This window comes from Nocardia sp. NPDC058640 (assembly GCF_042716995.1).
Taxonomy (GTDB): domain Bacteria; phylum Actinomycetota; class Actinomycetes; order Mycobacteriales; family Mycobacteriaceae; genus Nocardia.
In genome coordinates this window covers 1-57,123 of record NZ_JBHXRG010000026.1, presented here as the reverse complement: position 1 = coordinate 57,123, position 57,123 = coordinate 1, and the positions used below count along the sequence as shown (strand labels likewise).

Here is a 57,123-nt window from a genome sequence, read left to right as displayed (position 1 = left end):
AAGAAGTCGTGGTCGGGGCGGCCGAACGAGAAGGCGATCCCGGCGCTGGTGGTGGCGATCGCCGGAAAGCCCACCGACTCCAGGATGCGCGCACTGCCCGCGTCCCACGCGTTCGGTAGTAGGAAGCATCCTTCGCGATGCAGGTCGACGAAAGCTTGTGCGCGCGTTCGCTGTTCACTGTCCACGGTTGCTCCTGCGGGAGGCGGGGTGTGCTGACCGGGTCCATTGTGCAGGACCGCGCGCAGCTACCGGTCGCGTAGGCGGCGTACCGCGTCGTCCATGTGTTCCACGAGCAGGGCGCGGGCGCGATCGGGTGCGCCGGTGCCGATCGCTTCGTGCAGTTCGACGTGTTCGCGGGCTTGTTCGCGCAGGTCGGGGTAGGTGGTTTGCAGTGCGCCCAGGCACATGCGGGTTTCGATGAGCAGGGTGCGGGCGGCGCGGACCAGGCGGGGGCTGTCGGTGGCGGTGACCAGGGCTTCGTGGAAGGCCTGATCGGCGTCGGAGACCGCGGGGGCGTCGCCCGCGTCGGCGGCTTGTTGCATGGCGGTGACGCTGGGTTGCAGTGCGGCGTAGGCGATTTCGCGGCGGCCGTCCAGGATCAGGTCGAGGGCGCCGCCTTCGAGGGCGGCTCGGGCGCGGTAGATGTCGATCACATCGTCGGTGGTGAGTTCGATGACGAAGATGCCGCGGTTGCGGATGCTGAACAGCAAACCTTCTTGGACCAGGCGCTGCATGGCCTCGCGCACGGGCCCGCGGGAGACGCCGAAACTGGCTGCCAGGTCGGATTCGCCGAGCTGGGCACCGGGGGCCAGCGCGCCGCGCATGATCGCCGCGCGGAGTCGGTCGGCGATCATCTCGGCGGTGGATTGCTGGTTGACCGGTTCGAAATCAGTGATCGACATGCTGGCTCCGTTCCGCGAACAGGGTGCCGAATTCCGGGGCGTACGGGGTGACCCCGGCCAGCCGCAGACCTTCCCAGATGGTGACCTGATTGGCCGTGAGCACCGGTTTGCCGAGCGCGGCCTCGAGTTTCGGGAGCACTTCGAGAGTATGCATGGCGGTGTCGGGGATGAGCAGCGCTTGGGCGTCGGCGTGGTCGTTGGTGACGGCCAGGGTCAGGACCTGGTCGGGAGTCAGGGTGCCGACCTCGGCGGCGGTGTCGATGCCGGCGCTGGACATCGACACGACTGCGATGCCCGCGTCGGCGAGGAAATCGACGAACAGTCGCGCGATGTCTTCGGGGTAACTGGCGACGACCGCGACGCGCTCGATGTCGAGGGCTCGTGCGGCTTCCACGAACGCGAAGCTCGTGCTGGACGCGGGCACGCCTGCGGCTTCGGCCAGGCTTTCGACCTGGCGTCGGGCGCCTTCGGGGCCGTAGACGAAACTGCCCGATGTGCAGGCCCAGACGACGACGTCGGGTTGCTGCGGGGCGAGTAACGAGGCGCCGGCGCGCAGTTTCTCCGGGCTGCCCAGGTCGAGGAGTTCGGCGATCGCGTGTAGGTCGGTGCCGTAGATGTGCGCTACGGGTAGCGCGGCGTCGAGCACGGCCGCTGCTCGTGGGTAGTCGTCCTCGGCGGCGTGGTCGGGGTAGACGAATCCGATTGTCGGCGTGTGCATTTCGCTCCGTTCAGAACACATTGACTGGCCACCTACCTGGACAGGAAGTCCGTATCTTCTCCGAACACATCGACCAGCCACTTTTCAGGGCTGGAAGTCTGCATTCCGCCAGTTCAGAACACATTGACCAACCACTTCCCCGGCCCCATCATGGGCAGCTTCATTCGACCCAAACATGCCCACATCGTCAGTTGGTTGGCAGTGAGTACCGGCTTGCCCAGCGCCTGTTCGAGCGGCTCGATCACGTCATAGGTCGGCAGGTTCGTGCAGCTGACGAAGATCGCTTCCGAACGTGGATCATCGGCGCGGAGAATCCGTTCGGCGATGGTGCGGTAGTTGACCTTCCAAATACCGCCACCCAACCCGAGGTGATCGGACTTGATCGTCGCGCAACCGGCTTCATCGAGGAATTCGTGCAGCTTCCCGGTGAGAACCTCGTCGTACGGCGTGATCACCGACATCCGGGTGATGTTGAGGTGCTTGATCGCCTCCACCAGCGCCCCAGAGGTGGTGACCGCATCAGGCGCACCGGCCAGACAGATCGTCTCCCGCAAAGACCGCTCATAGGCGAGCCCATTGATGAAACTTCCCGAAGTACACAGGTAGGCAACGACTTCCGGCTCCACGTGCAGCACATCGTGCGTGGCCGCGGTCAGATGCACCGGGTTGGACACCAGTTCGGCCATGGCCAGCGAGACCGGCACCGGTTCATAGGGTGTGCGGGCCAGGTGCAAGCTGACTTCCAGGGGCGCCCACCGCCACAGTTCCCGTTCGAGGGCGAGGTCGAACGGCGCGATCACGCCGATGCCTCGTTGTGCTACCGGCCCGTCGATGTCGGGGAAGCTGAACTCCACTGCGGCCCCTCTCGCGCTCAGCCGGGCAGACCTCCGAACACGATCGGATTGTTGACAATCATACGATCTGAACTTACGGTGTCAATGTGGGCGGTGAAATTGTGGAACCCAGGCCGATCGTCACCGTCCTCCATCGTGACACCGTCCCCGATTCCGACCTCATGGCCCCCGTGGCGCAACGCGCCGACGTGCGCTACACCGAGGCCGACGGCCTGGCCGACGCGCTGCGCGGCGCCGATGTGCTGTTTGTCTACGACTTCCAAACCCGGGCGCTTCCGGCCGCCTGGCCCAGCGCGGACCGTTTGCGGTGGTTGCACATGGGCGGTGTCGGCGTCGACGCGGTGATGTTCCCGGAACTGCGCGCCTCCGACGTCACAGTCACCAACACCCGCAACGTCTTCGATTCCGCGATCGCGGAATATGTTCTCGGCCAGATCATTTCGTTCGCCAAGGACCTGCCCGGTTCGATCCGGCTCCAACAGCGGCACGAATGGCAGCATCGCGAATCCGAACGCGTGGCAGGCGCGACGGCGTTGATCGTGGGCACCGGTTCCATCGGCCGCACCATCGCGCGACTGTTGCGCGCGGTGGGCATGACCGTGCGCGGCGTCGGCCGCCGGGCCCGCTCGGACGACCCGGATTTCGGCACCATCAGCGACGATCTACACGCCGAACTACCCGACGCCGACTACGTGATCGCGATCGCGCCGCTCACCGCGCACACCCGACACATGTTCGACGCCACCGCTTTCGCCGCGATGAAACCCCACGCCAGGTTTGTCAATGTCGGGCGCGGGGAACTCGTGGTTACCGAGGATCTCGTCGCCGCGCTGGCCGACAACACGATCGCCGGGGCCGCGCTCGACGTGGTCGACCCGGAACCGCTACCCGCGGACCACCGGCTGTGGGATCTACCGAATGTGGTGCTCACGCCACACAATTCGGGTGATGTCCACGGTTGGCGCACCGAGATCGTCCGCGCATTCACCGACAATTTCCACCGGTGGGCAGCCGGTCTGCCGCTGGACAACGTTGTCGACAAGACGCTCGGGTACGTGCCCGGCTGAAGGAGTCCGCCATGACGCAGCCCGATCCGCCCACCGACCCCACCGCGATGACGGCGGTGCAGTTGGTCTCGGCCTACGCCGCCGGGCAACTGTCCCCCGTCGAGGCCACCCAGGGGTGTCTGGACGCGATCGCCGCCCGCGACGGCGCGCTCAACGCCTTCTGTCTGGTCGACCCGGATCGGGCATTGGTTCAGGCCAAGGACTCCGAAGCCCGCTGGCAGTCGGGTAATCCGCGCGGGCTGCTCGACGGGGTGCCGATCTCGATCAAGGACATCTTCCTGACCGAAGGGTGGCCGACGCTGCGCGGGTCCACCTGTGTGGACGCGGACGGGCCGTGGTTGGTGGACAGTCCGGTCGCCGCGCGGCTGCGCGGGGACGGGATGGTGTTCGTCGGCAAGACCACCACGCCGGAGATCGCGTGGAAGGGCGTGACCGACAGCCCGCTGACCGGCGTGACCCGCAATCCCGTCGACCCCACCACCACCGCGGGCGGCTCGTCCGGAGGTAGTGCGGCGGCGGTGGCGGGCGGGATGACGCCGGTATCGGTGGGCACCGATGGCGGTGGCAGCATCCGGATTCCGGCATCGTTCTGCGGGATCGTGGGGTTCAAGCCGACGCACGGGCGGGTTCCGCTCTACCCCGCCAGCCCCTTCGGGCCCCTGGCGCACGCGGGCCCGATGACGCGCACCGTGGAAGACGCGGCGCTACTGATGGACATCCTGTCGCTACCCGACCCGCGTGATCCGACCGCGCTGGCACCCACTTTTACGACCTTCCGCAGCCAGATGCAGCGTGACGTGCGCGGCCTGCATGTCGGCTATTCCGCGACACTGGGCTTCGCGCAGGTGGACCCGGAGGTCGCCGAGATCGTCGATGCCGCGGTGCGTCGGTTGGCCGAGACCGATTTGACCATCGATGCGGTGGATCCCGGATTCGGTGATCCGCGTGCGGCTTTCGAGATCCTGTGGGCGGCGGGGGCCGCGACCATGTTGTCGAAGTTCCCCGCCGGTTCGCGCGAGAAGGTCGATCCCGGTTTGGGAGAGGTGTGGGATCGTGGCGAATCCATCAGTGCCACGGACTATCTCGATGCCCGACATGTCGCCGCCGAGGTCGGCATCGCGATGGGCAATTTCCACACGGCCTACGACGTGCTGATCACCCCGACCATGCCGATCACCGCGTTCGAAGCCGGTCACGAGGTGCCGCCCGGCAGTGGTCTGCGTGGCTGGCCCGATTGGACGCCATTCACCTACCCGTTCAACATGACTCAGCAACCGGCCATCAGCATTCCGGCCGGCACGACCCGCACCGGGATGCCGGTGGGCTTGCAGATCGTCGGCCCCCGCCACTCCGACGATCTGGTCCTCGCGGTCGCCCGACACGCGGAATCCGTGCTCAACGCCTGAGTTACCCCGGCATTTTCACGCACTTCGCCGCCGTTCAGTCAGAAAACTGATTGGCGGAAGTCGAAGTGCGTGAAAATGCCGGACTCACACCGCGGCCAGAGCGGTGGCAAGTAGTTCTGGTCGCTATTCAGACGCGGGCGAACGACAAGGTCTCCCCCTCCACCCCGCGCAACCACAGCCCGTTGCACGCGGCAGCTAGATCCGCGAGGCCGTCCTCGATGGTGGCGAACACGCTGCCGGGGACCCAGCCGAGGTCGCCGTTGATCAGTAGATTGTTGCGGCCGTAGAACAGGGCCAGGTCGGTGGCGCCCTGGGCGTGGTGGGCGGCCGAGCCGGGTTCGTAGCCGTAGGCGGGGTTGCCGATTTCCCACGGTTCGAAATCGAACAGGCAGACATCGCCGGGAATCGGTGTGACGGTGGGGTTTTCGCGGTGCGGGGCGGCGGTGATGCGGGGAATCAGGGTGTAGACCTCGTTGCGGGCGTATTTGGCGTGGAAGGCGTCGCCTTCCTGGGGTAACGCCGCCCAGACGGCGGCACAGGTGAGTGGGGCTTCGTCGTCGAGGAGGCGGGCGCGGCAGGTGACGCCTGCTTTGGTGAGGGTGATGCTCATGTAGCGGGCCATGATCCTGCTTTCTGCTCGGCGAGCACTTCCGACCAGATCGCCAGCGCGTCCTCGACCTGGGTATCGGTGACGATCAGCGGCGGGATCATCCGCACCACGTTCATGTGCGCACCACAGGTGAGCAGCAACAGCCCCTTCGCCACAGCGGACTTCTGCGCGACAGCGGCAGTCTCAGGATCGGGTTCACCAGTGGCCGTGGTGAATTCGGCGCCGACCAGCAGACCGAGCCCGCGCACATCGCCGATCGCCTTGGTCGCCAGTTCCGACACACCGGCCAGCAATTGCCTGCCCCGCACCGCGGCATTGTCGACCAACCCCTCGGCCTCGATGACGTCGAGCGTGGCCACCGCGGCCGCACACGCCACCGCATTGCCGCCATACGTCCCACCCTGGGACCCCGGCCAGGCCTTCGCCATCAACTCCCGCGACGCCGCGATCCCCGACAGCGGGAACCCACTGGCCAACCCTTTGGCGATGGTGATCACGTCGGGCCGGACGTCGAAGTGCTGGTGGCCGAAGAACTTTCCGGTGCGACCGAACCCGGTTTGGATCTCGTCGAAGACCAGCAGGATGCCGTGCCGGTCGGCGCGTTCACGCAGCCCTTGGAAGAACCGGGTGTTGCCGGGGATGTACCCGCCCTCCCCCAGCACCGGTTCGACGATGAACGCCGCGGTTTCCGCGGGCGAGGTGACGGTCGCGAACAGATAATCCAGCTCGCGCAACGCGAAGTCCGTGGCTTCCTCCTCGGTCCACCCGTAGCGGAAGGCGGTCGGGAACGGTGCCACGTGCACGCCCGACATCAGCGGGCTGAATCCCGCCGAGAACCGGGTGCCCGAGGTGGTCATGGTCGCGGCGGCGACGGTGCGGCCGTGGAAACCGCCGTGGAACACGATCACGTTCGGGCGCCCGGTGGCCTGGCGGACCAGGCGCAGCGCCGCCTCGATCGCCTCGCTGCCGGAATTGGCGAAGAACAGCGCGTCCAAGCCTTCGGGCAGGACCGCGCCGAGTCGTTCGGTGAGTTCCAGCAGCGGCTTGTGCAGCACGGTCGTGTACTGCCCGTGGATCAGCTTGCCGACCTGGGCTTGCGCCGCCGCGACCACGGTCGGATGGCAGTGCCCGGTGCTGGTGACGCCGATTCCGGCGGTGAAATCCAGGTAGCGGCGACCGTCGGTGTCGTAGAGGTAGCAGCCGACGCCGTGATCGACGTGCACGGGCGTGGCCTGCTTCAGGACGGGAGACAGCTCGGTCATCAAGGACTCCCCAGATTGTCTATTGTCGGATTGTTGACAATATGCATAACATGGCGGGGAGGGTCACGGCAATGGGTGATCCACCGCGTCGGGAGGCAGGGCACCGTATGACCGAGTCCGGGGGCAGCGCACGGCTGCTCGAAAACCTCAGCGCCACCGAACATTCCGCGATCGACAGCGTTCCGAAAGGCCTGTTCATCGGCGGCGAATGGCGCGAATGCCCCGCCACGCTGCCCGTGTTCGATCCCGCGACCGGCGAGCAGCTGTGCTCAGTGGCGGACGCAACCCCGGCTGACGGCCTCGACGCTCTCGCCGCTGCCGCTGCGGCACAAGCGGATTGGGCGAACACGCCGCCGCGCACCCGCAGCGACATCCTGATGCGCGCCCACCACGCCCTGCTGGCCGACACCGAACGCCTGGCCCTGATCATGACCCTGGAAATGGGCAAGCCGCTGACCGAAGCACGTGGCGAAATCGCTTATGCCGCAGAATTCTTTCGCTGGTTCGCCGAGGAAGCCGTGCGCCTCGATGGCGGATATATGCCCGCGCCGACGGGCGGTTCCCGGTTCCTGGTGACCAAGCAACCCGTCGGGCCGAGCCTGCTCGTCACGCCGTGGAACTTTCCGATGGCGATGGGGGCACGCAAGATCGCGCCCGCGCTGGCCGCCGGGTGCGCCAGTGTGGTGAAACCTGCTGAGCAGACACCTCTTTCGATGCTGGCGCTGGCCGCTCTACTGGCTGATGCGGGCGTGCCCGCCGGGGTGGTCAACGTGGTCACCACCGCTGATCCCGGTGCGTTGGTGACGCCGCTGATCGCCGATCCGCGCTCGCGCAAGCTGTCCTTCACCGGTTCGACCGCGATCGGGAAGTTGCTGCTCGAGCAGTGCGCGGGCACCGTCATGCGCACGTCCATGGAGTTGGGCGGGAACGCGCCGCTGCTGGTGTTCGACGATGCCGATCTCGATGAAGCGGTCGAGGGTGCGTTGGCGGCCAAGATGCGCAATATCGGCCAGGCGTGCACGGCGGCGAACCGAATTCTGGTGCAGCGCAACGTCGCTGACGAGTTCGCCGAACGACTGACCGCGAAGATGGCGGCCTTGCCGATGGGGCGGGGCACCGAGCCCGGGGTGGTGGTCGGGCCGCTAATCGATGCTGACGCCGTGGCGAAGGTCGAATACCTGGTGGCCGATGCCCGTCGTCGCGGCGCTCGACTGGGGCTCGGCGGCACGGCGGTGCACGGCCCCGGCACGTTCTACCCCGCGACGGTGCTCACCGACGTCCCCGATGACGCCGAACTGTGCCACACCGAGATCTTCGGCCCGGTCGCCGCGATCGGCACCTTCGACACCGAAGACGAAGCCATCACGCGAGCCAACGACACCCCTTACGGGCTGGTCGCCTACGTGTTCACCGAGAACCTGCGGCGCGGGCTGCGCGTGTGTGAGGCCCTGGAAACCGGGATGGTCGGCCTCAATCAGGGAGTGGTGTCCAATCCGGCGGCGCCGTTCGGCGGAGTGAAGGAATCCGGGCTCGGGCGTGAAGGGGGTTTCACCGGGATCGACGAATTCCTCGAGACCAAATACATCGGCATCAAGGTTTAGGGAGACAGCGTGCGCACATACCGGATCGCGACCATTCCGGGCGACGGGATCGGCGTCGACGTGACCGTCGAGGCGGTGAAAGTGCTCGACCGGGTGCTGCCGGGAATCAGCTGGACCGAGTTCGACTGGTCGTGCGAGAACTATCTGCGCACCGGCGCGATGATGCCGACCGACGGGCCCGAACAGCTCGCGGACTTCGATGCGATCCTGTTGGGCGCGGTCGGATTTCCCGGTGTTCCCGACCATATTTCCCTGTGGGGCTTGCTGATTCCGCTGCGGCGGGCGTTCAACCAGTATGTGAATCTGCGGCCGGTGCGGTTGCTGCCCGGCACGGAATCCGCGCTGCGTGATCGCACGGCCGAGGACCTCGACATTCTCATCGTGCGCGAGAACTCCGAGGGTGAGTACTCCGACATCGGCGGCATTCATAACCCGGGCCGCCCCGACGAATTCGTGCTCCAGGAGTCGGTGTTCACGCGCACCGGCTGCGAACGGATCATCCGCTACGCCTTCGACCGCGCCACCGAACGCGACGGCAAACTGTGCTCGGCGACCAAGTCCAACGGGCTCATTCATTCGATGCCCTACTGGGACAGCGTGTTCGAACGCATCGCCGCCGAATACCCGTCGGTGCAGACACGGCAGATGCACGTCGACGCCCTCGCCGCCGAAATCGTGCTGCACCCCGACCGCCTCGACGTGATCGTGGGCTCGAACCTGTTCGGCGACATCCTCTCCGACCTCGCCGCAGCCGTCACCGGCGGACTCGGCCTGGCCCCCTCGGGCAACATCAACCCCGCCAACGACGCGCCCTCGATGTTCGAAGCGGTCCACGGCAGCGCACCCGATATCGCGGGCTTGGGCATCGCCAACCCGGTCGCCCAGATCCTCGCGGGCGCCATGCTGCTGTCCCACCTGGGCGAGCACGACGCGGCCGCCGCGGTCGACCGTGCGGTCTGCGACGTCCTCGCGGCGGGCACGATCCGCACACCAGACCTGGGCGGCACCGCGACCACCGCCGACCTGGGCACAGCCATAGCCGAACTCGCAGGCGCACTGACCCAAGCGTGACGCTGAGTTCGCGGGTGCGCGAGACCGGGCGAGGCGGGCCCCGCCACTCGCCGACGGCTCACTGAGGTGTCGCAGTGCACTGTCGTTGCCATCGGTGCGGCGACGGGCGCGCGCTGGTGGCCAGCCACGGAACTACGCACCGTCCGACCCGCGCACCCGTGAGCACAACGTCATCGCGAGGCAACTGCCAAGAAAATCGCAGGCAATCGGTGGTGCGCACCATGAGGCACAAGGTCGGTGACGGGTGTCGGAAGGCGAGACGTGGTGACGAGCGCACGGGTGGGCGTAGTTCCGGCGGTGCAATGCGGGTTGGAACGGGTGCGCGCGAAGATCGCCGCGGACCTCGAACCGATCGCGGTGCGCGAGCGACCCGTGGCCGAGGCGGTCGGAGCCACCCTGGCCGTCGCCCTGGCCGCGGGCACTCCCCTGCCGCGCGTGGACACCGCCGCCATGGACGGCTACGCGGTCGCGGGCCCCGGACCGTGGTGGCGGCTGCACCACCAGGTCAGCTACGCCGGACGTAACTGCTCGGTGGTGCTGGCGCCCGGTGAAGCGGTGCGCATCGCGACCGGCGCCGCCACACCCCTGGGCACCACCGCGACCCTGCGCGACGAACACGTCGCGATGACCACCGTGTCCGGCAAACCGGTGGTCATGCGCGCACCCGGCGCACCGGTGCGCGACGACACCCGCCGCCAAGGCGAACACTGGACCACCGGAACAGAATTGGCGCGAGCGGGCGCACGCGTGTCAGCGGCACTGGCCTCGGCCGCGCTGAGCGCGGAAGCCGAAACCGTCACCGTGCGTGGACCTCTGCGCGCCGACGTGGTGATGACCGGCGACGAAATCCGCGCCGTCGGCCCCCTGTCCGCCGGCGAAACCCGCGACTCGCTGGGCCCCGTTCTCCCAGAGTTCCTGCGCTGCTGCGACATCGAGAGCACCGGACTGTGGCACCTCGCCGACAGCCGTGACCTGCTGCGCTCCTGGCTCACCCTGAAATCCCACGCCGACCTGGTCGTCATGGTCGGCGCCACCGGCCGCGGCGCCGCCGACCACCTACGCACCCTGCTGTCGGACCTCGGCGCCCGAATCATCATCGAACGCATAGCGATTCGCCCCGGCGGTTCCACCCTGGTTGCCCAACTCCCCGACGGCCGCGTCCTACTCGGCCTGCCCGGCAACCCCTTCGCCGCCGTAGCCGCCCTGCTGGCAGTAGGCCCCGCCATCGTCGACGCCCTCACCCTGCGCACCCCCGGCCCCACCATGTGGGGTCGCCTGTCCGACGCGGGCGTCATGGAAGGCGAAGCCACCCGCCTGGTCGGCGTCCAACAACACCCCGGCGGCGTCTGGCGCAGCACCGGCCCCGCCCACACCCCCCACCTGGCCGGCCTCATCGGCTGCCAAGCACTGGCCATCCTCCCCCCGGGCACCGGCCGCGGCTCCCTGGTAGAACTGCTCCCGCTCCCCCACTGACCGCCTCGGCGAAGCCCGGCTGTCGAGGCGACTGCTCGCAGTACGCTTCGGACATGACCGAGGTACAGGGGGCGGCACCCGCGAACGAAAAGCGTGGCGCCGGGGCAATATTGCTGGCTTTGACCCAGATCGTGGTCGGCGCGCTGACGGGAGCGTTCACGGCCCTGATCGGCTACCTGCACATTGTGATCGCCGTGCGCGAGGGCCTGGGGGTAGCCGGTCCCGACACCGAACCCATCCGATATTGGGCGACATGGATTCTCACGTACGCACTGGTGCTCGTCGGCCTACGCCTGGCCTACCGACTCCAGGCCATCCGCCCGTTCGTCGTCACGATGGCGATGGTGTTCGTCCTTCTCGCCACCCCCTACACGATGATCGCGATCGGCATCGAAGGCGGCGGGTTCGCCACCTGACAGAAGCGGCCCTGACGCGAGATGCGTCAGGGCCGGTTCTGCTCGATGCGAGGATCAGCCGTGTTGCGGCGGCTGCCAGGGGCGACCATACGGATCGTTCGGGCGGGCGGTTGGGGATTGCTCCGCGTCCAAGTTCGTCGGTGGAGTGGGCAGTTCCGGATTGCCCTTGGCCACTGAGGTTTTCGGGCGTGGGATAGGGGTGTCGAAACCTTCGACGGGCGTGCGGGCGGTGGCTTCGGCGGCACGGACCGCTTCGGCGATCTTGGGGTCGGAAGCGGTTTCGAACCAGTCTTCGACGTCGGAATCGTCGGCGATCTGCACCGGCGCTTCGTCGGTGGACGCCTCGTAGCGGAACACGCCGTCCTCGCCCTTGGACGCGAAGTTCTGGGCGAAACCTTCCAGGGCCTTGCCGAAATCGCTCGGCACCAGCCACACCTTGTTGGCGTCACCCTTGGCCACCAACGGCAACGTCTGCATGTATTGGTACGCAAGCAGTTCCGGCGTCGGCTTGCCGTTCTTGATGGCGGCGAAAACCTTCTCGATCGCCTTCGCCTGACCCTGCGCCTGCAGGTAGGAGGCTGCGCGTTCGCCCTGGGCGCGCAGGATGCGGCTCTGGCGTTCACCTTCGGCGGACAGGATCGCGGACTGCTTGCCACCCTCGGCGGTCAGGATCGCCGCCTGCTTGGCGCCCTCGGCGGTCTTGATCTGCGCTTCGCGGTTGCCTTCGGCGGTGAGGATCGTCGCGCGCTTCTCGCGATCGGCCTTCATCTGCTTCTCCATCGATTCCTGGATCGACGGCGGCGGATCGATGGACTTGAGCTCCACGCGGGCCACGCGCAGACCCCAGCGGCCAGTGGCCTCGTCGAGCACACCACGCAGCTGGTTGTTGATCTGATCGCGCGACGTCAGCGTCTCTTCCAGCGTCATGCCACCCACGACATTGCGCAGGGTGGTGACGGTGAGCTGTTCGACCGCGGCGATGTAGTTGCTGATCTCGTAGACCGCGGCCTGCGGGCTGGTGACCTGGAAATACACCACCGAGTCGATCTGCAGGGTGAGATTGTCCTGGGTGATCACCGGCTGCGGCGGGAACGACACCACCCGTTCGCGCAGATCCACCTTCGCGCGCACGCGATCAGCGAACGGGACCAGGAAGGTCAGCTGACCCGACACGGTGCGCGAATACCGTCCGAGCCGTTCGATCACCGCCGCCTCGGCCTGCGGGACGAGCGCGATCGATTTGAACACCACCACCACGACCAACAGGACGAGGACGGCGGCCACGATCAAGGCAACGATGTCCATGGTTTCTAGGGACCCTTCCAGACCACGGCGGTAGCGCCGTCGATCTTCATCACATAAACGGTCACACCGGCTTCGTACACTTCTGTCGCGTCCAGCGGACGCGCGGTCCACACTTCACCACCGAGCTTGACCTGCCCCGAATGCTCCGACACCGAATCCAGCACCAGCGCCGACTTCCCTTGCAGCGCATCGGCATTGGTGAGCGTGGGCGGCGGGGTACCGAACTTGCGGCGCAGCACCGGACGCACGCCGAGAAACAGCACACCGGCCATCGCCGCGAACACCAACGCATCGCCCCACACCGGCAGTTCGGTGGCGGCGCTGACACCCGCGGTGCCCAATGCGGCCACGCCGAGCATGAGCAGCACGAGATCCCCGGTGAGCATTTCCGCCGCCGCGAGAGCGATGCCCGCGATCAGCCAGATTATTGCGGCCACCTCGCCAGCCTAGCCGTGATCAGCCGTTCGCGGGGCTCCTCGAGGCACCCGGAATTCGATCTCGGGCGCACCGGGTCACCGCGAAGTACGAACGCCCCCAACGCAACAGACCCACCGGCATCACGGTGCGACGCATCGGGTGCCGTGCGCGGTAGTTTCAGGGGCGTGAGTGCACGAGACAGCTACGGGGACATCTATTCCGGACACGATCGCACCAAGAAGACGCCGGTGCCGACGGTGATCGCGGTGCGCGACCTGGTCGCCGAGGACGCGGTCAGCGGATTCTGCGGTGCCGTAGTCGGTTTCGACCGCAGCTACGACGGTGAGTTCGTGAAACTCGAGGACGGACGCGGGGTGGTTCGCCTGTTCGCGATGCGCGAAGCGGCATTCCTGATCGACGGTAAACCGGTCACGCTGATCCGGCCCACCGCGACCGCGCCCAAGCCACCGACCCGCTCCGCGTCGGGGTCCACGCGCGTGGAGGGTCTGCGCGCGCGGGTGGCTAGAACCAGCCGGATCTGGGTGGAGGGTGTGCACGACGCGGCGCTGGTCGAGCGGGTGTGGGGGCACGACCTGCGGGTGGAGGGCGTGGTCGTGGAACATCTGGAAGGGCTGGACAATCTCGGTGCCCGGTTCGTGGAGTTCGAGCCCGGTCCCGGTGCGCGCGTGGGCGTGCTGGTGGACCACCTGGTCACCGGCTCCAAGGAGTCGCAGCTGACCACCGGACTCGGCCCGCACGTGCTGGTGACCGGGCACCCGTACATCGACGTCTGGCAGGCGGTACGCCCCGCGGCGCTGGGCATCGACGCCTGGCCGACCGTGCCGCGCGGCGAGGATTGGAAGACCGGCATCTGCGAACGTCTGGGCTGGGGAACCCCGCAGCAGGGGTGGCGGCGGGTCTACAACGCGGTCGGCTCGTTCCGCGATCTGGAGGCCCCGCTCATCGGCGCGGTGGAACGGCTCATCGACTTCGTGACCGAGCCGCAGTAACCGCATACCAGGTCAGGCAGGCCTATTCGCGACCTCAGTGCGCACACGCGAACCCCGGCGAACCTTTATGCTCGATGATTATGTGCTCTCCCAGTGCGACGCTGACGCTGTGGGCCGGCTCCTGGCTGGCCGGTACCAGCGCGCCCGACGACGTGCTGGAGGCACTGCACGCCTGGGCACCGCGGCACACCATCGCGGCGGGCGACCCGGTCACCGGCGGTCGCACCGATCTGCCGTGGACCTCACGCGGCGACGCGGGCACCGGCGCGATGCCGCTGCTGAAGGTGATCCGGGAGGCGATGGCCCCGGCGGGCGCGCAGTTGCGACTGGTGCTGCCGGCGCCCGGTGACGTGCGGGGGCTGCCGGTGGGTACCGCGTTCGCCGCCGACGCGATCGACGCCGAGGAGGGCATCCTGCTGGGCGTTCCCGGCGAGCCCGGCACCGGGCTCATCCCGCAGTGGGACGACGACGACACCCTGCAGTGGACGGTGTACGGGGTGGATCTGCCGCGTATCGCGGGGCACGACATGTCGCTGGGCGAGGCCGAGTACACCATGCGCGAATCGGTGCGCGATGCCGCCGACGCGCTGATGCAACTGCACACCACCTCGATCGGCAACGGCGACGACGACCCGCGCGAACAGATCGAGGCGCAACTGGCAGCCTACTCGCGCCACGCCTACCCCGATTCGATTCCGTTGCGCGCCAAGCGAATTCTCGACACCGCCGACCATGTGGCCGCGATTCTCACCGTCGCCCAGCACGAACCGGCGTCCTCACCCACTTCGGCCACCGCGATCGGCGCACACGAATCGCTGCTACGCCCGCTGTGGAACACGATCCGCGAAGCCCGCCTCGTCGCCGTCCACGCCGCCACCCGCCGCGACGGATAGCAGGGCGAAGACAGGTCCGACACTCGCCGCGACCGAAAACGCGTAGGCGAAGCGCGTTGCCGCCGCCCGCCGCAACCGATAGCGCGCAGGCGAAGCGCCGTGCGTCGTTACGAAGTTCCGCTTCAGAATCCGCCGAGTGCCGCCCGCAGATCGGGAACTTCTAGCGCTTTCAAGACGGCGCTGCGCACCCGAGGGCAGGCACGCATCGTGGCCGTATCCACGATGCGGCGGTTGTAGGCGACAGCGGCACCCGCGACCGTGTCATCGATGGTCCACAGCTTCATAACGCCGGTGAACGCCACCTGCGCGACCTGCGGGCCCAACGCCTTCCAGGTCCCCTTCTGCGCGTCGAAAATCCCGCACAACCTGTCCGCCGCGACCACCGAGATCGTGGTCGGGGGTGCCGGGACCGGCTCGGTTTGGAAGCCTTCCTTGCCACACCCGGTCAGGCCGAGCGCGGCTGCGGACAAGACCAGGGCCAGCCCGGTCGTGCGACGCGGCGAGATCGAAACCATCGGAAGTCCTCCGATCAGTCGAGCGCAACTGAGCAAAGGCTACTCCCGGAACCGGGCACTACCGACAAATGGTTACCCGGTTGTGTTCAGCGCGCAGCGGGGCGCTGGGGCAGTTCGCAGCAGCCCGGCGCGCACAGGGCGCCGTCGACGGTGCACCCGTAACCGGGGACTTCTCCGAGTTCACGCACCGGTGCGCCGCTCACGCGTTCACCGATCAGCTCCACGATCATCCGCGAGAACCGCGGGTCGGTGCCGGGGGTTCCCGCGCGCGCGAAGGCCATGCCGAGTTCGGCGGCGCGTGCGCTGGCCTCGTTGTCCAGATCCCAGATCACTTCGAGGTGATCGGATACGAAGCCGACCGGGCACACCACCACGGCGTCGATTCCCTTGCCGTGCAATGCATCCAGGTGGTCGAGGATGTCGGGTTCCAGCCACGGCACCTGCGGCGGGCCCGACCGCGACTGCCACACCACGTCGTAGTCGGCGAAACCTGTTGCCGCCGCACACAATCGGGCAGCTTCGGCAACCTGACGACTGTAGAGACGTCCGCCATCGGCAGGCGGTCCCGCGGCGATATCGGCAGCCACCGGAATCGAATGCGCTGTGAATACCAGGCGCACACCGGCGCGACGATCGGCCGGAATCTGTTGCACCGCAGTGGTGATCGCGTCGGCGAACGACTCGATCAACAGCGGGTGATCGAAATACTGGCGCAGTTTCACCAGTTCGGGCGCACCGTCACCCACGGCCGCGCGAGCCCGCGAGATGTCCTCGTCGTACTGGCGGCAGCCGGAGTAACCACCCCACGCGGAGGTGGGAAACACCAGGGCCGAACGCACACCGTCCGCGGTCATCCGCGCGACAGTGTCCTCGACCATGGGATGCCAGTTGCGATTGCCGAAGTACACCGGCAGATCCAGCCCCGCATCGGCCAGATCGGCCTCGAGCGCGGCGATGATCCGCTGATTCAGCGCGTTGATCGGTGAGACCCCACCGAAATGCAGGTAGTGCTGCGCGACCTCGGCCAGCCGTTGCGGGGGTACCCCGCGGCCCCGAGTGACGTTCTCCAGGAAGGGGATCACGTCCTCGGGGCCTTCGGGGCCGCCGAAAGACAGCAGCAGCAGTGCGTCGGGCATCAGCTCAGGGACATGTTCTCCGGGAACCACATGTTGTGGCTGGCGCCGCCGTCGACGTAGATGATCGAGCCGGTGGTGGCGGGCAGCCAATCCGACAGCAGGGCCACGATCGACTTGCCGACCGCGCGCGGGTCGTTGCCGTCCCAGCCGATCGGCGACGCGCCGTCCCAGTACTGGTCCAGCTGCACCAGCTGCTTGGCGTCGTCGGTGGCGGTGCCCGCGATGGCCTTGGCCGCCAGGGTCTTGATCGGGCCCGCGGCGATCAGGTTCGAGCGAATCTTCTTGGCGGCGCCCACTTCTCGCGCCACGTACCGGTTCACCGATTCCAGCGCGGCCTTGGACACGCCCATCCAGTTGTAGTACGGCATGGCCACGCGCGGATCGAAGTCCATGCCGACCAGCGAGCCGCCCTCGTTCATCACGGGAAGCACCGCGCGGGCCAGGGAGGCGTAGCTCCACGCCGAGATCTCGAACGACTTGGCGACATCGGGGCCGGGGCCCTCGAGGAACGGCAGCGAGCCGGGGCCCATGATCGAACGCGGCGCGAACGCGATCGAGTGCAGCGCACCGTCGATGCCCTCGGGGGCCAGTTCGCGCAGCTTCTCGGTGAGCGCGGCCAGGTCCTCTTCGTTGGTCACGTCCAGGCCGATGGCCGGGGGCACTTCCTGCGGGAGGCGCTTGGCGATGCGGTCGATCAGGCGCAGGCGGTCGGGGATACCGGTGATGATCACCCTCGCGCCCTGCTCCTGCGCGATCGCGGCCGCGTGGAACGCGATCGACGAGTCGGTGATGATGCCGGTGACCAGGATGGTCTTACCTTCGAGCAGTCCGCCCATGAGTTTTCGGTTCTCCTGAAATCAGTGTGTGGTTGTGAAGGGGGTGGATCAGTGACCCATGCCCATGCCGCCGTCGACCGGGATGACCGCGCCGGTGACGTAGCGGGAATCCTCGGAAGCCAGGAAGCTGATCACGGCGGCGACCTCCTCGGCCTGGCCCAGACGGCCCAGCGGGATGAACTTCTTCGCCATGTCCTTCATGTCCTCGGGCAGTTCCGCGGTCATGTCGGTCTCGATGAAACCGGGCGCGACCACGTTGGCGGTGATCGAGCGCGAACCCAGCTCGCGGGTGATCGAGCGAGCCATGCCGATCACGCCCGCCTTGGAGGAGGCGTAGTTGATCTGACCGGGGCCACCGCCAAGGCCGACAACCGAACCCAGGAAGATCATCCGGCCCCAGCGGGCGCGCAGCATGGCGCGGTTGGCGCGCTTGGCGCAGCGGAACGCACCGGTGAGGTTGGCGTCGATGACGCGCTCGAACTGATCCTCGGTCATGCGCATCAGCAGCGTGTCATCGGTGATGCCGGCATTGGCGACCAGCACCTCCACCGGACCCTGGTGTTCTTCCACCTCGGTGAACGCGCGATCGACCGAATCGCTGTCGGTGACATCGCATTTCACACCGAACAGACCTTCAGGCACCCCCGATCCACGGTGGGTGACGGCGACCTTGTGGCCGTCGGCCAGCAGGCGCTGCGCGACAGCGAGACCGATACCGCGATTACCGCCGGTGACCAGCACCGACCGGGATGTGACGTTCGACATAGGGTCCAACCTATCTGTTCTGATTCATGCGCCCTGCGTCAGGGTCGCGCCGTTGCGACAGCTCACAACGCGGGCGGTGGGAGGCTAGGGCAGGCGTTGGCGATAGAGCAAACTGACCACGACACCGGCCGCGATGGCCAACATGCCGGCCAACAGCCACGGCCTGCTCGCATCGCCGCGGGTGGTTTCGTAGCCGATCTGTTCCTCGAGGGTGTCATAGACCGCGGTGAGCTCGGCCAGCGACGACGCGGTGTAGAAGTCGCCGCCCGACAGTTCGGCGATCTCGCGCAACGAGTCGTTGTCCACGGCCACCTTCACCCGCTGCGAACCCTTGCCGTCGGAATCGGGGATCTCCACGGTGCCCCACTCGGTGCCGAAGGAGATCGTGGACACCGGGATGCCCTTGTTCTTGGCCAGGCGCGCGGCGGTGAAACCGTGCCGTGGGTTGTCGACGTCCTTGTCGTCGGGCACGGTCTGCTTGCCGTCCGACATCAACACCACCCGCGCGGGCGGCGGCGTTTCCGCGCCACCGAGCACCGCGGCCAGGGTGTCGATCGACTGCAGGGCGGTGAGGATGCCCTCGCCGGTGGCGGTGCGCTCGGCCAGTTTGATGTTGTCGATGGAGTGCTTGACCGCTTCGCGGTTGGTCGTGGGCGACACCATCACCGAGGCGGTGCCCGCGAACGTGACGAAACCGAGGTTGATGCCCGGAGTCAGCCCTTCGACGAACTCCTTACCTGCTTTCTGCGCGACCTGCAGTCGGTCGGGCTCGACGTCGGTGGCTTCCATCGACAGCGAAACATCCATCACCAGAACAACAGTCGCGCGATTGCGCGGCACCTTCTGCACGGCGGTCGGGCCCGCGGCGGCGATGGTCAGCAACACCAGGCCGACCAGGATCAGCGCGATCGGCGCATGGCGCATCGGGCTCGGTCGCGACGGGGCGACCCGTTCCAGAATCGCCATGTTGCCGAACTGCAGCATCCGCTTGTGGCGGGCCCGCTGCACCAGCACGTAGCCGAGCACGAGCAGGGCGACGACCGCGAGGAAGCCCAGCCAGGCAACAGCGGTGAAATGCGAAATACTCACTGGCGAGGCACCCGCCCGCTCGGGGCGCCGAGGCTGTGGCGCCGGGTGGACACGAACCGGACCACGTCGGCGATCCAGTCCCGATCAGTCTGCAAGGTCATCACCGGTGCGCCACAGCTGCGCAGCGCCTGAGCCACCTGCGCGCGCTGGGCTCCGGCCGCGGCGGCGAAATCGGCGCGCAGCTGGGGGGTGACGCTGAATTCGCGGGTGCGGCCCGATTCGGGATCGTGCAGCACCACGTCGCCGCCGTCGGGCAGGGCGATGTCGAGGGGGTCAAGGACCTCCACCGCGAGGATGTCGTGCCGGGCGGAGATCGCGCGCAGCGACCGCTGCCAGTCCACGTCGCCGAGGAAGTCGCTGATCACCACGGCCAGGCCGCGTTTGCGTTGCGGACGGCGCAGCGATTCGATTCCGGCCTTGAGGTCTCCGCGCACACCGTCGCGGGCGTGCGGGGTGGTCGCGATGCCGCGCAGCATGGTCTGCGCGTGCAGGCGTCCGCTGCGCGCGGGGATGCGCACCAGGTCCTGACCGGTCGCCACGACGGCGCCGATCCGGTTGCCGCCACCGGAGGTGAGGTGGGTGATGGCCGCGGCGGCCGCGATCGCCAGATCGCGCTTGTGCACGCGGCCGGTGCCGAAGTCCAGACTCGACGACAGGTCGACCACGAGCCAGGTCTCCAGCTCACGGTCGGCGATCATCTGCCGCACGTGCGGGTGGGTGGTGCGGGCGGTGACCGACCAATCCATCTGTCGCACATCGTCACCCGGCTGGTACAGCCGCGCCTCCCCCGGTTCCGAACCCGGACCGGGGATCAGACCCTGGTGGTCACCGTGCAGCACGCCGTCCAGGCGCCGCCGCACGGTCAACTCGAGGGTTTTCAGCGCGGCGGCCAGCTTCGGGTCGGTCAGTTCACCGGCACGGAACGACGGCGGAGCGTGAGACGACATGGGCACGCGGACAACGGGTTCCGGCACACTCACCGGGGTGCGACGTGGCCGGCGGGCTGGGACTGCTGCCCGTTCACCGGCTGCGGCACAGGTTGCTGCGGGGCGGGCGGCTGCGGAACCGGTTGCGGGACAGCCGAACCGGTGACGGCCTGCGGCGCGACCTGCGGCAGACCCACGGTCTGCAGCACCCGCTTGATCACGTGCTCGGGCGAAACCTCGTCCGCCAGTGCGTCATACGACAGCACCAGACGGTGACGCAGCACGTCGGGGATCACCTCGACCACGTCCTGCGGCACCACGTAATCGCGCCCACGGATCAGCGCGACCGCGCGGGCGGCGGCGATGATGCCAAGGCTCGCGCGCGGGGACGCACCGTAGGAGATCCAGCTGGCCACATCGTCCATGCCGAATTCGGCGGGCGTGCGGGTCGCGCTGATCACGCGGACCACGTAGTCCACCAGTGCGTGGTGCACGAAGACATTGGCGGCCACCTTCTGCAGGCGGATCACGTCCTCGGGGTCCAGAATCTGCTTCGGCTCGGGCGCGCTGACACCCATCCGGTAGATGATCTCGCGCTCTTCCTCGACCGAGGGGTAGTCCACGAGCACCTTGAACAGGAAGCGGTCGCGCTGCGCCTCGGGCAGCGGGTAGACGCCTTCGCTCTCGATCGGGTTCTGGGTCGCCATGACCAGGAACGGCTCGGGCATCGGGTACGTCTTGCCGCCGATGGACAGCTTGCGTTCGGCCATCACCTCGAGCAGTGCCGACTGCACCTTGGCCGGTGCGCGGTTGATCTCGTCGGCGAGCACGAAGTTCGCCACCACCGGGCCGAGCTCGGTGTCGAATTCCTCGCGACCCTGCCGATAGATGCGGGTACCGATGAGGTCGGTGGGCACGAGGTCCGGGGTGAACTGCACCCGGGAGAACGAGCCGCCGACAACCTTGGCGAAAGTTTCCACCGCAAGAGTCTTCGCGACGCCCGGCACACCTTCGAGCAACACGTGTCCGCGTGCCAGAACGCCGACGAGCAACCGCTCGACGAGCCGATCCTGACCGACGATAACCCGCTTGACCTCGTAGATCGCCTTCTCGAGAGTCTGGACGTCACGCTCCAGGGTGCTCGGCGCAGCCGTACCGGCGTCTTTCGCCAGCTTCGGCCCGCTCACACCTTCCGTCGAAGTCACCAACATCCCCGCTTTCGCTTTGGTCCTGTGCGTGCGGCACCAACTATTCCATTGAATCCCACAACGCGCCGCAACCGGCCAGTACTAGACGGGGATTCGTCATATCGGTGACCGCACTCACCAACGCGCTCGATTGTGGCACGCACTGCACGGATTCGCCCCCTACCAGTGGCGATAGGTAAATCAGTCGGTGATGATGCGGACCGCGTACGGCATGATGCCGTCTTCGCGGACCGGGGAAATCCGTACGAAATCGCCGGATTGCGGGGCTTCGATCATGGTTCCGTTGCCCAGATACATCGCCACGTGCTCGCTGCCGCCGGGGCCCCAGAACAGCATGTCGCCGCGTTCGCGGTCATCGACGTCTACTCGGGTGCCCGCGTTGTATTGGTAGCCGCTGTAGTGCGGCAGGGAGACTCCGATGCCCGCGAACGCATACAGCATCAGTCCAGAACAGTCGAAGCCCACTTTGTTGAAGTCGCCGTGGGCGTCGCCGGGGCCGCCGTCGCGGATGCCCAGGGTGGGGCCGTCTTCGTCACCGCCGCCCCAGGCGTAGGTCACGCCCAGTTGCGACATCGCGCGGTCGACCACGGTTTCGATCGCGGCCGAGCCGGTGACTTGGGGGTGGGACGGGCGGGGTTTGGCGCGGTGCGGGGAAGCGGGGCCGGATTCGAGGTCGGTGTGGGGGCGGTTGCCCTCGTTGAGTTCGGCGGCGCGGGCGCGGGCGGCCTGGTCGGCGGCGGCGCGGGAGGCGGCGGCGTTGGCCGCGGCCAGCAGGGCCATCACTTCGGCTTCGCGTTGGTCGTCCCAGGTCAGGAAGATCTCGCGTTGGCTCTGCAGACCGGCCACGGCGGTACGGGCGGCGTCGAGGGCGGTCTGGGCGGCGTTGCGATCCTGACGCAGGGTGTCGCGGGCAACGGCCTGCGTGTCGAATTCGGCTTTGGCGATGTTCACCGCGGCTTGGGCGGCGTCGCGTTTGCTCTCCGCGCCCGCCGCGGCCGCGTCGGCGTCGGTCTTGGCCTGGCGGGCGGCGGCGTTCTGGTTGGCCTGATCGACCTGGGCCCGACGCAGACCGTCCAGGACCTGGCGCTGGTTCTTCGACACCATGCCCAGCACCTGCGCGCGGTCCATCGCCGCATCAGGGGTCGAGGAGGCGAGGTAGGTGACGACCGAACTGTTGACCGGACGCACGTAGGCCTGGGTGGCGACCTGATCGAAATCCTGGCGCGCCACACCGACTTTCGCGCCCGCGTCGACCAGCAGGGTCTGGGTGTCGGCGACCGCGGCCGCTGCCGCGTCGGCGGCGTCACGCGCGGTGTGCAAATCGACCAGCGCCTGGTTGACCGCTTCGCGTTTGCCCGCGAGTTGGTCGTCGAGTGCGCGCAACTGTTGGTCGGCGGCGGCGACGCGATTGATCAGCACGCCGATCTCGCTGACCCGCGTGTCGACCTGCTCGGTCGCCCCGGCGATCTCACCGTCGGACGGATTGGGTGGCGGGGGTGGTACCGCCGCGACCGGTCCCGCGGCGCCGAGCACAACCAGCACCGCCAGCAAACCGATCGCTATTCGTAAGAGACCTGGTTCGTCTTGCCTGCCCGCACCGCGCACGGCACCTCCGAGTAGCTCGACTAGACATCCGCCACTGGCGCATCAGTCGAAACATCGACCACAAGAGTCGACCAATGCCCCCTGTACCACTGCATTCACGATCGCGATCACCAGCAACCGTACGACACATATTTCCCAAAGGAAACATCCGCCACAGTGGTACGGGGCATCAATTCATCGATTGCTCAGAATTTGCCTTACGCGGCACAGTTTTCTACCGCATGGAACAGACCGGTGGCCTGGAAATGTGACTGGAGTGAAACCAGTTAGTTGACCGAACCCACATCCGCACGCGGTGTGGGGGGCGCTGCCGGTGCGTCGGGACCGCGGCGAACCTTCACCAGGTACAGCCCGGCGATCGTCAAGGCCATCACCGCCAACAGGGCTGCGGTGATGACGCCCCAGGACATACCCTCGGGCTGCTCGAGCCGGTCCACGAACGCCTGCACGGCCTGTTCGGGATGGTTGCCCTTGTACTTGGCCGCGTCCTCGGCCCACTCGAGGCGAACCCGGCTGATGCTGTCGCTGTAGGTGCCCAGCCAATCGTCGCTGAACACCGCGACGGTGCCGTGGGTGTTCTCGCCGACCTCGGTGGCCAGGTCACGTAGGCTCGAATCGTGGCCGGGATTACCGGGAACGATGACCACGCTGAGCGGGATCCCCTCCGATCGCGCCTGCGCGACGATCGCGGCCAGTTTCTCCTGATCCTGCCCCTTGGGGGCGGCGACGTGATTGTCGGCGAGGTCGGACGCGACGCTGCTCAGCACGGTGTTGGGCGGCAGTTCGGCCGCCATCGGCGCAAAAGTGGTCATCTTCCATCCGGTCTGTCGAGCCACGATCGCCTGCGTCGCGACGGGCATCCAACACTGCAGGGTGAGCGTGCTTGCGTCTTCCCCGACTTCGCTCGACAGGCACAGTACGCGACATCGAGTTCGACTACGTCCGCACGGCACACCCAACCGCCCCCGCGGTTTTCATAGGACAAGCGTACTGTTAGGCTCGTACGGCGAGGAATCCGGCATCTCACGGCGCCGAATACCCCCTACGCGAAGACGCGAGCCGCCGGCACAGCCCCGCCGGTGGCACACCCTCACATGAGTGGAGCTGACGTGACGAAGATTGATACCTTCGGCGCCAAGGGCACGCTCGAGGTCGGAAGCAACTCCTACGAGATCTTCCGTCTCTCGGCTGTTCCCGGCACCGAGAAGCTGCCCTACGCCCTGAAGGTGCTGGCAGAGAACCTGCTGCGCACCGAGGACGGCGCCAACATCACCGCCGACCACATCCGCGAGATCGCGAACTGGGACCCCTCGGCACAGCCGAGCGTCGAGATCCAGTTCACCCCCGCGCGCGTGATCATGCAGGACTTCACCGGCGTGCCCTGCATCGTCGACCTGGCCACCATGCGTGAGGCCGTCACCGTCCTCGGTGGCGATCCGAGCAAGGTCAACCCGCTGTCGCCCGCCGACATGGTCATCGACCACTCGGTGATCCTGGACGTGTTCGGCCGCGCCGACGCGCTGGAGCGCAACGTCGAGCTCGAGTACGAGCGCAACGGCGAGCGTTACCAGTTCCTGCGCTGGGGCCAGGGCGCCTTCGACGACTTCAAGGTCGTCCCCCCGGGCATGGGCATCGTCCACCAGGTCAACATCGAGTACCTGGCCCCCACGGTCATGGTCCGCAACGGCCAGGCCTACCCCGACACCTGCGTCGGCACCGACTCGCACACCACCATGGTCAACGGCCTGGGCGTGCTGGGCTGGGGCGTTGGTGGCATCGAGGCCGAGGCCGCGATGCTGGGCCAGCCGGTCTCCATGCTGATCCCGCGCGTGGTCGGCTTCAAGCTGACCGGTGAGATCAAGCCCGGCGTGACCGCCACCGACGTGGTGCTGACGGTCACCGAGCAGCTGCGCAAGCACGGCGTGGTCGGCAAGTTCGTCGAGTTCTACGGCAAGGGCGTCTCCGAGGTTCCGCTGGCCAACCGCGCGACCCTGGGCAACATGAGCCCCGAGTTCGGTTCCACCGCGGCGATTTTCCCGATCGACGGCGAAACCATCAACTACCTGCGCCTGACCGGCCGCAGCGACGAGCAGCTCGCGCTCGTCGAGGCGTACGCCAAGGAACAGGGCATGTGGCACGACCCCGAGCGCGAGCCGGTCTACTCGGAGTACCTCGAGCTGGACCTGAGCACCGTCGTTCCGTCGATCGCAGGCCCGAAGCGTCCCCAGGACCGCATCCTGCTCAGCGAGTCCAAGAGCGCGTTCCGCTCCGACATCCTGTCCTACGTCGGCGAGGGTGAATTCACCATGCTCGACGAGGGCGTGGAGGAGTCGTTCCCGGCGTCGGATTCCACCGCCGTGTCGGCCTCCGCCGCCGATGACACCTACGTGCCTGCCCACTCGGCCGCCAAGGGTGCCGCCGGTCGTCCGTCCAAGCCGGTCGAGGTCGTCGCCGAAGACGGCAGCACCTTCGTGCTGGATCACGGTGCCGTCGTTGTCGCGGGTATCACCTCCTGCACCAACACCTCCAACCCGTCGGTCATGCTCGGCGCGGCCCTGCTCGCCCGCAACGCGGTCGAAAAGGGTCTGGCGACCAAGCCGTGGGTGAAGACCAACATGGCGCCGGGTTCGCAGGTCGTCACCGACTACTACGAGAAGGCCGGCCTGTGGCCCTACCTGGAGAAGCTGGGCTTCTTCGTCGGTGGTTACGGCTGCACCACGTGTATCGGTAACACCGGTCCGCTGCCCGAGGCCACCTCGGCCGCGATCAACGACAACGACCTGTCGGTCACCGCCGTTCTCTCGGGTAACCGCAACTTCGAGGGTCGCATCTCCCCCGACGTGAAGATGAACTACCTGGCGTCGCCGCCGCTGGTCATCGCGTACGCCCTGGCGGGCACGATGGACTTCGACTTCGAGACCGACGCGCTGGGTCAGGACTCCGAGGGCAACGACGTCTTCCTGAAGGACATCTGGCCGTCCGCGCAGGAGATCGACGACACCATCAAGTCCTCGATCAGCCAGGACATGTTCCGCAACTCCTACGCCACCATCTTCGATGGCGACAAGCGTTGGCAGGGCCTGTCCACTCCCGAGGGTGACACCTTCGAGTGGGACGAGAAGTCCACCTACGTGCGCAAGGCGCCGTACTTCGACGGCATGTCGATGGATCCCTCCCCCGTCACCGACATCACCGGCGCGCGCGTGCTGGCTCTGCTGGGCGACTCGGTCACCACCGACCACATCTCCCCCGCCGGTCCGATCAAGCCGGGCACCCCGGCCGCGCAGTACCTCGACGCCAACGGTGTTGCCCGCAAGGACTACAACTCGCTGGGCTCGCGTCGCGGTAACCACGAGGTCATGATCCGTGGCACCTTCGCCAACATCCGACTGCGCAACCAGCTCCTGGACGACGTCTCGGGTGGTTACACCCGCGACTTCACCGTCGAGGGCGGCCCGCAGGCGTTCATCTACGACGCCTCGCAGAACTACCAGGCCGCTGGCATCCCGCTGGTCGTGCTCGGTGGCAAGGAATACGGTTCGGGCTCTTCGCGTGACTGGGCCGCCAAGGGCACCAGCCTGCTGGGCGTCAAGGCCGTCATCACCGAGTCGTTCGAGCGCATCCACCGCTCCAACCTGATCGGTATGGGCGTTGTGCCGCTGCAGTTCCCGGTCGGCGAGTCCGCCGCGTCGCTGGGTCTGACCGGCACCGAGACCTTCGACATCGCGGGCATCACCGCGCTGAACGAGGGTGTCACGCCGAAGACCGTCAAGGTCACCGCCACCGCCGAAGACGGCAAGGTCACCACGTTCGACGCGGTCGTCCGCATCGACACCCCCGGTGAGGCCGACTACTACCGCAACGGCGGCATCCTGCAGTACGTGCTGCGCAACATGATCCGCGGCTAATTGCAGGACCGGTGGCGTGACACCGTAAAGTGTTGCGCCGCAAGGGCATTGGCTTGCCCATTGAATAATGCGACAGCCCCCGTCTCGGTTCGCCGGGGCGGGGGTCCGTGTATCCGCTAGTTGGAGGAATCATGCCCAAGGTCAGCGACGACCACCTCGCCGCACGCCGAAGCCAGATCCTCGACGGTGCACGACGCTGCTTCGCCGAATACGGCTACGACGGCGCCACCGTGCGCCGCCTCGAGGAAGCCATCGGCCTGTCGCGCGGCGCGATCTTCCACCACTTCCGCGACAAGGACGCCCTGTTCTTCGCCCTGGCCAAAGATGACGCCGAACGCATGGCCGACGTCGCCGCCAACCAGGGCCTGGTGCAGGTGATGCGCGACATGCTCGCCCGCCCAGAGGAATTCAACTGGCTGGGCACCCGCCTGGAGATCGCCCGCCGAGTCCGCACCGACCCGGAATTCCGCGCGAACTGGACCCAACGCTCCGCCGAACTCACCGCCGCCACCCTGGCCCGCCTCGAACGCCGCAAAGCCGCAGGCGCCCTACGCGACGACGTCCCCACCGACGTCCTGCTCGGCTACCTGGACCTGGTCCTGGACGGCCTCATCGCCCGCATCGCCTCGGGCCACACCAACGAAAACCTTTCCGCTGTACTGGATCTGGTGGAAGCCTCGGTGCGCCGCAAGGAAGCCTGAGCTACCCTCGACGTGGTGGCACATGGACCCGGACGAGCTGCGCTGCGTGGCTGGTCAGCACGGCTGCCGCGCGATCCCGCGAATGTCGCCGCAGCCGGGACGGTTCTCGCCGCGACGGCACTGGGCACCCTGACGTTACTCGCGACCGGTACCGGTTCCCGAGCCGAGGTGGCCGCGACCGCCGCGCTGCTGACAGTGTGTCTCCCGATCTACCTGTGGCACATCGCCTTTGCCGTCCGCGATGCGATCCCGCCGAACGCACATCACAGCTGCGCAGTACTGGCCCTGCTGGTGATCGGCGCGTGCCCGATGTCGGGCGCCGCGTGGTTGAGCAGTGTGCATCTGGTCGCCGTCGTCGTGCTGCTCACGCTGCGACCGGTTCTGGCGATGCCGATCGCATCGACGCTGGTCGCCGCTGTCGCACCGCTGGCCGTCCGGCTCGGCGCGTCGACGCCCGAGGCGATCTGGCTGTTGGTGACCACCGGGATGCGAGTGGTCGCGGTCTACACCCTGGTGTGGATGGTCATCGCGTTGCGCCGCCTGCGCAGTGCCGCGGCGGCGCTCGCCGAGCAGGCCGTCGCGCGAGAACGGTTACGCGTGGACAGCGCGGTCACCCGAACCATCGAGACTGCTCTCGAGTCGATTGCCGAATCCGCCGACAGGGCAGCCCAATCCGCTGCACGTGGCGACACCGGGTCAGCTTGCGGGGAACTCGGCACGCTGGTCGCCACCTCACGCGGCGGTCTCGCACAGGCACGACAACTGATCGCCAACTTCGGAAATGTCGGCTTACGTCACGAGCTTCATTCCGCCACAACGCTTCTGGCAGCAGCGGGCATACCGGCCCGCGTCGAACTTCCCGCATCCGACCCGTGGGCATCGTACGAAGAACCACTGCGCGCCGACCTGCGCCACCTGCTCACCCGACTGCTTCGCGACGGTGCTACCGGGCCGGTGCTGATCGCGGTGCATCAGGTCGACACAGGTTGGCTGCTCAGCTGCTGTCCCGACTCCGCTGATTCCGCCGGATTCGCCGACAGCTCCCGCCACGCCGGGATCGCTGCCGACGGTGATCACGTCGAGCCGAAGACATCACCCGCCCCGGCGGTTCGACATGCCTGAGGTCTCGCGCCCACTGGTCGGCCCCTGGTTGGCGACTCCGCGCCCCGCGCGCGCACTGCTGATCGGCGCGACCTGCGCGACCGGTGTTCTCGCACCGACGCGGGCGACGTTCGCGGGATCCGAGCAGGTCGGGCCCACGGTGGTGTGGTGGGCGCTGGCGACCGGGATCGTGGCTGTCCACCTGCACCACGCGCTCAGCACGGTCGGCCCGTCGCACACGTTCACCGACGACGTCCCCGATCCCGCGTTCGGCGACCGCCGTCCGTCCCGATGGCGGTCGAGTTTCGCGCTGCTGACCGCGCTCGTGTATCTCCCGATGATCTGGGCGCCGACGTCGTGGGGCATCAGCCAGGTGTTCTGCATCGCCTCTGCCGCAGTACTGTTCAGCGGAGTGCTCCGCGGGCTGCTCGTCACAGCACCGATCGCGGCGACCGCCGTCGGCACCGGTCTCGACACCGGACACCTGATCCCGGTGGTCGAAGTGGTGGTCGTGTTCTCAGCGCTGTCGGGCTGTCTCGTCGGCGTGACCCACCTGGTCCGCACGGTGCATCAACTCGACCGCACCCGCACTGCACTAGCCCAACGAGCCGCCGACCGAGAACGGCTGCGGGTGTCGCGGGACCTGCATGATCTACTCGGGCAAAGCCTTTCGGCGGTATCGCTGAAGGGTGACCTGGCCGCCGCGCTGCTGCCGGGCGATCCGGACGCGGCACAGTCGGAAATCCACGGCATCGGCGAACTCGCGCGCGTCACCCTGCAGGCGATGCGGCGAGTCACCCATGGGGAGCACACCATCGCACTGCACGCGGAAGTCCTGGGCGCTGTCGAACTGCTGTCGGCCGCCGGGATCGAGATCGACCACGATCCGGACTTGCCGCCGCTGCCACCCGAAATCGACAACGTGTTCGCGTGGGCCACGCGCGAAGGCGTCACCAATGTGTTGCGCCACAGCCGCGCACGGACCTGTTCGATCGTGGCAGCCAGGCGGGACGGCGCGTTCTTCTTGGAGATCGTCAACGACGGCGCGCAGCGCGGGAAAGGCACCGGGAACGGGCTGTCCGGACTCGCGGCGCGGGCCTGGGCTCTGTCGGGGACCGTCACCGCGCGCCGCAGCGAGGACGGCCGGTTCCATCTGCTCGTCGTCATCCCAGGGGGGACACCATGATTCGGATACTCATCGCCGAGGACATGCATATGATCCGGGGCGCACTGGTCGCCCTGCTGTCGCGCGAGCACGACATGGTGGTGGTCGCCGAACTCGACCGCGGCGACCAGGTCCTCGACGAGATCACCCGTACCCGACCCGATATCGTCCTGCTCGACATCGATATGCCCGGCCTCGACGGCCTCAGCGTCGCCGCCCTGGTCGCCGAACGCGTGCCCGACACCCCGGTGCTGATCCTGACCGGACTGAGTCAGCCGGGCTACCTGCTGCGCGCGTTGCAGGCGCACGTGCGCGGATTCGTCGTCAAGGACGCACCCGCGCAGACGCTGGCGGACAGTATCCGCAGGGTCGTCGCCGGTGAACGGGTGATCGACACCGACCTGGTCGCCGCGGCGTTGGAGACCGGCTCGAGCCCGCTGACCACCCGCGAAGCCGACGTCATCCGGGCGGCCGAAACGGGAATCAGCACCGAAGACATCGCGACGACGCTGTTCCTGTCACCGGCGACGGTGCGCAACTACCTGTCGAACGCGATCACCAAGGTCGGTGGGCGCAACCGCATCGACGCGATCCGCATCGCACGTAACGCGGGCTGGCTGTGACCCTCGCGTGGCCTACGCGTCCGACAGCCGTGCCTCAACCCGCGGCAGCGGTGATCATCGCGGCCACCTCGCCGGGATGCGAGACCGGCGCGGCGTGCGACGACTGCACTTCGCGCACCTGAGCTTTCGCCCGCTCGGCCTGGAACCGCTGGGACGCGGGTGGCAGAATCTGATCCTCGGTCGAGACCAGATACCACGACGGGACCGATGCCCACAGCGGGTCACCACTGGGTTCCACTTGGGCGGCCGCGGACGTAGGTCGTTGGCGCGCAGCCAGATTCGAGGCGACTTCGGCGCTCACATCCTGAGCGAAGACCGCACCGTACTGTTCGGGTTTCAGGGTCACCTCCGCTCCGGTGTCGGTGGGCCGAATCAGCAAGGCCGGACCGATCTTGCTGCCCGGATACTTCGCCGGGTCCGACAGTGCCTGCACCGCTTCCCCTTTCGCGGGCGCGAACCCCGCGATGAACACGGCGGCTCGAACATCGGGCCGGTGGATATTGCTGATCACCGCACCGCCATAGGAGTGCCCGACCAGGATCACCGGACCGGAAACATTCGCGATGGCCGAGGTGACCGCGGCCGCGTCCGAACTCGGGCCACGCAGCGGATTGTCCGGCTGGACAACCTGATACCCCTGGTCGCGCAGCAACCCGGCGACCGCATCCCAGCTGGAACTGTCGGAGAACGACCCGTGCACCAGCACGATCGTCGGTGTCGATGTGGACTCCGCGCTGCCACACGCGGTGGCGGCGAACATCGCGGTGGCGGCGAGCACTGTGAACCGGACAAGCTTGTGCATGGCGTTCCATTCTCGTAGTCGTCGGTCTCTCGACTGAGAATCACAGTTCGCACCCGGTGCCGAGTAGATGCCGATGTCTACGAAAACCGATGGCAAATGTCATGCCTGTTTCACCGCTCGGGGTCAGCGCGACCAACCGTCGAGCAGGGTTCGGGAGATTCGGTCCAAGGCTGTGCGGTCGGCGGGTTTCAGGGCCGACAGCATCGCCGTCTCGTTCTCGGTGTGGGCCACGACCAGCTCGTCGATGAGTGCGCGACCTTCCTCGGTGAGCGCGACTCGCACGGCGCGGCGATCGGCGCGATCGGCGATGCGGCGGACCAGGCCGGCCGCTTCGAGTCGGTCGATGCGGCCGGTCATTCCCGCGCGCGACAGCATCAGGGTGTCGGCGAGCACCGACGGGTTGAGTTCGAACGGTGAACCCGAACGGCGCAGTGCCGCAAGCACATCGAACTCGCCGCGCTGTAACCCTCGTGCGGTGAACACGCTTTCGATCTGCGTCATGGCGAGGCTCATGAGTCTGCCGAGCCTGCCGAAGACCGCCATCGCCTCGAGGTCCAGATCGGGTCGCTCGCGCTGCCACTGCGCGGTGATCGCATCGACGGCATCCGGTTCGCGTTCATCCATGGACAGGATTCTATTCGTCAAGATATAGTTCGGTAGCGAATTATCAACCGACGAACGGAATCGTGATGACGAACGCACGCGAGATCGCCCTCTGCCTGCCCGAGGATGCCGAGACGCTGGGCACGGAGAACGTGCGGATGCGGTTGCTCACCGATGCGGATGCCAGTGGGGGCGCCGTGAGCACGCTGGAAGTCACCATGACGCAGGGGGCCGACGGGGCCGCGCCGCATTTTCATACCCAGTCCGACGAGCTGTTCTTCGTCGCCGACGGCGAGCTGCAGGTTTTGGCCGGTGATCGGATTCTGACCGTGGGTGCGGGTGGGTCACTGGTAGTGCCACGGCAGATGCCGCACGCTTTCGGCGCGACTCCTGACAGTGGCGCGCGAATTCTGATCGCGCTGATGCCGGGCGTGCAGCGGTTCGAGTACTTCCGGCTGTTGGATCGGCTCATTCGCGGCGAGGGCTCGCATGACGAATTCGTCGCCGCCCAAGAGGAATTCGACAATCACTTCGTCGACGCGCCTGCTTGGTGGGCCGAACGTAACGCGCATCGCAGCTGATACACAGCAGGCCATACTGTGGCGCAGATTGCACTCGAATTGGGAACAAAATCCCCTGACCAGCCTGTTATACACCGTATGACGTTCTCCGTACCTGTCCTCGTCCGGGGCTACGAGCTCGACACCCAGGGCCACCTCAATCACGCCGTCTATCACCAGTACGCCGAGCACGCGCGCTGGGAGCTGTTGAGCGCGGCGGGCATTCCGCTGGACAAGTTCATCGCCAGCGGGGTGGGCGCGGTGGTGCTCGAGTCCACCATCAAATACAAGCGTGAGCTGCGCGCCGGTGACGAGATCACCGTGACGTGCGCGTTCGAGTGGACCGAAGGCGAGAAGGTCTTCCGATTCCAGCACCAGATCATCAAGCTCGACGGTACCGTCGCCGCGGAGATCACCGTGGTGGCGGGCGCGATGGACCTGACCACGCGTCGGTTGGTCGCGGACCCGTCCGATCACTTCCGCAATCTCGCCGAGCGGCCCGAACTGCTCGGCCTGTAAGACTCGAGGCACCACGCGCGGCGCGGTGGGAATCTCCCGACACAGCTCGGGGATACCCGCCGCGCCGTTGTCGTCTTTGTTTGCTACGTGATTGCCGAGGTGGCGGCACTTCCAGCACCCGAGTTGTCCGAAATTCTGCCCCTCCTAGGCGATCACGCGCCGCTCGGCGGTTCGCCGGGCACCGCGCAAATCTGTCGAACCCGCTCGGACAGCCAGACGTTCGGGCTATGATCCGAAGCACCTTTTGGGGTTCTGGCAAATCGCGAGCAGACGAGAAGATCGGAGACAGTGCCCATGACCGACGCCATCCACCTCCCCGTAACCGCGTCGTCCCGAGATCGGGGCCCCGCCTTGCGCGGACTGCTGGTGGCCGAGTCCGATCACGACATCTCGGTGCGCGTGGACGGTGGCACCTGGACTTTCGACCGCAGTGATGTCGTGCGGCTCACCGAAGATCGCGCGCACGCGGGCGAACGGCAGGTGCACGTGGATATTCGTCCCGGCGCCACCGCCGATTTCACCCGCCGGATGCGCGTGGAGCTGGTCGACCGGCCGATCACCTTGGCCCCGGCCCCGTCGGAGGCCCTGGGCGACGAACAGTTGGCCCAGGCCACCCGCAGCTGGGCGGCCAAGCTGCGGATCGCGCAGCGAGGTGGCGTCACCGGAGCGACCTTCACCTTCCGCGACGGCATCAACTGCGACAGCCTCGACTGAAGCGGGCGCACCTGTCATGGAAGGCGCTTCCGACGCCGTGCTCATCGTCTCCGAAGCCGACGACCTGCACGCCGATGCGCTGGCAGCCACCCTGCGAGAACATCACGGGTTCGATCCGATCCGTCTGGACCTGCGCGACTTCCCTTCCGAGACAGGCAGTTTCCGGCTGGACAAGGCCGGAACGAACCGGGCGATGTCGCATATCCAGGGCCTGGACGACGTGCGCGCGGTGTGGTGGCGCAGGCCGCACCCGTGCCAGGTGCCGCACGGGGTGCGCGCGGCCGACGACGAGTTCCGGCAGGCCGAGTGCGACGGGTTCCTGCAGGGGATGCTCTGGTCGATCCCGGCGTACTGGGTCAACGATCCCGGCGCCGAACGCACCGCCACGCGCAAGATCGTGCAGTTGGAGACTGCGCAGCGGGCCGGTTTCACCATCCCGGAAACGCTGATCACCAACGACCCGGACGAGGCGCGCAGTTTCGTCGAATCCCGGTGCGGCCCTGTGGTTTACAAGCGCACCGGCACCGGGCGCGGCGAGTTCTCCGAGACCAGGATCATCACCCGACCCGAGCTGAGCAGGCTCGAGTCGATCCGTTCCACCCCCACCACGTTCCAGGATTATGTGGAAGCCAGCTGCGATCTGCGGGTGGTGTGGGTCGACGGTGTCGAGTGGAGTGTGCGCATCGACTCGCAGTCCGGCGTCGGCCGCATCGATTCGCGGCTGGACACCTCGGTGGCCTTCGCGCGCGATCGGCTGCCGGCGTCGGTCAGCAAGTCCCTGGCCACCCTGATGGGCGCGCTGGGGCTCAGTTTCGGCGTGGTCGACCTGCGCCTGGGCACCGACGGGGAGTACTACTTCCTCGAGGTGAACCCGCAGGGGCAGTTCGCGTACTTGGAGATCAAGACGGGTCTGCCGTTGCTGCGCAGTGTGGCGAATCTGTTGGTTCGCGGCGACGGGGCTGTCGCCGGCTGGTAGCCCCGCCGCCGGCCGCCCCCTAGTCGGCCGGATTCTTGCGACGGTTGGCACCGCCGCGTCCGCGCAGTTCGACGTGCGACTCGACCAGCACATTGTGAATGAAGCCGTACGAGCGGCCGGTGGATCTGGCCAGGGAGCGAATGGACGCGCCCGCCTCGTACTGCTTCTTCAACTGGCTCTGCAACCTGTCGCGGGACTTGCCCGTGACCCTGGTGCCTTTGCCCAGCGCGGCCTTGCCGATCGTCGATTTACCCTTGGCCGATCCAGCGGCCTGTCTGACACTGTCGCTCATGGCTTCCTCCGAGTCGCCGAGCACTTCTTCCAGGCTAGACACTCCGCACTCGGTGATCAACGAAAACAGTGATCAAACTCACCCAATCCTCGCGAGTTCCCGCCCGACACAGCGTTTCACGCGCGACACACCGGGGGCCACCGCACAAGATCAAGCGAGGTCGATGAGCTCCGCGTACTCCGCGGACCAGTGATCCTCGGTGCCGTCGGGCAGCAGGATGACCCGTTCCGGGTTCAGTGCCTCGGCCGCGCCCGGATCGTGTGTCACCAGCACCACCGCGCCCGCGTAGGTGCGCAGCGCCTCGAGGACCTGCTCACGCGAGACGGGGTCCAGGTTGTTGGTCGGCTCGTCCAGCAGCAGCACGTTCGCCGCCGAGGACACCAGCCCGGCCAGGGCCAGACGGGTCTTCTCACCACCGGACAGCGTGCCCGCGGGCTGATCCAGCTGCGGCCCGGTGAACATGAACGCGCCCAGCAGACTGCGCAGCTCCTGCTCCCCCGCGTCGGGCGAGGCGTGGCGGATGTTCTCCCACACCGAGGCCGAGTCGTCGAGGGTGTCGTGCTCCTGCGCGAAGTAGCCGACCTTGAGGCCGCGCCCCTGTTCGACACCACCCGCGGTCGGCGTCTCCACACCGGCGAGCAGTTTCAACATGGTCGTCTTACCGGCACCGTTGAGCCCGAGCACGACCACGCGGCTGCCCTTGTCCACGGCGAAGTTCACGCCGGTGAAGATCTCGAGGGACCCGTAGAGCTTGGTCAGGTCCTTCACCATGAGCGGGGTCTTGCTGCAGGGCGCGGGCTCGGGGAAGCGGATCTTGGCGACCTTGTCGCTGACACGCACCTCGTCGAGCTCGTTGATCAACCGTTCCGCGCGACGCACCATCTGGTGTGCCGCAGCGGCTTTGGTGGCCTTGGCGCCGAGCTTGGCGGCCTGCTGACGCAGCGCGCCCGCCTTCTTCTCGGCGTTGGCGCGTTCGCGCACGCGACGCTGTTCGTCGGTGGCGCGGGCGTCGAGGTACTTCTTCCACCCCATGTTGTAGACGTCGGGCTCACCGCGCACGGCGTCGAGGAACCACACCTTGTTCACCACGTCGCCGAGCAGTTCGACATCGTGGCTGATCACGATCAGGCCGCCGTCGTGGCTCTGCAGGAACCCGCGCAGCCAGGTGATGGAGTCGGCGTCGAGGTGGTTGGTGGGCTCGTCGAGCAGCAGGATGCGGTCCGAGCGACCACCGGAACCGTCGGAGGCCGAGAACAGGATGCGCGCGAGTTCGATGCGACGACGCTGGCCACCCGACAGCGTGCGCAGCTGCTGGTCCAGCACCCGATCGGGCAGGCCCAGGCTGTTGCAGATGCGGGCCGCTTCGCTCTCGGCGACGTAACCGCCCAGCGAGGAGAACTGGTCTTCCAGGCGCCCGTACTTGCGAATCGCCTTGTCGCGGGCGGCATCGTCTGCCACCTCGGCCATTTCGACCTGGGCCTTCTCCATGTCGCGCAGCAGCACGTCCAGGCCGCGCGCCGACAGCACCCGGTCCTTGGCGATCACATCGAGATCGCCTTCCTTGGGGTCCTGCGGCAGGTAGCCGATGTCGGTGGAGCGCGTGATCTTTCCGGCGTACGGCTCGCCCTCACCCGCGAGAATGCGCAGGGTGGTGGTCTTGCCGGCACCGTTGCGACCGACCAGTCCGATCCGGTCGCCGGACTGCACCCGCAGCGCCGGCCCAGGGGCCGAGAGCAGGGTGCGGACTCCGGCCCGGACCTCCAGGTCGGTCGCGGTGATCACAGAGTTCTCCTCAGAATAAGACAAACGGGAAAGGCATATCGGCAAGAACCACTTATTTTACCGCCGAACACTCCGAAAGCCGAACCCGGCGCCGCCCGATGTGAGCGTGGTTACTCTTGCGCCATGACTACCGATCTACTCGGCCGCACCGCTCTGGTCACCGGAGCAAGTCGCGGCATCGGGCTTGCCACCGCAGCCGAACTGATGCGCCGCGGCGCGAACGTGCTGATCACAGCACGCAAACCCGAACCGTTGGAAGCCGCCGCCACCGAGCTGCGGGCGCTGGGGCACACGGGTCAGGTGAGCACGATCGCGGGCAACGCCGGTGACGCCGACGCTCGCGCCGAAGCGGTGGCCCGCGCGGTCACCGAGTTCGGTTCGCTGGACATTCTCATCAACAACACCGGCATCAACCCGGTCTACGGCGCGCTCATGGACGCCGATCTGGGTGGCGTGAGCAAGATCTTCGATGTGAATGTGGTGGGGTCGCTGGGCTATGTCCAGCAGGCGTATCGCGCGTGGATGGCCGAGCACGGCGGCGCGATCGTGAACGTGGCCAGCGTGGCCGGGATTCGTTCGTCGGGGGTGATCTCGGCGTATGGGGCGTCGAAGGCGGCGCTGATCCGGCTCACCGAGGAACTGGCCTGGCAGTTGGGGCCCAATATTCGGGTGAACGCGGTGGCGCCGGGCGTGATCAAGACCAAGTTCGCCGATGCGCTGTATGCCGATGACGAGGAGCGGGCGGCGAGTGTGTATCCGATGAAGCGGCTGGGGGTGCCCGAGGATGTGGCGCGGTTGATCGCGTTCCTGGTGTCGGATGAGGCGGCGTGGATCACCGGGGATTGTGTGCGGGTCGACGGCGGGTTGTTGGCTACCGGGGGTATCTGAGAAATATGGGGCGGGCAGCCGGTGATCCGACTGCCCGCCCCACCGCTTCTGCTCGGTCGCAGTTGTCACAACTCACGCAGCGACCACGCGCTCCGGGCTGACGCTGCTACCAGCTGAGGCGGGTCACTCCGAGGTGTCGTGGCTCCCGGCCGCGGCGGCTCACTCCGAGGTGTCGCGGCTCCCGGTGGAGGCCGCAACACGTCCCTTCGTTCGCCCGCTCCCCCGCTTTTCGGTGCCTTCTTCCGCACCGACCTCCGCCTTGACTACCTCAGCCCTGGCCGCCTCCGCGCGCGCAGCCTCGGCCTCGGCGAGCGGATCCATGACGGTGATCTCTTCGAACCTGCCGGTCACTCCGAGCGGATCACGCACGCCCACAGTCTTTTTCGAGGAACCACCGTCGTCCAACCCCCACCGATCGTGCAGTCGATGCAGGAACTCCGGCGCGTACCAGTTGGCATCGCCGAGCACCTTCATCGCCGCGGGCAACAGGAACCCACGAACCAGCGTCGCGTCCACGATCACGGCCAGCGGCAAACCGATACCGAACGCCTTCATGAAGGTGATGTCGGAGGCAAGGAAGCCCAGGAACACCAGCGAGATCAGGATCGCGGCAGCGGTGACGATCCGCCCGACCCGTTCCAGACCCAGCGCGACCGCGGTGTCGTTCTTACCGGTGCGGTCGTACTCCTCGCGGATACGCGACAGCAGGAACACCTGGTAGTCCATCGCGAGCCCGAACGCGGCGGCGAACAACATCACCGGCACGGTCGCGGACAGATCGCCGGTGACAGTGAAGCCCAACACCCCCGACAAGTGCCCGTCCTGGAAGATCCACACCAGCGCGCCGAAGGTCGCGGTCAGGCTCAGCGCGCTCAGGATCACCGCGAGCACCGGCAGCACCACGCTGCCGGTGAGCGCGAACAGCACGATCAGCATCATGATCACCACGAAGCCCAGCGCCCACGGCAGTTCGTTCTCGATGGCGGCGACCGAGTCGGCGTTGGCCGCGGCCACCCCGCCCACCAGCAGTTCGCTCGGTGTCTGGATCGCGCGCACCTGGTCGACCAGCGCCGCGAGGGCGTCGCTGTCGCCGGTGGCGGGCACGATCGACAGGTAGACCGCCTTCTCGACCCGGAAGCGGGCGTTGGCCGCGGTGGGTTCGAGCAGCTGCCCGCCCTGGGCGTAGCTGCCGGTGGCGGTGTCGACGCGGCGGACGTTGTCCAGGTCGGACAGGTCGCGGGCGATGGTGTCCAATCCCGCTGCGCTGTAAGCACTGTCGGGCAGCACGGCCACCAGGGTGTGCTGGTCCGCCTCGCTGAAGTCGCGCGCCACGATCTCGGTGACCTGACGCGAGTTCATCGATTCCGGCAGGGTGCGTTCGTCGGGGAAACCGAGTTTCACGCCGAGGAACGGTGCGCCCAGCAGCAACAGCAGCGCGGAGACGGCCAGGCCGATCGAGATCGGCTTGCGCATCACGGCGGTGGCCAGTGTGTGCCAGGCACCTTCGCCCGGTGCGGGGCGGGGGGCGCGCAGGAACCACCAACCGAGCTGGCCCTTGTCGATGCGGGTGCCGATCAGCAGCAGCGCGGCCGGCAGCACGGTGAGCGAGACCGCCGCGGCCAGCGCGGCCACGACGATGCCCGCGTAACCCATCGACCGGATCGCCAGCAGCGGGAAGAACAGCAACCCCGACAGCGCGACCGCGACGGTGAGCGCGGAGAACGCGACGGTGCGGCCCGCGGTGCGCAGCGTGGTCGCCACCGCACCGGCCGGGCTGCGGCCTTCGGCGAGTTCGTCGCGGTAGCGGTTCACGATCAGCAAGCTGTAGTCGATGGCCAGGCCCAGACCCAGCAGCGTCGCCACGTTCGCCGCGGTGACCGACAGCGGCGTGAACAACGTGACCAACCACAGTGCGCCCATGGTGGCCAGCACGGTCCCGATCGCGACCAGCAGCGGCAGGCTCGCGGCGACCAGTCCGCCGAACACGAACATCAGCGCGACCAGCGTCAGTGGGAAGGCGATGGCCTCACCCTTGGCGATATCGGTCTTGCTCTGCTGCACGGTCTCGTGCATGAGCATGGCGAATCCACCGGCCCTGACCTGCAACGATCCCTGCTCGCCGGTGAGCTCGTCGGCGACAGCGGCCACGCGTTGGTCGATCTCGCGTTCGTTGCCGAGCACACTTGCCACGATCAAACCCTGCTTGCCGTCGACACTGCGCAGCGCGGGCTGATGCGTAGTCCAATACGACATCACCTCGGCGACGCCGTCACGCTCGTGCAGATTGGCCACCAAAGCCGTTGCCGCCGAGTACGTTTCGGGATCCTCCACCGACGACTCGGTCTCCACCAGCAACACCAGATTCGGCGGCGCCTGCCCGAACTCGTCGCGCAACACCTGCAGCGCCCGGCTGGATTCGCTGCCGGGGTCGGTATATCCGCCGCCCTCCACCCGCTCGAACAGCGTTGCACCCAGTGCACCGAGCACCACCGCAAGCACCGCGAAAACGCCGAGCACCCAGCGACTACGCCGCCTGGTGAATTCGAACACCGAAAAACCCCTAACTAGTCACGCCACTGCGCGTCCGCATGTCCACGTGCGGGGGTTCGGAATACTTCCGCCCGGCCCGCCTCGTCTCACCCGATCCTGTTGGCGGGTCGGCACGTTCGCACGGCGCATCGTAGCAACTTCGTGGCGGTGCCGCCGGGCCTCGCGAACAACGCTGTCGCACCCGGTCAGCTACCGGTCTCGACCACCTGGAGCGAGAACGCGCGCGGCGCCGCGACGAAGCCTGGACAGGGCGTCACCAGGCACGAGTCATGAAGTTGCGCAGGCGAATCGGCGAAGACGACTCAGTCGTACTCGAGCCAGCTGGAACGCTGGAAGTATTCGTCGTCGGCTTCGTCGTCCTCCGGCGTCGGCTCGCGACGGGTGGATGCCGCCGATGTCGTCGTCGGGGGCGTGCCCCAACCCGGCTGCTGATTCTGGTCGGCGTGATGCGCCGGAGCCGGGGATTGTGGAGATGCCGATTGATACTGCGGGAACGGTTGCTGAGAATTCAACGGTTGCTGCGGCAGTGGCTGTTGGAGAGCGTCGACGTACCGCTCGCGCGTTGCCTGCAGGCGAGGGTCGTTCTCCAATTGGGCGATCGCGGCGGCAACGACACCGCGAGACTCGGCCATCGCCGCGGCGTGCAACCGCACGATCATCGCGACGAGAGTGTCCGGGTCCAGGCGCCGACCGGCGTCGGTGAGATGGATCGCTTCCAGCGCCCCGTCCGCGCTGACCTGCACAGACACGACCCCGCCCGGCGCGCTCGCCTGCGCGGGACGGTCGAGGCCCACATGCAGCCGGTCAGTGGCGCCTTGGAGCGGATCCAGCTCGCCTGCCATGAAGAAGTCCTCCCCTGTCGATCATCCTGGCGGTGCCCGGCAGTCTATAGTGGCGGGCAGTCGATCGCGTGGGGAGCGTCGCCGCGCGGGCTGTTGGGGAGGGAATCCAAGTGAGTCCGACACCGGGCACTGAATCGTTCGATCTCGACCCGGACGCGGTTCGCGCGCTGGCGGCGGGAATAGGGACTGCCGGCCAGGAAATCCAGGTCATCGGCAAGGGTGGGGCACTCGCCGACGGTGTCTTCGAATGTATGCCCAACGCCCACACGCCGCAGGCGTACCAGGCCGCCGCTCGACTGGCCGACAAGGCGATGAGCGCGGTCGGTACCGCGCTGGCCGAACTCAGCGGCAAGACCGTGGCAGCCGTGGTCACCTTCCAGCAGCAGGATGAGGCATTCGCCGGAGCTCTCCGAGGAGCAGGCGAATGAGTCGAAGCTTGACGATTCCGCTGGTCGAGTCCTGGAAGCCCATCGCGTTCGCCGCCCAAGCCGCCGAGTTCACCCGGCAAGCCGGCGCGCTGCGGACCGCGATGGACACCCAGTACATCGCGGTCGACAGCTCGCGCGAGACCTTCCGGCGTGACACCGGCGACGCCATGCGCGCCCGCTACGCCGAAGTGCACGCCAAGTCGGTAGTAGTCGTCGATGCGCTCGAGCGCGGCCGAGACGCGGCAGTCTTGGCGCAGTGGTCGGTCGCTTCGGCACAGGCGTTCCTAGCGTCGAAGAAGGCAGCCGCCCTCTCGAAGGGCTTCGACGTCCAGCCTGATGGCACATGCTCGATCAGCGAATCGACCAAGCAGCGTGTCTATCTGTCGGTCGCCACCGAAGCCGACAACGGCCCGATCGCGAACAAGTTCACCACCGCGATGGCGGCCCTTCAGGTCGAAGCGAACAACCACACCACATGGGTCAAAGCTGCACTGGCAGGCGCAGTCGACGCGGACAACGCGGCCAAGAACGCCATCGAAGCAGCGTTCGCGAACATGCCGACCGCGGACTCGTTCGGCAATGCGAGCACCACACCGACCGGAACTCCGCAGCCGCCGCAAGGAGCCACACCTGCGCAGAACCTGAAGTGGTGGGACTCGCTCAGTCGAACCGAACAGACCGCGCTCATCAATACCGTGCCGACGTCGATCGGCAATCTCGATGGATTGCCTGCTCCGGTACGCGACGAGGCGAACCGGAAGATGATCCCATTCGAACAGGACAGGCTCACCGCCGACAGCAACACGTTCGCCCAAGCGCTCAAAACGGCCGGCGAGAACGGGGACATGGCGGGGATAGCCGCGGCACAGACCGGGTTGGATCGCACCACCCAGAAACTCAGTGACCTCGCAGCGGTGAGGACCGCGATGGAAGGCAGTACTGAGCCCAAGCGATACCTGATGGCGTTGGATATGCAGTCCGGACGGCAGGGGCGTGCCGCGGTCGCGGTCGGGAATCCTGATACCGCAGACCATATTTCGGTCACCACGCCGGGACTGGGATCTGATCTGAGTTCCTCGCTGCTCGGCGGTCGAGGCGGCGATGGCAAGTGGAATCCTTCCGGCGGCATGGTCGGCGAAGCGGAAACTCTGATCGAGACCTCCCAGCGTCAACTCGCTGACGCTGGCCGAGGAGGGGAACAGATCTCATCCATTGCGTGGTTCGGCTACGACCCGCCACAGGGTGGCATGGGAAGCCTGGACGACATCACCACCCCGGACATGATCAACGTCACCAACGAGGGGCGGGCGCAGGAGGCAGCCCAACCACTGTCGTCGTTCTATACCGGTCTCGACGTCGCAAGCGAGAAAAGCGATCCCCACATCACCGCACTGGGACACTCCTACGGTTCTTTGGCGACAAGCCTTGCGCTGCAAGAACAATCAGGGGTAGTCGACGATGTCGTGTTCTACGGATCGCCCGGATTGGGTGCCGATATTCCCGGTCTCCCCGGCGTCGGGGGGCTCGCATCTCCATTTTCCGCTTTGGGCTTGAACGATGCAGTGGAAAATGCTGGGGACCTCGGCGTGCGCAACGGCCACGTGTACGAGATGACCGAGCATTGGGATCCAGTGGGAAACCTCGACGCGTTCGGGCGCAGTCCGAATGAGATGCCATGGGTTACCCATCTCAGCACTGACCCCATCAGCGTGAACGGCGAGACGTACACCGGCGCTACCAACCACTCCGAGTATGGGCGAACAGACGGCACCACCCAGAATCTTCATCGGTCCGGGTATAACCTCGCCGCAATCGTGGCCGGCCTGCCAGAGAACGCCACCAACCCACAGACGGACAAGTGACCCGGATGCAGAGATCTCGGTTGGCAAACGCTGTACGAGTGACCCTGATCGTGCTCGGGGTAACTCTCGTGTCCCTGGTCATGGTGAATGTCGCAATCATGCTGGTATGGGGGTGGGCTGCGCGCGACAGCGACTATTCGAGCCAAGTCGTCAGCCCAGAGGAGGCAGCCAAGGCCGGCGTCGAACTGCAAACGCGGAGCACACTCGAGGACGCCGAAGCCAAGGGTGAACTGTTGGTCGCGCAGATAGAGCAAGTGATGATCGAATCTGCCCCCACCCTCCGATTCGAGGATCCAAAGCACCCGGATGAATCGATCAAATCCTGCTTCGGTCCATTCAGCGCCACAAATGGCAAATTGGTACGAGACCGCTACTATCACGGCACTCTCCCGGTTGCGGATGACCAATGGTCGACAATTCGCGATCAGTCGATAGTTGCCGCCAAGGGCCTCGGCATCGAACTCGCCGAAATCAAGACCAGCGACCCCACCACGCACCTGATCGTGCTTGCGACCGAGAGCGAAAGAATCAAGATCACCATAAACAATACGGACAGCCGTGGCGCGAACACTTCGGAAAAGTCATTCATCGTCCTGAATATTGCCTGCCACTTACCCGCCGAAAAATTCAACTCCCCCGTCGAGCCGACGCGATGACCGGCGGCGGAGGAGTTCAATTCTCGCAGGATTGTGAGCAACCGTGACCATCAGTGACACTTCACCGTCCGGTCTCTGGCAGGCTGCTGTCGATGGCCGCTTTCGACTCGAAGCCGATGCGGCACAGGAGTGTGCTGCGCACTACGGCTGGCTCGCGGATGAGCTCACGGAACGGATACAGGAAACCAGGCGACTCAACCGCCTCTCCGGGTTTGGCGGATTCGACTCCGCAGTTCAGCTCCAATCAGGGTTCGAAAGCAAGGCTGACCAAGGCGTCGCGGCTTTGATCGGCGCCAGGGAAGAGTGCCGAGAGATCCAAGCTGCGGTACTCAAGGCGGGTGGGCTATTGGTCGAGCAGGACTTGGACTCCGCGACGGCGCTGTTCAGAACGAAGGATGCACTTTGATGAGCCGGTTCACGAACCGTTCTGTCGCCGTATGCGCCACCTTGACCCTGGCCGTTCTGGCTCCCGGGTGCTCACAAAACACGTCCCCAGATGGTTCACCAACTGCCCCGAGCAGCGCGGCATTGTCTAGCAGCACTGCGAGCGCGGCGCGGCCGACATTGACTGATGCCAAGCTGCAGCCGCCGAATCAGGACAACAAGTACACGCAGTCCGGCGGACGGCCGAAGGTAGTTGTCGACCCTTGCACCTGGACGCCGGACGACACTATTCGGGCTATCGGGCTGGATCCGACAACTCGTAAGCGCGGTCGGGACCTTGTCGCCGAATACACCTTCTTGACGTGTGATTTCGCTAGTGGTCCCGCACAGGACAGGTGGAGTCTCGCCGTGGATTCCGGCAATGTGTCTCTCGACGAGGTACGCCAGAGGTACGCCGGAAAATCGGAGAACATAGATATCAACGGCCGCGAAGCCGTTCGTACCGTGAAGAATGGTGCGACCACATGCGCGGTGGATATGAAGACATCGGTCGGATATCTGGGCGTTGAGGCGGCATTCGAAGCAACTCCTGGCCCTGACACTCCAGCTCCGTGCGACAAAGCGATGGAATTCGCCCGAGGCCTCGAGCCCATCATCGGCGCCGGCAACTGACATGTTCGAAGCGAAGGGTGGGGACCAGTGACCGGACCGATTCCGATGATTCCGGGTGTGATCGGTGTCGTGGCCGCTCAGCAGCCGGCAACGACCCCCGAGATGATCTCGGCGTTCAACGCCGCAGCCAGTACCCAGCGCAAGGCCGCCACGATCGCGGCCGGCACGGCCGGTCAGGATCCCGCGTATATCAAGGCGATGGAGGAGTTCGCGAACCTGTCGCACGCCGATATCCACGCCAGGGCTCAACAGATGCAGCCAGGCGTGATGCAGCAGACGGCCGAGACCTGGAAGGCGATCAGCACCGCGTTGACGTTCAACATCATCAGCGTCACCACGAAGGTGAACGCGACGATCGCCCGCGGCTGGGAAGGCCAGACCGCGGAGGCGATCAAAGCTGCCACGCACGGGCTGACGGGGCGGTTGACGGAGTTGCAGAACGTCACGCAAAGCGTTGCCTGGCGAGTAGAGGCCGCTGCTTTCGGGGCAGAGGTGGTCAAGGCACAGGTGCAGGCCCCGCCGACCGCCTCGTCGCCGGCGGGCATCCCCGGAGCTGAGCCTGCGGGGAGCGCGGTGGCTGCGGCGCAGGAAGCGAACGAACGGTGGCAAGCCGCCATCTGGACCATGCGAAACAATTATGTGCCCACCTACGAGCCCGCGGGCCAAGGGGTTCCGATGTTCCCGACGTCGAATGGTCTGGGCGGCAACGATATTCCCGTCGGAACCGGCGGGGGCGGAGCTGCCGCCACGAGCGGTTCGCCGAACGGGACGGGAACGGGCGACGGCACCGCGGCGGCATCCGATCCCGAACAGTCGGCGGCCGCGGGCGACAGCGTGGGTGCGGGTTCGACGAACGATCAGGAATCGCGGTCGGCGAACGAAGGCAACGGCGCCGGAACTGGAACCGACGGCGGAACCGACGGCACCGAAACCGCGGCAGCCGGTGCGGAGCAGCCCGGATCTGGCGCACCGCTGACGGCCGGATCTCCCGGCACCTCCCAGCCAGGCAACCCCGCCGGATCCGGCTCGCCCACTGCCGGCGTCTCAGGATCGGGCGGCGGCTCGGGTGCCGGCGGGCCGGGCGTGGCTGTGGGTTCGCCTGGCGGCGCAAAATCTGTTCCCAACCCGGTCACACCGATCAAGGGCGGCATTCCTGGTGCTGCGGCCGCCTCATCGGGCGGCACCAGCGGTCGTGGCACTGCGGGAATGCACGGCATGTCCGGCATGGGTGCGCCCGGCGCCGCACGTCAAAAGGGCGACGATGACGAACACAAGGGTCGCCCCGAACTGCGGATCCATCCTCGTAATCGAGCCGATCTGGTCGGTCCACCGCAGGGCACGACCCCGCCCGTCATCGGCGGCAGCCCACCCGAACGTCGGCCACGACCTGAACAGGAGTCTCAGTAGTGCGGTGGGAATTCACCCCGGACGAGTTCCTGTACGCATGGGGCGAGACCGGTAGCGATCGAATTCCCGCGCCGCTCACCGTGGTTCCATCCGTTGGCTGGCGTCACGAATGGGAAGCCATCGAAGCAGACCTTCGCCAGCGTCTGCCGGTCCGCGATGACCCCGATCTGTCGGCGGTACTCGGACTGGCCGCGGACCCGGACACCGCGATCACTGTGATCGGTACCAGCAACAAGCCCATCCGCCTGTATTGTGCTGTGACACAACAGTCTTCGGTGGCGCTGGCACAAATGCCCGGTGCCACGGTCGAATCGGGCGGCAACGTCGTTGTTCGCACGGGGACACCCGAGTCGATCGCGTCATGGGTGGCGCGTTTTGCCGGCGAGCGACCCGCTGGTGCCACACGGTCGATGACGGAGTCGGTGGACGCTCTCGAGACTCCCTCGCAAACTGTGAATCTCGACTATGGCGAGGTCGCGGTTTCCGACCTGATCCACGACCTCCTGGCCGCTCCCAGGTCCGGCAACGGCCATGTGGAGATCGTGCGAGGCCGTCACGATCAGGACGGCCCGGTGCACCGATACCTGAGCTGGTTCGACGTCATCGGCGACGGCCGTTACGTCTATCGGTACTCCCGAAACGAGCTGACGATCGAGCCGTGCTCCCCCACTCGGTTTCACAAGATCCTGTCGCGCATGAGCGGCGCGCGTACTTAGTACCGACCAGTCCGGAGGCGGTGATTGCGCGGTGCGGCGGGGCCCGTGATCGTTGCGTCTGATCCAATCGTGGAGTGCGTGCTGATCTGATCGTCTGTGGGCTCGGTCCTGCGGGGCGGGCGGTGGCTCATCGGGCTGTCGGGCAGGGGCTGTCGGTGATTGCGATCGATCCGAATCCGGATCGGGTGTGGACGCCTACCTATGCGGCTTGGGCTGATGAGTTACCTGCGTGGGTTGGTGACGGGGTGGTGGCGGCGACGGTTGCGGGGCCGTTGGCATGGGGGACTCGGGAGCATCGGGTCGAGCGGGTGTATCAGGTATTCTGTACGGCGGGGTTGCAGGCTTCGTTGTCGCTGGAGGGGGCGACTGTTGTTGCGGAACGGGCGGTGGAGGTCGATGCGCGGCTTGGAGTGGTGCGGACCGCTGGTGGGGTGACCTGCACTGGACGGGTGGTTGATGCGCGGGGGTTGGGGAGGTCGCCGGGGCGTGCTGAGCAGACTGCCTACGGGGTTGTTCTCCCGCTCGAAGAAGGTGAGCAGACCCTCTTCATGGACTGGCGGCGCGATAACGGTGCTGCTCTGGATGAGGTGCCGTCGTTCCTTTACGTTGTGCCGCTCGGTGCGGACACCGTGCTGTACGAGGAAACCTGTTTGGCCGGTCGACCCGCGCTCGCGCCAGATGTGTTGCGGCACAGGCTGGAACACAGATTGCACGCTCGGGGAATCACACTGTCAGGCACCGAACCTGTTGAACGAGTTCGGTTTCCAGTACAGGGTGGCAAACGGGGGCACGGACGGTTCGGTGCGGCCGGAGGACTCACGCATCCGGCCACCGGTTACAGCGTCGCCGCCGCGCTCGCCGCCGCTGACACCATCGCTGCGGGCGGCACAGTCTGGACCCCGCAAGCTCGCGCCGTCGCAGTCCTACGTCGCGCGGGATTGCGTGCGCTGCTTGCCCTTCCACCGCGCGAAGTCCCGGTCTTCTTCGACACGTTCTTCGGTTTGCCTGCCGCACTGCAACATTCCTACCTGTCGGGCCACGACGACCTCCGCGGCACCCTCGCCGCGATGCGCGCATTGTTCGCCGACCTGCCGCCCACGCTGCGCCGCACCCTCGCCACCTCGGTAATCGGCCTCAGCTGAACAGTAACCGGCAAACCCTTACCCAAACGCACAACTTCCCAAACATGCGCTCCCGCAACACCCTTGCTAGGATTTCGCTGTCCGGTACCGTCGCCGGACATGCCACCTGCCGGCGCCGTCGCGCGGACCGGTTCGGGGCACGGGGGCTGACGTCGGGGCGGTCACCGGTTTCCGCTGCTGCTCTTCGTCGAAATCCGGGTGATCATCATGCATGTCGAAGCGCCACCCCCACGTACGCGCGCAACACACCTCACCCACGGTGAGAACAGTCGCAAAGTCTCACGAAAAACCATGCTGGGCTTGCTCTTCGGTGCCGTCGCAGTGGTGGCCATGGGCCTGTGGCTGTCCGACGATCTACGAATTTTCCTGATCGTGGCCGGGCTGACCTTCTCGGTGTTCGCCATGGTGATGAGCTGCTCGTTCCTGATCTCGCTGGTCTACATGCACCGCGAATCCGGACTGGAAGGCCAACTGCTGCTCGCCGAACCCGACGGCCCCGCTCGCGAGGCCATCGCGGTGCTCATCCCGGCCAGGCACGAAACCGATGTGCTCGCCCACACGCTGCTCAACACCGCGTGGACGCAACGCGACCACCCCGCGCACCGCGTCGTGACGGTGATCAACGACGACGATCCCGAAACCTGTGCTGTGGCAGCGACAACCGCGCACATCGTCAACGAAGGCTTCGCCCGCGGACACGGCTACGACCGGATCCGCCGCGACCTCGACCAGGCCCTGCGTTTCGCGCCCGCAGGCCTGGCGGAACCGTCGCCCGGCCCCGTCCAGTTGCTGGTCTACCCGCTGCGCGATCGCCCGCCGAACAAACCGCAACAGCTCAACTACGCGTTCTGGCAGCTGCGCGACCAGTTCACCGTGTTCACCATCCTCGACGCCGAATCGCTGGCCGCGCCGGGCCTGCTGTGCGCGGTCGACCAGGCCTTCCAAGACCACCCCGGCGTCGAGATCATCCAGGGCGGCATCCAGCTGATGGATCCCCAGATCACCGGCGGTTTTCTGCGCCGCGTCGGCCAGCGCCTGCACCGCTGGTACGCCTGGCACAACCTGCTGGAATACACCCGCTGGTTCTCCTCACAGATGCGCTACCAATCCGACCGTGGCTTCATGCCACTGGGCGGCAACACCGTGTTCCTGCGCGCGGGCCTGCTCGAAAAGTCGGGTGGCTGGCCGATGTCGCTGACCGAGGACTGCGAACTCGGCATCCGCGCCACCGCCGTGCACCGCGCCCGCACCTTGACCTTCTACGACCCGCGCCTGACCACCCGCGAGGAAACCCCGCCCAGCCTGCTGACCCTGGTGAAACAGCGGCGCCGCTGGAACATCGGCTTCCTGCAGAGCCTGGTCGCGGGCAACTGGCGGTCGCTGCCGACCGTGCGCAGTCGGATTGTCGCAGTGTGGATTCTGTCGATGAGCCTGTTCCAGACGATCTCCCTGGCGATCCTGCCGCTGACGCTGATCACCCTGTTCTGGATCAAATCCCCTGCGCCGCTTGCCGTTGCGGTGTGCCTGCCGACTATTCCGATTGTGCTCGGAATCGCGTTGCAGCTGTTGCAGATTCGCGAATACGGGCGCATCTACGCGCGACGGGTGCCCTGGCATGTGTATCCGCTGTTCGTGCTGACGTTCTACCCGTATCAGCTGGTGCTGTCGTTCGCCGCACTGCAGGCGGTGCTCTGGTACGCGCTCGGGCGGCTGGGCTGGGACAAGACCGCGCACGTCGGCGACCATTTCGACGCGCAGGTCGCGGCCCCGGCTCTGGTGCGCACGGCATGAGCGCACCCACGACCGAGCGGCCACTGGCCACCGTCACCGAAATAGCACCGACGCCACCGCGATTCACCGCCCGACGCAAGACCCAGTTGCTGGTCGCGGTGCTCACGCTGTGTTCCGGTGTGGTCACCGCGATCGGCATCACCGGATACCCCATCCGTTTCGGTGACGAGGGCGTGTATATCGCTCAGGCGTGGGCGATTCCGAATCTGCACGCCCTGGCCCACTACACCTATTGGTACGACCATCCGCCGATGGGCTGGGTGCAGATGTCGATCTGGTTCGAACTCACCCGCGGCCTGCAACGCTGGTCGGACAACACGGTGATGGCAGGCCGCGAGTTCATGGTCGTGGTCCGAATGGCCACGGCCGCACTGCTATTCGTGCTCGCGCGCCGATTGGGGATGCGCAACGGCTGGGCCGCGCTTGCTGTGGTGCTGTTCGTGTTCAGTCCGCTGGCGGTGCACTACGGCCGAATGGTGTTGCTGGACAACATCGCCCTGGCCTGGCTGCTGGCTTCCTTCGCGCTCGCGCTGTCACCGCGACGTCGCTGGGGCGCGGCAGTCGGTGCGGCAGTGTGCTTTACGGTCGCCGTCACCACGAAGGAGACCCTGGCCATCGCCGCACCCGCGCTGGCCTACGCGCTGTGGCGGCACTATCGCGGCGCGGGCAACCGGGAGTACGTGGTTGTCTCGTTCGCGGTGGTGTTCGTGATGTCGGTATCGCTGTATCCGCTGTTCGCGGCCATCAAAAGCGAACTATTGCCCGGTCCGGGGCACGTCAGCCTGTGGGAAGCCATCGAATGGCAGTTGTCCGCGCGGGCCGGTAGCGGCTCGATCCTGGATGCCGGTAGCGACGTGCGAATGCTCATCGACACCTGGCTCGCGTTGGACCTGCTGCTCCCCGTCGGCGGCATGATCGCCACGGCCACACTGATATTCGTGCCGCGATGGCGACCGGTGGCAGTGCTCGTGGCATTCCAGTTGGCGATGCTCGTGCGCGGCGGATATGTGCCGGCGATGTACGTGGTGACCCTGCTGCCCTTCCTGGCACTGGCGCTGGCCGCGGTCGCCGATCTCGGCCACTCGCGCCTGGCCGCCTGGTCCCGCACGGAGCCCGTCCCCCGCTTCGCCGTACTCGCCCTGGTGGCCGCCTTGATCGCGTACCCGATCGCCGCGACCACCCTGGCCCACACCTGGCCCGACACCCTGCACCGACAATTCACCCTCGACGAAGACCGCCCCGAACGCGAAGCCGTCGCTTGGATCGCCGCCAACATCCCCCGCGACGCCCTGCTGGTCACCGAAAGCGAACTCTGGCTGGACCTGCTCAACGCGGGCTTCGACGCCCGACACAACGTCTGGGTCTACAAGGTCGACAGCGACCCCGGTGTGGCCACCGAGATCGGCAACTGGACCGCCATCGACTACCTGGCCCTGTCCGCCGCCACCATCTCGGCCCAATCACCGGCCACGATGCCCTGGGTTTTCACCGCCCTCGACCACGGCCGCGTGCTGGCCACCTTCGGCGAAGGAGCCAACACCGTCACCGTGATGAAGGTGGACAAGACCGGTAGCTGACAGCTGGCCCGCGCACCGGATGCCTCACACAACCAATCGTCCCCGCCCTACGGCGACGTCCGGGCCGAAATCGTCGCCACCCCGAGGACAGCCAACGCGCCCGAACTCAGATTGCCCAACGTCCGAGCCACCCGCGGCCTGCGCAACCACCGCACCGCGCGGGCCGCGACAACCGACACCAACACCAACCACACGAACGCCACGACCCCGTCGATCGCGCCCAACACCATCGTCACACTCGCTGCCGAAGAATCCGCGGGCGCGAACTGGGGAACAACCGCCAGGAAGAACAGCCCCACCTTCGGGTTCAGCAGGCACGAAACGATCCCGTCCCGAAATGCGGCCACAAGGCCACGCTCAGATTCCCGCTCGTCCCCCGCCGCGGGCGCCATCGTGTCGCGGCGCAGGAACCCACTGACACCCAAATAGATCAGATAGACACCGCCGACAATCTTGAGAACCTGCAGCGCCGTCGGATAAGCAGTGAGCAGCGCAGCCAACCCCACCGCAACCGCCCCCGCCCACACCATCGATCCGAGACCCGAACCAGCGGCGACAGCAACGCCCAGCCGCGAATCCGATAACGAATGTCGCAGCACCAGAAAAGTATCCGGTCCGGGTGTGATCGCCAGCAGCAGACACAGTCCCGCGAACGCCACCAGAGTCGCGACTGACAGTTCCTCCATACCGAAGGTCTATCAACACTTTTCGACCCGCGCTACTGCATTTCGGGCGGCAACCATGACTGCGAGTCCGCAGGCTGCTCGTCGAGTATCAGTTCGGCGTTCACCTGGACTACACCGTGTGCGAACACTTTGTAGGGTGTCCACACAGGCTGCCTCTCGTCGAGAACGGAGTCCTGGCGGCGTTCGATGGATGACGGTTTCCCTCGGACTGCCGTAGCCGCTTGTGCTCGCGAAGCCAATTCTTCGTCGCCTATCGGCTCATTCCAAATATGTAGCAGCAGATGCACATTGACCGGAACCCAACGTGCTTCATAGCCTGGCGCCGAAGCGTAATAGGGTTCGTGCGGTCCTGGCAATTCGTATAGCCGAACATGGACTACAGCCGCGCCGCCGGGGGTCAACGGCTCCGCGAGTTCTCCTTGGCATTCCTCGAAGTAGCAACTGCCGATATATTGCCGACCCTGTCGGGTGAGGTACTCGCATTCCTCGACGAACACCGCATCACCGGGTTCGGGCGTGAATCCACCATCGCCGACATCAACGCTGACGCGGCCCAGACCGCCGTTGGCACGGTCCTGGCCGACTCCTACCGCCAGTGCACCGATCCCCGGTCGTAGCCTGCGATCGCCACTCGACACGATCGTGTCCGGCTGGTCACCCAGGTCGCTATCGAGAAGGTAGATCGACCCGCCGTCGTGGTCGATGATGTCGGTCAGCGTCATCGGACCAGTCTGCACAAGCCCCAAACGATCGCGCTCGCTGGGCAGCTGCCACCGCCATCGTTCGCAGCGATTTCAAGCTCTGCCGGATTACGGAGCAGCACCTATTCGGTGCCGGCTCCTCGCACCGGCGCAACATATCGACCATGATGGGAGCATGAGGTCGATCTGGAAGGGCTCGATCGCTTTCGGGCTGGTCAACGTCCCGGTCAAGGTTTATACCGCGACCGAGGATCATGACATCAGGTTTCATCAGGTCCACGGCAAGGACGGGGGCCGGATCAAATATGACCGGGTGTGTCAGGTGTGCGGGAATTCGGTGCAGTTCGCCGATATCGATAAGGCTTACACCTCGCCTGATGGGGAGCAGGTGGTGTTGACCGACGAGGATTTCTCGAAGTTGCCCGCGGCGGAGAAGCACGAGATTCCGGTGTTGGAGTTCGTGCCGTCGGATCAGATCGACCCGGTGCTGTTCGACAAGAGTTACTACCTCGAACCCGATTCGGCGACGCCGAAGGCTTATCAGTTGCTGGCGGCGACGCTGGAACGCATCGACAAGACCGCGCTGGTGCACTTCACGCTGCGGCAGAAGACCAGGTTGGCCGCGTTGCGGGTGCGCGACGGGGTGCTCGTGCTGCAGACGTTGCTGTGGCCCGATGAGGTGCGCGCGGTGGAGTTCCCGTCGCTCGAGGACGCGCCCGCCCCGCGCCCGCAGGAATTGAAGATGGCCGAGACGCTGGTCGAGTCGATGTCGGGCGATTTCGATCCGTCCGAGTACACCGACGAGTACCAGATCGAATTGCAGAAGCTCCTGGATGAGGCGATCGCGAGCGGGACCGGCAAGGTCGAGCCTGCCGCGGAAACCGAACCGGCCGAACAGGCCGATGCCGAGGTGGTGGATCTGGTCGCGGCCCTGCAGCGCAGCCTCGAGGCCAGCGGTCGCCGGGATGCCGCCCCGGAGAAACCGGCGAAGAAGGCCGCCAAGAAAGCCGCACCGCGCAAGGCCGCGAGCAAAACCGCCGCGAGCAAAACCGCCGAGCCCAAGACCGCTACCCGCAAGGGCGCGTAGGAGCACATGGACACCGTCGTCGTGCCGATGGGACTCGGACATCTGCGTCAGGTCCTCGACCTGGGCCATCAGGTTTTCGATACCACTATCAAGCCGTACACGTCATGGTCGCTCACCGCCGTCGCCCAGCATCTGGACAGCCCGGACAATGCGTGCTGGGTGGCCCTGGATTCGGACCGGGTGGTCGGGTTCGTGCTCGGGTCGATGGAGTTCGAGAACCGTGACGACTGGGCCTACCTGGAATGGATCGCGGTCGCCCCCGACATGCAGGGCCACGGGATCGCTCGGCGGCTGGTGAATGTGTGCTCGGAGGCGCTGTTCGCGCGCGGGGCCCGCCATATCGTCACCGATGTCGAGGATCGCAACAGCGCCTCGGCCGCGCTGATGACCAGCAGCGGGTTCGTGCCTGCGGCGACCGTCACGTTGCTCGTTCGCCCCAACCCCGCCGCCCCCGACGACGACGCCGCGCTGCCGCCGATCACCAAACGCGACCTCGTCCGACGTGGTCGCCTGTCGATCGAACACCCGCTGCGCTGATCTGCCGACGGAGCGCCTCGAACGCAAAACCGCAGGTCCGGCCTATCCTCGACGGGTGGCTCATACTCCGAAGGACGAGCACGATCTGACCGTCGTCGCCGACATGTGGTCGCCCGCGTGCACCGCGATCCGCACCTTCCTGGCACGCAACGAAATCGCTTGCCGCTGGCTGCAACCCACCGAGTCGACCGGTCGACAACTGCTCGAGCAGCACGGTTTCACCGCCGACGACACTCCCGTGCTGTTCAAGGCCGACGGCAGCAGTTTGAAGCCCGCCGACGAGGAACAACTGGCCCAGTGGGTGGGCTTGCACGCGAAACCCAGCTCCGACAACTACGACCTGCTCATCGTCGGCGGCGGACCCGCAGGCATGGCGGCCGCGCTCTACGGCGCGTCGGAGGGCCTGCACACGGTCCTGCTCGAACGGTGGGCCATCGGCGGTCAGGCCGGTTTGAGCTCGAGCATCCAGAACTATCTCGGTTTCCCCGACGGCATCTCCGGCTCCGACCTCACCGACCGCGCCCGCAAACAGGCCTGCAAATTCGGCGCCGAACTGGTGATCAGCCTGCAAGCCGACCACCTTCGCCCCACCGACCACGGCTTCGCGGTGCACTGCACCGACGACATCACCGTGCACGCCCGATCGGTGATCATCGCGACCGGGGCCACCTTCCGCACCCTCGACATCCCCAGCGTCGACAAGTTCAACGGCCGCGGCGTGTTCTACTTCTCCGCGCTCACCGAGGCACCGTTGTGCGCGGGCTCGGACGTGTACATCGTGGGCGGTGCGAACTCCGCGGGCCAGGCGGCGGTGTATTTCGCGTCGTGCGCGCGCAAGGTGATCATGCTGGTGCGCGCGGATTCGCTGGCCGTGGAGATGTCGACGTACTTGATCAAGCAGATCGAGGGGATTCCGGCGATCGAAGTTCGCACCGACGTCGAGGTGGTCGACGCGTCCGGCGGCACCCACCTCGAACACCTCACCCTGCGCGACCGCACCACCGGCGCCGTCGAAGAAGTCCCCGCCAACTGGCTGTTCGCCTTCATCGGCGCCGAACCCGCCACCGACTGGCTGGACCCCTCCTTCGCCCGCGACAGCCACGGCTACCTGCTAACCGGCCCCGATATCACCACCGTCGAAGGCTCCCACTCCCCCTGGCCCCTGAAACGCCCACCCCTACACCTGGAAACCACCGTCCCCGGCGTTTTCGCCGCAGGAGACGTGCGCGCCTTCAACGGCCACCGAGTAGCCGCCGCCGTCGGCGAGGGTTCGATGGCCGTAATGCTCGTCCACAAGTTCCTCCACGATTGACGTGCTGACGCTCACTCACCTGCCCAAACGTACGTCTCGATGCAAGGTCCGGCCGCTCGAAGCACGGTAGCCTGGTGTCCAGGGCGGTGTGGCGAGTGCGCAACGCGAGATGTCACCGACACCGAGAGGATGCGATGAACGACAAGGACGCGGACCGTGCAGTCGAAGCTGTGGTGGCGGGAAACAAAATGGCAGGTCACAAGACACCTGAGCGTGTCCAGCGCCAAATGCGTCGCATTCTGAAGGGTGAGATCGCCGTCGACGAAGCAGTGGCCGCCGCAATCCGCGGACACCGCAGTCGGCACCGCGCAGCCTCCTGACAAGCAGTGACGGAGGATCCGTACGTCTACCCCGGCACCAACGTCCTGCGTAACCTGCTCGATGAGCGCGACCCTGTCATGGCCGCGGAGCTAGAGGTCGAGCTCGCGTCGTTGCGTGCGGCGCAGCTGCAGGCGCATCCCATCAGCGGCGGATTCGACCTCGACCACCTGTGCGGGATCCATCGCTATCTTTTCGGCGATTTCTACGATTGGGCGGGGCGGATCCGCACAGTACAGACCAGTAAGGGAATCCCCTTCTGCCCGCCGGCCAACATCGAGACTCAAAGCCGCTTCGTCCACCGAAAACTGTGCCGCGACGACGGGTTGAAGTCTTCTGACGTGGACACCTTCGTCGATCGGCTTGCCTACCATTGGGGCGAAGTCAACGCCGTCCATGCCTTCCGCGAAGGCAACACCCGAACGCAGCGCGCCTTCTTCAACCAGCTGCTGATAGAACGGGGCTGGTACATGGATTTTCAGGCGCTCGATTACTCCGCTTTCAAGGCTGCCCGGCATCACGCAATCGTCGCCGACCACCGCAAGCTGGCTGCGGAGTTGGTGCCGACGATCCGCCGACGTTGATGCGCAACTGCTCGAGGTTCAGGGCCGTCCGCGCAGGATTCACATTGTCCACAAGCTAGCCTCAATTTTTCGCCAGGCGGTCGGCCCGGCCTGAGCGGTTTCGGATTGGTTGAAAGCTGCTGATCAGCAGCTTTCGGGCAACCAGTAGTGCC

General features: G+C 66.6%; 58 protein-coding genes (1 of these 58 only partly in view). 33 read left to right on the top strand and 25 right to left on the bottom strand.

All coding sequences use genetic code 11. The annotated features are described in order from the left end of the window. From ACFWU5_RS23035 to ACFWU5_RS23020, 4 genes are all read right to left on the bottom strand, one after another. Positions 1-185: the 5' portion of an isocitrate lyase/phosphoenolpyruvate mutase family protein gene (locus tag ACFWU5_RS23035; protein ID WP_379268743.1), read on the bottom strand. The gene continues 673 nt to the left of window position 1, outside the view; the window shows 185 of its 858 coding nt (coding positions 1-185); its start codon is at positions 183-185; its stop codon lies off the left edge, out of view. A gap of 60 nt (positions 186-245) precedes the next feature. After that, a complete protein-coding gene (locus ACFWU5_RS23030) occupies positions 246-902 on the bottom strand; it encodes a GntR family transcriptional regulator (protein ID WP_379242116.1) in 657 nt (218 codons plus the stop codon). Further along, positions 889-1,620, bottom strand: coding sequence for a maleate cis-trans isomerase (locus ACFWU5_RS23025; RefSeq protein ID WP_379268741.1), 732 nt, complete (start codon positions 1,618-1,620; stop codon positions 889-891). Before ACFWU5_RS23025 ends, ACFWU5_RS23030 begins: the two co-directional genes overlap by 14 nt. Before the next feature lie 113 nt (positions 1,621-1,733). Beyond that, entirely contained in the window at positions 1,734-2,474 is a 741-nt protein-coding gene (locus ACFWU5_RS23020; protein ID WP_379242118.1) for an Asp/Glu/hydantoin racemase, read from the bottom strand. Positions 2,475-2,575: 101 nt separating this feature from the next. On the opposite strand from ACFWU5_RS23020, the gene ACFWU5_RS23015 reads away from it, so the two are divergent. Then, positions 2,576-3,541: a D-2-hydroxyacid dehydrogenase gene (locus ACFWU5_RS23015; protein ID WP_379268768.1), complete on the top strand. Its 966-nt coding sequence runs from the start codon at positions 2,576-2,578 to the stop codon at positions 3,539-3,541. 11 nt (positions 3,542-3,552) lie between these two features. Continuing rightward, positions 3,553-4,947 carry an amidase gene (locus tag ACFWU5_RS23010; RefSeq protein ID WP_379268739.1) on the top strand — a complete coding sequence of 465 codons (1,395 nt, stop codon included), beginning with the start codon at positions 3,553-3,555 and terminating at the stop codon, positions 4,945-4,947. Between the two features lie 127 nt (positions 4,948-5,074). Here the strand turns inward: ACFWU5_RS23010 and ACFWU5_RS23005 are convergent, their stop codons facing one another. Then, positions 5,075-5,569 carry a DUF3830 family protein gene (locus ACFWU5_RS23005; RefSeq protein ID WP_379242120.1) on the bottom strand — a complete coding sequence of 165 codons (495 nt, stop codon included), beginning with the start codon at positions 5,567-5,569 and terminating at the stop codon, positions 5,075-5,077. After that, on the bottom strand, positions 5,554-6,819 hold the full coding sequence (locus ACFWU5_RS23000; protein WP_379242121.1) for an aspartate aminotransferase family protein: 1,266 nt from the start codon (positions 6,817-6,819) through the stop codon (positions 5,554-5,556). Before ACFWU5_RS23000 ends, ACFWU5_RS23005 begins: the two co-directional genes overlap by 16 nt. Before the next feature lie 107 nt (positions 6,820-6,926). Between ACFWU5_RS23000 and ACFWU5_RS22995 the strand changes: the two genes are divergently transcribed. From ACFWU5_RS22995 to ACFWU5_RS22980, 4 genes are all read left to right on the top strand, one after another. After that, entirely contained in the window at positions 6,927-8,420 is a 1,494-nt protein-coding gene (locus ACFWU5_RS22995; RefSeq protein ID WP_379242122.1) for an NAD-dependent succinate-semialdehyde dehydrogenase, read from the top strand. Positions 8,421-8,429: 9 nt separating this feature from the next. Next, positions 8,430-9,491, top strand: coding sequence for a tartrate dehydrogenase (locus tag ACFWU5_RS22990; RefSeq protein WP_379268737.1), 1,062 nt, complete (start codon positions 8,430-8,432; stop codon positions 9,489-9,491). Positions 9,492-9,755: 264 nt separating this feature from the next. Then, on the top strand, positions 9,756-10,964 hold the full coding sequence (locus tag ACFWU5_RS22985; RefSeq protein WP_379242124.1) for a molybdopterin-binding protein: 1,209 nt from the start codon (positions 9,756-9,758) through the stop codon (positions 10,962-10,964). Between the two features lie 53 nt (positions 10,965-11,017). Continuing rightward, entirely contained in the window at positions 11,018-11,380 is a 363-nt protein-coding gene (locus ACFWU5_RS22980; protein WP_379268736.1) for a hypothetical protein, read from the top strand. Positions 11,381-11,434: 54 nt separating this feature from the next. Here the strand turns inward: ACFWU5_RS22980 and ACFWU5_RS22975 are convergent, their stop codons facing one another. Both ACFWU5_RS22975 and ACFWU5_RS22970 read right to left on the bottom strand, forming a co-directional pair. Next, positions 11,435-12,679, bottom strand: a complete 1,245-nt coding sequence (locus ACFWU5_RS22975; protein ID WP_379268766.1) for an SPFH domain-containing protein — start codon at positions 12,677-12,679, stop codon at positions 11,435-11,437. 11 nt (positions 12,680-12,690) lie between these two features. Beyond that, positions 12,691-13,122 carry an NfeD family protein gene (locus tag ACFWU5_RS22970; RefSeq protein WP_379242126.1) on the bottom strand — a complete coding sequence of 144 codons (432 nt, stop codon included), beginning with the start codon at positions 13,120-13,122 and terminating at the stop codon, positions 12,691-12,693. A gap of 165 nt (positions 13,123-13,287) precedes the next feature. On the opposite strand from ACFWU5_RS22970, the gene ACFWU5_RS22965 reads away from it, so the two are divergent. Further along, entirely contained in the window at positions 13,288-14,112 is an 825-nt protein-coding gene (locus tag ACFWU5_RS22965) for a DUF3097 domain-containing protein (protein WP_379242127.1), read from the top strand. A gap of 80 nt (positions 14,113-14,192) precedes the next feature. Next, a complete protein-coding gene (locus tag ACFWU5_RS22960) occupies positions 14,193-15,005 on the top strand; it encodes a hypothetical protein (protein WP_379242128.1) in 813 nt (270 codons plus the stop codon). A 122-nt stretch (positions 15,006-15,127) separates the two neighbouring features. Here the strand turns inward: ACFWU5_RS22960 and ACFWU5_RS22955 are convergent, their stop codons facing one another. The 9 genes from ACFWU5_RS22955 to ACFWU5_RS22915 all read right to left on the bottom strand — a co-directional run bounded on the left by ACFWU5_RS22955 (position 15,128) and on the right by ACFWU5_RS22915 (position 23,897). Beyond that, complete coding sequence (locus tag ACFWU5_RS22955) at positions 15,128-15,520, bottom strand: hypothetical protein (RefSeq protein WP_379242129.1); 393 nt, start codon at positions 15,518-15,520, stop codon at positions 15,128-15,130. A gap of 86 nt (positions 15,521-15,606) precedes the next feature. Beyond that, positions 15,607-16,656, bottom strand: coding sequence for a ferrochelatase (locus tag ACFWU5_RS22950; RefSeq protein ID WP_379242130.1), 1,050 nt, complete (start codon positions 16,654-16,656; stop codon positions 15,607-15,609). Further along, positions 16,656-17,492, bottom strand: a complete 837-nt coding sequence (gene inhA / locus ACFWU5_RS22945) for an NADH-dependent enoyl-ACP reductase InhA (protein WP_379242131.1) — start codon at positions 17,490-17,492, stop codon at positions 16,656-16,658. The genes ACFWU5_RS22950 and inhA overlap by 1 nt, the downstream gene beginning before the upstream one ends. A gap of 48 nt (positions 17,493-17,540) precedes the next feature. Next, the gene (gene fabG1, locus ACFWU5_RS22940; protein ID WP_379242132.1) at positions 17,541-18,257 is read right to left on the bottom strand and encodes a 3-oxoacyl-ACP reductase FabG1; all 717 of its coding nucleotides are present in this window, start codon (positions 18,255-18,257) and stop codon (positions 17,541-17,543) included. 84 nt (positions 18,258-18,341) lie between these two features. Beyond that, positions 18,342-19,346 carry a VWA domain-containing protein gene (locus ACFWU5_RS22935; protein WP_379268734.1) on the bottom strand — a complete coding sequence of 335 codons (1,005 nt, stop codon included), beginning with the start codon at positions 19,344-19,346 and terminating at the stop codon, positions 18,342-18,344. Beyond that, on the bottom strand, positions 19,343-20,293 hold the full coding sequence (locus ACFWU5_RS22930; RefSeq protein WP_379242134.1) for a DUF58 domain-containing protein: 951 nt from the start codon (positions 20,291-20,293) through the stop codon (positions 19,343-19,345). Before ACFWU5_RS22930 ends, ACFWU5_RS22935 begins: the two co-directional genes overlap by 4 nt. A gap of 29 nt (positions 20,294-20,322) precedes the next feature. Continuing rightward, positions 20,323-21,483 (bottom strand): AAA family ATPase, encoded by a 1,161-nt coding sequence (locus tag ACFWU5_RS22925; protein WP_379268732.1) that lies wholly within the window; start codon positions 21,481-21,483, stop codon positions 20,323-20,325. Between the two features lie 177 nt (positions 21,484-21,660). Beyond that, entirely contained in the window at positions 21,661-23,028 is a 1,368-nt protein-coding gene (locus ACFWU5_RS22920; RefSeq protein WP_379268765.1) for an NlpC/P60 family protein, read from the bottom strand. Between the two features lie 323 nt (positions 23,029-23,351). After that, a complete protein-coding gene (locus tag ACFWU5_RS22915; RefSeq protein ID WP_379268730.1) occupies positions 23,352-23,897 on the bottom strand; it encodes a DUF6676 family protein in 546 nt (181 codons plus the stop codon). Positions 23,898-24,179: 282 nt separating this feature from the next. Here ACFWU5_RS22915 and acnA point away from each other — a divergent pair, with 282 nt between their 5' ends. From acnA to ACFWU5_RS22890, 5 genes are all read left to right on the top strand, one after another. Continuing rightward, a complete protein-coding gene (gene acnA / locus ACFWU5_RS22910) occupies positions 24,180-26,993 on the top strand; it encodes an aconitate hydratase AcnA (protein ID WP_379268728.1) in 2,814 nt (937 codons plus the stop codon). Positions 26,994-27,124: 131 nt separating this feature from the next. After that, positions 27,125-27,694 (top strand): TetR/AcrR family transcriptional regulator, encoded by a 570-nt coding sequence (locus ACFWU5_RS22905; protein WP_379242139.1) that lies wholly within the window; start codon positions 27,125-27,127, stop codon positions 27,692-27,694. Between the two features lie 15 nt (positions 27,695-27,709). Beyond that, positions 27,710-28,816: a hypothetical protein gene (locus tag ACFWU5_RS22900; RefSeq protein ID WP_379268727.1), complete on the top strand. Its 1,107-nt coding sequence runs from the start codon at positions 27,710-27,712 to the stop codon at positions 28,814-28,816. Further along, positions 28,809-29,981 carry a sensor histidine kinase gene (locus tag ACFWU5_RS22895; RefSeq protein ID WP_379268725.1) on the top strand — a complete coding sequence of 391 codons (1,173 nt, stop codon included), beginning with the start codon at positions 28,809-28,811 and terminating at the stop codon, positions 29,979-29,981. Before ACFWU5_RS22900 ends, ACFWU5_RS22895 begins: the two co-directional genes overlap by 8 nt. Beyond that, positions 29,978-30,583, top strand: coding sequence for a response regulator (locus ACFWU5_RS22890; RefSeq protein ID WP_379268723.1), 606 nt, complete (start codon positions 29,978-29,980; stop codon positions 30,581-30,583). Before ACFWU5_RS22895 ends, ACFWU5_RS22890 begins: the two co-directional genes overlap by 4 nt. Positions 30,584-30,617: 34 nt before the next feature. On the opposite strand, the gene ACFWU5_RS22885 is transcribed toward ACFWU5_RS22890, so the two are convergent. Beyond that, the gene (locus tag ACFWU5_RS22885; protein WP_379268722.1) at positions 30,618-31,385 is read right to left on the bottom strand and encodes an alpha/beta fold hydrolase; all 768 of its coding nucleotides are present in this window, start codon (positions 31,383-31,385) and stop codon (positions 30,618-30,620) included. 123 nt (positions 31,386-31,508) lie between these two features. Continuing rightward, the gene (locus tag ACFWU5_RS22880; protein ID WP_379268721.1) at positions 31,509-32,009 is read right to left on the bottom strand and encodes a MarR family winged helix-turn-helix transcriptional regulator; all 501 of its coding nucleotides are present in this window, start codon (positions 32,007-32,009) and stop codon (positions 31,509-31,511) included. A gap of 137 nt (positions 32,010-32,146) precedes the next feature. On the opposite strand from ACFWU5_RS22880, the gene ACFWU5_RS22875 reads away from it, so the two are divergent. The 4 genes from ACFWU5_RS22875 to ACFWU5_RS22860 all read left to right on the top strand — a co-directional run bounded on the left by ACFWU5_RS22875 (position 32,147) and on the right by ACFWU5_RS22860 (position 34,757). After that, a complete protein-coding gene (locus ACFWU5_RS22875; protein ID WP_379242478.1) occupies positions 32,147-32,569 on the top strand; it encodes a cupin domain-containing protein in 423 nt (140 codons plus the stop codon). Positions 32,570-32,647: 78 nt separating this feature from the next. Continuing rightward, positions 32,648-33,067: an acyl-CoA thioesterase gene (locus ACFWU5_RS22870; protein WP_379242142.1), complete on the top strand. Its 420-nt coding sequence runs from the start codon at positions 32,648-32,650 to the stop codon at positions 33,065-33,067. A gap of 294 nt (positions 33,068-33,361) precedes the next feature. Next, complete coding sequence (locus tag ACFWU5_RS22865; protein ID WP_379268719.1) at positions 33,362-33,781, top strand: hypothetical protein; 420 nt, start codon at positions 33,362-33,364, stop codon at positions 33,779-33,781. Between the two features lie 16 nt (positions 33,782-33,797). Beyond that, positions 33,798-34,757, top strand: a complete 960-nt coding sequence (locus ACFWU5_RS22860) for a hypothetical protein (protein WP_379268717.1) — start codon at positions 33,798-33,800, stop codon at positions 34,755-34,757. 19 nt (positions 34,758-34,776) lie between these two features. On the opposite strand, the gene ACFWU5_RS22855 is transcribed toward ACFWU5_RS22860, so the two are convergent. Both ACFWU5_RS22855 and ACFWU5_RS22850 read right to left on the bottom strand, forming a co-directional pair. Next, positions 34,777-35,049 carry a helix-turn-helix domain-containing protein gene (locus tag ACFWU5_RS22855; RefSeq protein WP_379242145.1) on the bottom strand — a complete coding sequence of 91 codons (273 nt, stop codon included), beginning with the start codon at positions 35,047-35,049 and terminating at the stop codon, positions 34,777-34,779. Between the two features lie 150 nt (positions 35,050-35,199). Continuing rightward, on the bottom strand, positions 35,200-36,831 hold the full coding sequence (locus tag ACFWU5_RS22850) for an ABC-F family ATP-binding cassette domain-containing protein (RefSeq protein ID WP_379268715.1): 1,632 nt from the start codon (positions 36,829-36,831) through the stop codon (positions 35,200-35,202). A gap of 123 nt (positions 36,832-36,954) precedes the next feature. Here ACFWU5_RS22850 and ACFWU5_RS22845 point away from each other — a divergent pair, with 123 nt between their 5' ends. Then, positions 36,955-37,719, top strand: a complete 765-nt coding sequence (locus ACFWU5_RS22845) for an SDR family oxidoreductase (RefSeq protein WP_379268714.1) — start codon at positions 36,955-36,957, stop codon at positions 37,717-37,719. A gap of 159 nt (positions 37,720-37,878) precedes the next feature. On the opposite strand, the gene ACFWU5_RS22840 is transcribed toward ACFWU5_RS22845, so the two are convergent. Together ACFWU5_RS22840 and ACFWU5_RS22835 are read right to left on the bottom strand one after the other, a co-directional pair. Then, positions 37,879-40,269 carry an MMPL family transporter gene (locus ACFWU5_RS22840; RefSeq protein ID WP_379268712.1) on the bottom strand — a complete coding sequence of 797 codons (2,391 nt, stop codon included), beginning with the start codon at positions 40,267-40,269 and terminating at the stop codon, positions 37,879-37,881. Between the two features lie 302 nt (positions 40,270-40,571). Further along, positions 40,572-41,111 carry a hypothetical protein gene (locus ACFWU5_RS22835; RefSeq protein ID WP_379242149.1) on the bottom strand — a complete coding sequence of 180 codons (540 nt, stop codon included), beginning with the start codon at positions 41,109-41,111 and terminating at the stop codon, positions 40,572-40,574. A gap of 110 nt (positions 41,112-41,221) precedes the next feature. On the opposite strand from ACFWU5_RS22835, the gene ACFWU5_RS22830 reads away from it, so the two are divergent. The 10 genes from ACFWU5_RS22830 to ACFWU5_RS22785 all read left to right on the top strand — a co-directional run bounded on the left by ACFWU5_RS22830 (position 41,222) and on the right by ACFWU5_RS22785 (position 51,746). Continuing rightward, the gene (locus ACFWU5_RS22830; RefSeq protein WP_379242150.1) at positions 41,222-41,539 is read left to right on the top strand and encodes a hypothetical protein; all 318 of its coding nucleotides are present in this window, start codon (positions 41,222-41,224) and stop codon (positions 41,537-41,539) included. A gap of 101 nt (positions 41,540-41,640) precedes the next feature. Further along, positions 41,641-43,401 (top strand): alpha/beta hydrolase, encoded by a 1,761-nt coding sequence (locus ACFWU5_RS22825; protein ID WP_379268710.1) that lies wholly within the window; start codon positions 41,641-41,643, stop codon positions 43,399-43,401. A gap of 38 nt (positions 43,402-43,439) precedes the next feature. Continuing rightward, entirely contained in the window at positions 43,440-44,057 is a 618-nt protein-coding gene (locus ACFWU5_RS22820; RefSeq protein WP_379242152.1) for an LppA family lipoprotein, read from the top strand. A 43-nt stretch (positions 44,058-44,100) separates the two neighbouring features. Further along, on the top strand, positions 44,101-44,463 hold the full coding sequence (locus tag ACFWU5_RS22815; protein WP_379242153.1) for a hypothetical protein: 363 nt from the start codon (positions 44,101-44,103) through the stop codon (positions 44,461-44,463). Next, on the top strand, positions 44,463-45,113 hold the full coding sequence (locus ACFWU5_RS22810) for a DUF3558 family protein (protein ID WP_379242154.1): 651 nt from the start codon (positions 44,463-44,465) through the stop codon (positions 45,111-45,113). The genes ACFWU5_RS22815 and ACFWU5_RS22810 overlap by 1 nt, the downstream gene beginning before the upstream one ends. 27 nt (positions 45,114-45,140) lie before the next feature. Beyond that, positions 45,141-46,520: a hypothetical protein gene (locus ACFWU5_RS22805; RefSeq protein WP_379242155.1), complete on the top strand. Its 1,380-nt coding sequence runs from the start codon at positions 45,141-45,143 to the stop codon at positions 46,518-46,520. Continuing rightward, on the top strand, positions 46,520-47,236 hold the full coding sequence (locus ACFWU5_RS22800) for an ESX secretion-associated protein EspG (protein ID WP_379242156.1): 717 nt from the start codon (positions 46,520-46,522) through the stop codon (positions 47,234-47,236). Before ACFWU5_RS22805 ends, ACFWU5_RS22800 begins: the two co-directional genes overlap by 1 nt. 74 nt (positions 47,237-47,310) lie before the next feature. Beyond that, positions 47,311-48,378 carry a lycopene cyclase family protein gene (locus ACFWU5_RS22795; protein WP_379268708.1) on the top strand — a complete coding sequence of 356 codons (1,068 nt, stop codon included), beginning with the start codon at positions 47,311-47,313 and terminating at the stop codon, positions 48,376-48,378. Between the two features lie 291 nt (positions 48,379-48,669). Then, a complete protein-coding gene (locus ACFWU5_RS22790) occupies positions 48,670-50,169 on the top strand; it encodes a glycosyltransferase (RefSeq protein ID WP_379242157.1) in 1,500 nt (499 codons plus the stop codon). Continuing rightward, positions 50,166-51,746, top strand: a complete 1,581-nt coding sequence (locus ACFWU5_RS22785; RefSeq protein WP_379268706.1) for an ArnT family glycosyltransferase — start codon at positions 50,166-50,168, stop codon at positions 51,744-51,746. Before ACFWU5_RS22790 ends, ACFWU5_RS22785 begins: the two co-directional genes overlap by 4 nt. Before the next feature lie 47 nt (positions 51,747-51,793). Here the strand turns inward: ACFWU5_RS22785 and ACFWU5_RS22780 are convergent, their stop codons facing one another. Both ACFWU5_RS22780 and ACFWU5_RS22775 read right to left on the bottom strand, forming a co-directional pair. Beyond that, positions 51,794-52,432 carry a LysE family translocator gene (locus ACFWU5_RS22780; RefSeq protein ID WP_379268705.1) on the bottom strand — a complete coding sequence of 213 codons (639 nt, stop codon included), beginning with the start codon at positions 52,430-52,432 and terminating at the stop codon, positions 51,794-51,796. A gap of 32 nt (positions 52,433-52,464) precedes the next feature. After that, entirely contained in the window at positions 52,465-53,154 is a 690-nt protein-coding gene (locus ACFWU5_RS22775; RefSeq protein ID WP_379268703.1) for a hypothetical protein, read from the bottom strand. A 154-nt stretch (positions 53,155-53,308) separates the two neighbouring features. Here ACFWU5_RS22775 and ACFWU5_RS22770 point away from each other — a divergent pair, with 154 nt between their 5' ends. The 5 genes from ACFWU5_RS22770 to ACFWU5_RS22750 all read left to right on the top strand — a co-directional run bounded on the left by ACFWU5_RS22770 (position 53,309) and on the right by ACFWU5_RS22750 (position 56,971). Then, a complete protein-coding gene (locus tag ACFWU5_RS22770) occupies positions 53,309-54,220 on the top strand; it encodes a Ku protein (RefSeq protein ID WP_379268701.1) in 912 nt (303 codons plus the stop codon). Between the two features lie 6 nt (positions 54,221-54,226). Beyond that, complete coding sequence (locus ACFWU5_RS22765) at positions 54,227-54,757, top strand: GNAT family N-acetyltransferase (RefSeq protein WP_379242161.1); 531 nt, start codon at positions 54,227-54,229, stop codon at positions 54,755-54,757. Positions 54,758-54,812: 55 nt separating this feature from the next. Then, positions 54,813-56,069 (top strand): NAD(P)/FAD-dependent oxidoreductase, encoded by a 1,257-nt coding sequence (locus ACFWU5_RS22760; protein ID WP_379268699.1) that lies wholly within the window; start codon positions 54,813-54,815, stop codon positions 56,067-56,069. 134 nt (positions 56,070-56,203) lie between these two features. Then, complete coding sequence (locus tag ACFWU5_RS22755; protein ID WP_379242163.1) at positions 56,204-56,389, top strand: antitoxin VbhA family protein; 186 nt, start codon at positions 56,204-56,206, stop codon at positions 56,387-56,389. 6 nt (positions 56,390-56,395) lie between these two features. Further along, positions 56,396-56,971, top strand: coding sequence for a Fic/DOC family protein (locus tag ACFWU5_RS22750; protein ID WP_379268697.1), 576 nt, complete (start codon positions 56,396-56,398; stop codon positions 56,969-56,971). Positions 56,972-57,123 lie beyond the last annotated feature (152 nt).

Coding starts and splice junctions, on each gene's coding strand:
- ACFWU5_RS23030 (WP_379242116.1), bottom strand. CDS start 902: ATGTCGATCACTGATTTCGAACCGGTCAACCAGCAATCCACCGCCGAG.
- ACFWU5_RS23025 (WP_379268741.1), bottom strand. CDS start 1,620: ATGCACACGCCGACAATCGGATTCGTCTACCCCGACCACGCCGCCGAG.
- ACFWU5_RS23010 (WP_379268739.1), top strand. CDS start 3,553: ATGACGCAGCCCGATCCGCCCACCGACCCCACCGCGATGACGGCGGTG.
- ACFWU5_RS23005 (WP_379242120.1), bottom strand. CDS start 5,569: ATGGCCCGCTACATGAGCATCACCCTCACCAAAGCAGGCGTCACCTGC.
- ACFWU5_RS23000 (WP_379242121.1), bottom strand. CDS start 6,819: ATGACCGAGCTGTCTCCCGTCCTGAAGCAGGCCACGCCCGTGCACGTC.
- ACFWU5_RS22995 (WP_379242122.1), top strand. CDS start 6,927: ATGACCGAGTCCGGGGGCAGCGCACGGCTGCTCGAAAACCTCAGCGCC.
- ACFWU5_RS22980 (WP_379268736.1), top strand. CDS start 11,018: ATGACCGAGGTACAGGGGGCGGCACCCGCGAACGAAAAGCGTGGCGCC.
- ACFWU5_RS22960 (WP_379242128.1), top strand. CDS start 14,193: ATGTGCTCTCCCAGTGCGACGCTGACGCTGTGGGCCGGCTCCTGGCTG.
- ACFWU5_RS22955 (WP_379242129.1), bottom strand. CDS start 15,520: ATGGTTTCGATCTCGCCGCGTCGCACGACCGGGCTGGCCCTGGTCTTG.
- ACFWU5_RS22950 (WP_379242130.1), bottom strand. CDS start 16,656: ATGCCCGACGCACTGCTGCTGCTGTCTTTCGGCGGCCCCGAAGGCCCC.
- inhA (WP_379242131.1), bottom strand. CDS start 17,492: ATGGGCGGACTGCTCGAAGGTAAGACCATCCTGGTCACCGGCATCATC.
- fabG1 (WP_379242132.1), bottom strand. CDS start 18,257: ATGTCGAACGTCACATCCCGGTCGGTGCTGGTCACCGGCGGTAATCGC.
- ACFWU5_RS22930 (WP_379242134.1), bottom strand. CDS start 20,293: ATGTCGTCTCACGCTCCGCCGTCGTTCCGTGCCGGTGAACTGACCGAC.
- ACFWU5_RS22925 (WP_379268732.1), bottom strand. CDS start 21,483: ATGTTGGTGACTTCGACGGAAGGTGTGAGCGGGCCGAAGCTGGCGAAA.
- ACFWU5_RS22915 (WP_379268730.1), bottom strand. CDS start 23,897: ATGACCACTTTTGCGCCGATGGCGGCCGAACTGCCGCCCAACACCGTG.
- acnA (WP_379268728.1), top strand. CDS start 24,180: ATGAGTGGAGCTGACGTGACGAAGATTGATACCTTCGGCGCCAAGGGC.
- ACFWU5_RS22905 (WP_379242139.1), top strand. CDS start 27,125: ATGCCCAAGGTCAGCGACGACCACCTCGCCGCACGCCGAAGCCAGATC.
- ACFWU5_RS22895 (WP_379268725.1), top strand. CDS start 28,809: ATGCCTGAGGTCTCGCGCCCACTGGTCGGCCCCTGGTTGGCGACTCCG.
- ACFWU5_RS22890 (WP_379268723.1), top strand. CDS start 29,978: ATGATTCGGATACTCATCGCCGAGGACATGCATATGATCCGGGGCGCA.
- ACFWU5_RS22885 (WP_379268722.1), bottom strand. CDS start 31,385: ATGCACAAGCTTGTCCGGTTCACAGTGCTCGCCGCCACCGCGATGTTC.
- ACFWU5_RS22880 (WP_379268721.1), bottom strand. CDS start 32,009: ATGGATGAACGCGAACCGGATGCCGTCGATGCGATCACCGCGCAGTGG.
- ACFWU5_RS22875 (WP_379242478.1), top strand. CDS start 32,147: ATGCGGTTGCTCACCGATGCGGATGCCAGTGGGGGCGCCGTGAGCACG.
- ACFWU5_RS22870 (WP_379242142.1), top strand. CDS start 32,648: ATGACGTTCTCCGTACCTGTCCTCGTCCGGGGCTACGAGCTCGACACC.
- ACFWU5_RS22865 (WP_379268719.1), top strand. CDS start 33,362: ATGACCGACGCCATCCACCTCCCCGTAACCGCGTCGTCCCGAGATCGG.
- ACFWU5_RS22860 (WP_379268717.1), top strand. CDS start 33,798: ATGGAAGGCGCTTCCGACGCCGTGCTCATCGTCTCCGAAGCCGACGAC.
- ACFWU5_RS22855 (WP_379242145.1), bottom strand. CDS start 35,049: ATGAGCGACAGTGTCAGACAGGCCGCTGGATCGGCCAAGGGTAAATCG.
- ACFWU5_RS22845 (WP_379268714.1), top strand. CDS start 36,955: ATGACTACCGATCTACTCGGCCGCACCGCTCTGGTCACCGGAGCAAGT.
- ACFWU5_RS22835 (WP_379242149.1), bottom strand. CDS start 41,111: ATGGCAGGCGAGCTGGATCCGCTCCAAGGCGCCACTGACCGGCTGCAT.
- ACFWU5_RS22825 (WP_379268710.1), top strand. CDS start 41,641: ATGGACACCCAGTACATCGCGGTCGACAGCTCGCGCGAGACCTTCCGG.
- ACFWU5_RS22810 (WP_379242154.1), top strand. CDS start 44,463: ATGAGCCGGTTCACGAACCGTTCTGTCGCCGTATGCGCCACCTTGACC.
- ACFWU5_RS22790 (WP_379242157.1), top strand. CDS start 48,670: ATGCTGGGCTTGCTCTTCGGTGCCGTCGCAGTGGTGGCCATGGGCCTG.
- ACFWU5_RS22785 (WP_379268706.1), top strand. CDS start 50,166: ATGAGCGCACCCACGACCGAGCGGCCACTGGCCACCGTCACCGAAATA.
- ACFWU5_RS22780 (WP_379268705.1), bottom strand. CDS start 52,432: ATGGAGGAACTGTCAGTCGCGACTCTGGTGGCGTTCGCGGGACTGTGT.
- ACFWU5_RS22775 (WP_379268703.1), bottom strand. CDS start 53,154: ATGACGCTGACCGACATCATCGACCACGACGGCGGGTCGATCTACCTT.
- ACFWU5_RS22770 (WP_379268701.1), top strand. CDS start 53,309: ATGAGGTCGATCTGGAAGGGCTCGATCGCTTTCGGGCTGGTCAACGTC.
- ACFWU5_RS22765 (WP_379242161.1), top strand. CDS start 54,227: ATGGACACCGTCGTCGTGCCGATGGGACTCGGACATCTGCGTCAGGTC.
- ACFWU5_RS22755 (WP_379242163.1), top strand. CDS start 56,204: ATGAACGACAAGGACGCGGACCGTGCAGTCGAAGCTGTGGTGGCGGGA.